This window comes from Herbidospora sakaeratensis, from assembly GCF_001570525.1.
GTDB classification, from domain to species: Bacteria; Actinomycetota; Actinomycetes; order Streptosporangiales; family Streptosporangiaceae; genus Herbidospora; species Herbidospora sakaeratensis.
The window spans coordinates 519,088-575,538 of record NZ_BBXC01000011.1 but is presented as its reverse complement, the minus strand read 5'-3'; the positions used below and the strand labels follow the sequence as shown (position 1 = coordinate 575,538).

Here is a 56,451-nt window from a genome sequence, read left to right as displayed (position 1 = left end):
GCCGGTCGGGACCTTTACCTCGACTTCCATCCCGACATCCGGCGCTGGTCGCCGATCACCGATCTCGTGGGCAAGGTGCGCCTCGGGGTTTCGTACACCCTTCCCGACGGCCGCGAACTGGTCTGTGAGGTGCGGCTCCGCCCCGACGGCCCCGACTGGGCCGTCGACGGGACGGTCGACCTCGACGGCGAGGAGTTACTTCTGTTACCCGAAGGTCCGGCGGACCTGCTCGGCCACTACACCGAGCAGGTGCTCGAACCGGCGCGCCGGCATCTCGACGAGGCCCTCAGAGGGCTCGCAAACCCTGGATGACCTCGCGCAGGATCCGCTCCTCCGGCAGCTGGGCCACGGTGGCCTGCGGCCGGGCGGTGATGACGTTCCGGTCGCGCAGACCGCTCAGCAGGATCCTGACCACGTTCAGCGACAGGCCCACGTCGGAGGCGAGGTCGGCGACCGACGCGGGCGACTGGCAGATCCGGACGATCCGGAGCTCCTCGGGGGTGAGCCCCCCGAGCAGTGCGCCCGGCACCGCCCGGATGATCGTCATCAGCTCGAACTCCGGCCCGGTGGGCCGGGTCCTCCCTCTGGTGAGGGTGAACGGGCGCAGCAGAGGCGGTTCTTCGGTCACGCTTCGTCTTCCTCCGCTCGGCGCCAACCGGCCTGGAAGGAAGAGTACAAGTCGGGCTTGCCCTGTTCCTCCCGCAGTTGCGGCGCCATGTTCGCCTGCCTGACCCGCCGGGGCAGGTTCGTCTCGGCCGCGGCCTTGGCCCCCTGGCCGTGCCGGCCCGACACCGGCGCCAGCAGCGGCGCCTCGGACGGCTGCGCCGGCACCAGGCGCTCGGTCGCCGCGATCTCCTCGGGGTTGGGCATGACCACGAGCTCGGTCGGGATCAGCACGATGGCCGTGGTGCCGCCGTACGGCGAGGGCCGCAGGTTGACGGTGATGTCGTGCCGCTTGGCCAGCCGTCCGACGACGAACAGGCCGAGGCGGTCGCTGTCGGCGAGGTCGAACTCCGGCGGGTCGGCCAGCCGCTCGTTGATGGCGGCCATCTCCTCGGCGTTCAGCCCGAGCCCCCGGTCCTCGATCTCCAGGACGAACCCGCGCGCCGCCAGGTCGCCGTGGACGGTGACCCGGGTGTGCGGCGGGGAGAAGATCGTCGCGTTCTCGACGAGCTCGGCGATCAGGTGGATGGCGTCGGTGACGGCCGGGCCGACCAGCTTGGCGTGCAGCGGCACGTTCACGTCGACCCGCAGGTAGTCCTCGACCTCCTCGACCGAGGCGCGGACGACGTCGAACAGCGCGACCGGCTCCCGCCAGCCGCGGCCCGGGACCGCGCCCGACAGGATGATCAGGCCCTCGGCGTGGCGGCGCATGCGGGTGGTCAGGTGGTCGAGGCCGAACAGCTGCTCCAGCAGGTTCGGGTCGTCGGTCTGCCGCTCCAGGCCGTCGAGGATGCCCAGCTGCCGGTGCAACAACGATTGGTTTCTGCGGGCCAGGTTGAGGAACACCTTGTTGACGCCCTGCCGCAGCTGCGCCTGGCCGACCGCCGCTTGGACGGCGGTCGACTGCACCGACGTGAAGGCGTTGGTGACCGTCGCGACCTCGGCGGTGTTGCCGGGCACCTCGACCGGCGGGGTCTCGGCCCTGACGTCGACGTCGTCGCCCCGGCTGAGCCGGCGCACGATGTCGGGCAGCCGCCGGTCCGACAGGTCGACGGCCGCGTTCTGCAGCGCGCCCAGCTCGGCGGAGATCCGGCGGCCGAACCTCACCGACACCAGAAGCGTGACGACGAGGGCGATCAGGCCGACGACGGCGAGCACGCCGAGCCGGATGAGCACGTTCATGACGGCCGGCTGCATGCGGTTGCCGATCTCGACGCTGGCCTGGCCGCCCAGCTTGTCGAGGGTGATCGAGAGCGCCTCGGCGGTGGCCTGCCAGCGGCCCGCCTCGGGCGGCAGCGGCCCGTCGGGCCGGACCTTGTCGCGGACCGAGCCTTCGAGCTTCACGAAGTCGAGGTAGGCCGGGGACCCGTTGAGCTTCACGTAGGGGTCGCGCATCGAGCCCTCGAGGCCGGAGAAGCCGAGGCTGTAGAGGACGGAGCGCTTGGCGGCCATGTCGACGAAGACGGCCTGCTCGCGGTCGCTCATCCGGCCGGTGCCCAGGGTGCCGGCCAGCAGGGCCGACTGCTGGCTGACGATCTCGCGGGCCCGGCCGACCATGACGACGGCCTTCGTCTGGTCGATCAGGTCGAGGTCGGGGGCGATCATCATGCGGTCGTACACCTGCCAGCCGACCTCGGCGATCTCGCTGTACTGCGTGAGGGCGTCGAGGCGGCCGATCTCCCGGTTCTCCACCTGGCTGCGCAGCCCGTCGAGCCGGTCGAGCTGCCGGAGCAGTTCCTGTACGCGGTCCCAGAGCGCCGGCGGCGCCGACTCGCGCCCGGCGACGGCGTGCCCGGCCAGGCCGGCCGCGATCTCGTCGGTGCGCTTCTGCTGGGCGTCGAGGTCGGCGTGGAAGTCGGAGTTGCCACCAAGGTAGGTGACCGACATCAGGCGCTCGTGTTGTAACTCGGTCAGCACGGCGCGTGACGGGAGGACGATGTGCTCATAGACCCTTCCGACCCGGAGGTATTCCCGCCCGGAAGTGAGGGTAATAGCCGCGGTCAACGCCCAGATGACCGCGAGTGCGGTCACGGGCGCGAGCAAGACCGCGAAGATCTTGAACCGGATGGAGCGTTTGCGGCCAGCCATGGGACCTCAGCAGAGGGCGAACACATGCGTTAATAGTGGCGAAACAATAGCAACGCGTGAGCTGTGGAACTAGGTGGCGTTCGCAACGAAATGGGGGCTATTCGGGTTTGACACCGATTCGCCGCTTTTCTCTATCGCGACGCCGGTCGGACGATGACGCTCCGTCGCCTCGGGATCCGTTCGTCACCTGCATAGATAACTAATCTATCGAGCCCTGGGGTGACGGTGGTCACACTCCGCTGTGTAGCCCACCGGTTGCACATGTGAGGTACGACACCACCCGAAAGCAACGTTTCGGTCAACGTAGTGGACGCATGTGGTCAGCGGTGACCCCCGGATGGCCGTCTGGCGGCCGGCCGGTGAATCTGTGGGCCGCATGGGCGGCGTGGAGGCGGGGCGGCGTCCCGCCGGTTCAGTTGTCCAGCATGATCACGGTCAAGGTCGCGTCGCCCTTGGTGCCGTCCGTGGCGGCGTCCGAGAGGGCCGATCCGAGGCCGTCGTAGGACGTCGCGTCGATCTTGCGGAGGACCGACGGCTTCGACCAGATGAGTACGTGCTCACCGGGTGACAACCACGACAGGTCCGTCAGGTGGTCGTACAGGGAATCGAGGCAGTGACCGAAACCTTCCGGAAAATCGAGCGCGTGGGCGATGGCTTCGAAGGCGGCGGCGGAGGTGACCATTTCGGCGCCGTCGACGAGGTGGGGGACGGCTCCCCGCTCCTTGACCTCGGCGATGGCGGTGGCGACCCCGACCGTCCGGGGAGCTCGTACAAACCGACTCAACATGGTTGCGGTCTTCCCCGAGAGAGGCGCTTCCCACATGTCCGGGAATGTTCCGGATAAAAACAACTCTTCTTATTGGCTTATGCGCCGCTTTTACGGCGCATTGTCAGGAGCTCCTGTCAGATCTTTACCGGGGGTCATAAACGGCAGTCGATGCCGAATCGCTTGCGATCGAGTGTCTGGTTGTCAGACAATCTGACGCATGCGCATCTCAGAGGCAGCCCCCCGGCGCGAGCAGCGGCTCGCGCTCCTCGTCGTGCTCGCCGCCGTCCTGTGGGGCACCGCCGGCACCGCCGGGACCTTCGCCGCCGCCGGGGCGGTCGCGCTGGCCGCCGCCCGGCTCGTCATCGGCGGCTCGGCGCTGGCCGGGTTCGTCCTGCTGCGGCCCGGCGCCAGGGTGCGACCCAGTCCGGCGCTGCTGCTCGGCGGCCTGTGCGTGGCCCTCTACCAGCTCTGTTTCTTCGTCGCGGTGAACCTCACCGGCGTCGCGATCGGCACCGTCATCCTCATCGGCAGCGGCCCCGTCTTCACCGGCCTGCTGTCATGGGCGCTCGACCGGCGTCCCCCCAGCCGCCAGTGGATGTGGGGGACCGCCGCCGCGATCGTCGGCTGCGCCGTGCTGCTGCTCCCCGGCGGCGGCACCGTCGACCCGCTCGGCGTCGGCCTGGCGCTGGTCGGCGGCTTCATCTACGCCTCGTACGCCGTCATCGCCGCCCGCGCCATCGTCGCCGGCAACCCGAGCGACGACGTGATGGCCGTCATGTTCGGCGTCTCGGCCGTGATCATGCTCCCGGTCCTGCTGGCCGGCGACCTCTCCTGGCTCACCGACCCCGCGAGCCTGGCCACGGTCTGCTACCTGGGCCTGGCCACCACGGCCGTGTCCTATGTCCTGTACGGCCGGGGCCTGCGCGGCACCCCCGTCGCCACCGCCAGCACCCTGGCCCTCGCCGAACCGGCCGTCGCGGCCCTGCTCGGCGTCGCGGTCCTGGGCGAGACCCTCAGTCCGGCATCGTGGCTCGGCCTGGCCATGCTCGCGGTCAGCCTGATCGTGGTGGCCCGGCCGGAAAAAGTAGGCTCTCCGGCGTGAAGCTGCGCCCCGTCTCCACCGTGGAAGCCCTCGCGGACGCCCTGCGCACCCGCATCCTGTCGGGTGACGTCTCCCCGGGCACCCAGTTCCCCGAACAGGAGATCTCGGCGACCTACGGCGTGGCCCGCCCGACGGTCAGGGAGGCCATCGCGGCGCTCGTCCACGAGGGCATCCTGCGACGGGAGCGCAACAAGTCGGCGTACGTGCCCGACTTCACCCGAGACGACCTCGACGACCTGCTCTACGTCCGCCGCCCGCTTGAGGACCTCGTCGGCGCCGCCGTGGCCGGGCGGCGGATCGAGGAGGCCCGGCGGGCCCTCGACACCATGGCCGCGCTGCCCGACGACGCCCCCTGGGCCGGCATCGTCGCCCAGCACATGGCCCTCCACGAGGCCCTCGCCCGAGCCGCCGGGAGCCCCCGGCTGCTGCGCCTCTACCTGTCGTTGTCGGCCGAGACCCGCCTCGGGGTGGTGCGCCTGCGGGAGGCGTACCCAGATCGAGACGAAATGGTGACGGAGCACCGCGAACTGCTCGAACGACTGGAAGCGGGAACCTCGCAGGACGCGGCGAAAGCCGCCCGCGAGCACCTGGTCTGGCGCATCTGACGCGCGGTCTTGCCGGACCACTCAAAGCCCGACACAATCGCGCCCATGCACGTGCCGGATACCTACGTGTACGTCACCGAAGAGGGCGTGACCCGCCACTACGCCGACGGTTCCGTCGAGGCGCTGGCGTGGGAGGACGTCATAGAGGTCAGGGTCGGCGGCGTCACCGAGTCCGACGTGCTCATCGTCCTGGAAGACCGCGCGGGCGACAACTGCGTGGTGCCGCGGTCGGCCACCGACGCGACGTTCCTGGCCCGCCTCCGCTACCTCCCCGACTTCGACCTCGACCGCCTCTCCTGGGCCGTCGAGAACGCCGACGACGGCTTCGTCGTGGTCTGGCGCAGCCCCGATCCACCCCATCCGCTCCCAGATTTGGAATACGACTAGCCAAGATCAGCCCTGAATCCGACATAGAGTGACAAAGAGCGTCTGTTGTCACCTGGGTTTGGATTCAGAGCATGAACGCCGATCTGCGCAGTCTCATCGCGCGCGTCTGGGAACCGGCCGGCGACGCCGTCCGCGTGACCACGGGGGAGATCCCACCCGGCTACCGCGAGGCCGAACGCTACTCCTTCACCGGCGACCGGCTCCGGCCACGCGGCGTCTTCGCCCTCCACCCGGTGGTCGTCAGCCTCCGCGCCGACGCCGACCCGAACCAGACCCTGCTCGTCTCCTGGCTCACCGCCCTCCTGGGCCGCGGCCCCCTGCGGGCGTCGTTCTCCCTGCGCCCCGAGCGCCCCTACGTGTGGCTGCACACCCGGGGCCGCGCCATCGCCCGCGCGACGGTCGGCTGGAACACCGCGACCAGCGTCCTGGCCGTCAACGAGGCCGTGACCCTGTCGGCCCTCGACGGCCACCGGCTGGCCCCCCGCCTGCTGGCCGAGTCGGAGTGGCAGGGCCGCCCGGTGACCGTCACCTCGTGGACCGGCCGCCCCCACCGCCAGGGCGACCCGGCCCCGTCGCCCCAGATCATCAGGGACATCGCCTTCAGCGGCCCCCGCAGCCGGGTCATCCTGTGCGAGTCGGCGTACTGGAAACGCCTGCGCGCCGAGATCGCCGCCCTCCGCGAGGCCCCCCGCCTGTCGGCCGTCGCCGACCGCCTGGCCGAGCGCCTCGAACGCTGCTACGGCGACGTGGCCCTGACCTTCGGCCGCTGGCACGGCGACCTGGTCCCCGGCAACGTCCTGTGGTCGGCCGGCCGCCCCCGCCTCGACGGCTGGGGCCTCAGCGCCCCCGACGTGCCCCTCGGCTTCGACATCCTCCACTGGCACTTCCACGCCGCCCTGACCACCCGGGGCGCGTCCCTGCACGAGGCGTCGTCGGCGGCCGGCGACGCGGCGGTGCGACTGCTGGGCGAACTGGGGGTCCCGAGGGAGGCCCGCCCCCTGGTGGCCTGGCTGTTCCTGCTGGAGACGGCCCTGCGCGCCTACCGCGAACGCCTCGACGGATCGGCCTGGAACCCGTCGATCTACCCGGCCATCGTCCACGTCCTGTCGGAGGGCGGCGTCTACGCCGCTCCCTGAGACGGGGAATTCCGCCCTGTTCAACGCCGATTCCTGCTATAGATCTCGTAAACAGAGGTCTAGGGGTCGTCTGTGTACGTCGCTTGGGGAGACGAGTCAGGGTCGGATGCTCGGCGTGATCCCGGCACGTACCTGATGGCCGTGGCCATCGGCGAGCCGGGAGCGGTCCCGCACGTCCGCGAGCAGATGCGCGGGCTTCTGCTGCGGGGCCAGCGCAAGGTCCACTGGCGGGACGAGTCTCACGATCGCCGACCTGCCCGTCGAGGGCTTCGTCGTCGTCCGGGTGGAGGGGCAGGCCGATCGGCCGGAGCGTCGCCGGCGCAAGTGCCTTGAGGTGGTGCTCCGGGAACTGAGCGCCCTGGCATGCGGTGACCTGGTGCTGGAATCGAGGGGCCCGGCTGACGACCGTCGCGACCGCGAGATGCTCGACCACCTGCGGCGCCGGCGGGCTCTCGCGGCTCCACTGCGCCTCTTCCACGAACCCGGTCCGAGTGATCCGATGTTGTGGATCCCGGATGTCCTGTGCGGGGCGGTCGGCCACTCCCGGACGGGAGCGGCGGAGTATCTCGAAAGGCTCGCCTCTCGGGTGACCGTGCACACGATCCGGGCGGATCATCCGGGCGAGAAATGACGCAAGCCCCGGGCCCTGTCGTCCGGCAGGATCTCCCGAGGCTCACTTCCGGGCCTCACCGCAGTGGACCCGTCACTGAAAGTCAGGCTAGCCGCGGGTATCGCCCGAGGTCAATTCGTCCCGGGGTACCGGCTCGGGGTAGCGGCTTTCGCACGTCGGGCAGGCCCACTTCTCGTCGCGGATCACGCAGCCGCCCAGGACGAGGCGGTTCTCCTCAAGCGCCCGCTTCAGTTCGTCGGTGAAGTGCGGGTAGCCGTACGCGATCGGGACCAGGCTGGTGCCGCACCCCGGGCACTGCGGTGGCGAGATCATGTACGGGTAGACGCCCCCGAAGGCCCCGGAGTTCGCTTCCGTATGATCACAAAGAGTGACATAGGGGGTAGAGGTGGCCGGAAAGCTGGTTCTCGTCCCGGGGGCCCGGGGTCTGGGGCGCAAGATCCTGGAGCGGCTGCACCGCATGGACGTGCCCGTTCGCGCCATGGTCCGCCGTGACGACCAGCGGGCCGAGGAGCTGCGGGCCCTCGGCATCGAGGTCGTCGTCGGCGATCTGACCAAGCCGGAGACCGTCGCGGCGGCGCTCGACGGGGTCTCGCGCATGTACTTCGGGATGGCCGTCTCGCCCGACCATCTCCTGGCGGCGGCCGTCGTGGCGTCGGTGGCCCGGGACCTGCGGGTGCTCGACGGGCTGGTCGACCTGTCGCAGATGACGGTGTCGCAGATGACGTCCACCAGCACCGCCGAGTCGGACCAGCAGCGCCTCCACTACCTGGCCGAGAAGGTGTTCGACTGGTCGGGGCTGCCGGTGATCCACGTCAGGCCGACCGTCTTCCTGGACAATCCGCTGTTCACCACGCTGGCCGCGCGGTCGATCAGGGAGAACGGCACCATCGCGCTGCCGTTCGGCTCCGGGCGCACCTCGCCCATCGCCACCGACGACGTCGCCCGCGTGGTCGCGGTGATCCTGCGCGACCCCTCGCCGCACATCGGCGAGGTCTACCAGCTGACCGGCCCGAACACCCTCGACATGCACGGCGTGGCCGAGGAGTTCGCCAAGGCGCTCGACCGGTCGGTCACCTACCGGGACGTCCCGCTGCACCAGTGGGTCACCGACGTGCTGCCGAAGACGGGGCTGCCGGCGCACACCCAGCAGCACATCGCGACGATGGCCCGGCTGCACCGCGAGAACCGCTACGACCGCGCCACCGACGACGTCTTCCGCGTCACCCGGCAGACGGCGCAGACGGTCGAGCAGTTCGTGGCGGCGCACCGGGGCGTCTACGTCAGTTGACCTGTTTGGTGTTCGACGTGCCGCCGTGGTCGTCGAAGTACTGCTCCAGTTTGTCGTCCCTGATGGCGGCGTACATGATCTTGGCGGCCTTCTCGTCGAGGCGGACGACGCTCGCGCCCTTGACGGTGTCCGTGCCGGCCAGCGGCAGGGTCGAGGCCACCAGGCTGCCGCCGCGGATGTCGCGCAGTTCGATCGCCAGGTCGCGCAGGGTGCCGATGGAGACGCCCGAGTCGACGCTGATCGATGTGGTCAGGGCGCCGAGGAAGTCGTTGAGGGCGAACGGGTCGGTGAGCACGCCGCCGTTGATCAGTTTGTCGGCGACCGCGCGCAGGAACGCCTGCTGGCGTTTGATGCGGTCGAAGTCGCCGCCCGGCAGTCCGTAGCGCTGGCGGACGAACAGCAGCGCCTTCTCGCCCTCCAGGTGCACCGTCCCCTGCGGCCAGGTGATCTTGTTGGCCGAGTCGTACGTCTCCCGTGACACCTCGACCTCCACCCCGCCGATGGCCTTGCTCATGGCGACGAAACCGCTGAAGTCGAGGGCGGCGAAATGGTCGACGCGCACTCCGGTCAGCTTTTCCACGGTCGAGATGAGCAGTTTGGGACCGCCGTATGCGTACGCGGAGTTGATCTTGTCAGTGCCGTGTCCGGGGATCGGCACATAGGAGTCGCGCGGGATGCCGACGAAGAACACGCGGGCCCGGTCGGCGGGCAGGTGCACCAGCATGATCGAGTCGGCGCGGTTGAAGCCCCTCTCGCCCGGACGCGCGTCGGAGCCGATGAGCAGCCAGTTCTGCGCCTCGCCCACGGGCTTGGCGGGGCGTTCGGGCTCGGCCGGGAAGACGTCGTCGATGCGGGTGATGTTGCGGTCGTAGGTGTACTGCCGCTCCATCGCGATGGTGAAGAGAGCCGCCAGCGGAAGTGACAACACCAGTAAGGAGACAATCAAAATGTTACGACGGCGTTTAGAACGCTTTTTCGGTACTGGCTCGTCTGTGGTTTGGGTCACGTCAGGACGTCCCGGGTGGAGAGCTGCGAGGATGCCGAGTTAATCCAGGTAGAAGCGGGTGCGCACGCAGCTGTCCATAGCCGCGCCTGAAGTATAAATGGCCTTATGTGGACATTCAGATGAACTTTCCCTCTAAGTTGCGGCGATCTTACGATCGTTCCACCGTTCAGAGACTTCAAGGTCAACAAGATCAGTCAGTGATCTAGGTAAACCAACGGTACAGGTGGGGCGTCCGTCAGGTAACAAGTGTGGGGGAAAGGCGCATCTGCGACATGGGTGTTGCTCTTGAAGAGGTGGTTCGTTCCGGGATCGGAGATCCCGGCTGGTCACGGCGCTACATCCGCGCCGCCGTCGCCATGGACACCCTCAGCGGTGCCGCGGCGATCCAGGGCGTCCTGCTGGCGCGCTTCGCGCTGGGCATCGCCCATCCCGTCGAGGTGCCGCTCGGGCTGGCGATCGCCGCCGGCTGGCCGCTCACGGTGGGACTCGTCGGGGGGTACGACCGGCGCCACATCGGCGACGGCGCCGACGAATATCGCAAGATCATTCACTCCGCGGCCATCCTGGCGTCGGTCGTCGCGATCAGCGCCTACGTCACCCAGACGTCGATCGCCCGGTCCTACGTGATGGCCGGCATCCCCATCTGCGCGCTGCTCACGCTCGGCGTCCACTACGCCCTGCGCAAGCGGCTGCACCGCCGCCGTCGCAACGGCGAGTGCCTGCGGAGGGTCGTCGTCGTCGGCCACTGGACCTCGGTGCTCGACCTGCACGCGCAGTTCTCCCGCGAACGCCACCACGGCATGCGGATCGTGGCCGCGTGCGTGCCGCCCGACCAGGCCGGGCAGCTGCCCTCGCAGGTCGACGGGTTCCCGGTGCTGGGCGACTTCAAGAACGTCCCGGAAGTGGTCGTGGCGTCGCAGGCCGACAGCGTGGCCGTGCTCGCCTGCCCCGAACTCGACGGCCACGCGCTGCGGCGGCTGGCCTGGCAGCTGGAGGAACGCGGCACCGAGCTGCTCGTCGCCACCGCGCTGATGGAGGTGGCCGGGCCGCGCATCAACATCCGGCCGGTCGCCGGGCTCGCGCTGCTCCACGTCGAACACCCCGACATCAGGGGCATGCGGCAGGCCGTGAAGAGCGTGTTCGACCGGGTCGTGGCCAGCATGGTGTTGCTGATGCTGCTGCCGTTCATGCTGGTCATCGCGACGGCGGTCAGGGTCAGCAGCCCCGGTCCCGCGTTATTCCGGCAGGCGCGCGTCGGCAAGGACGGCGAGGTCTTCACCGTCTACAAGTTCCGCACCATGACGGTCGACGCCGAACGCCGCAAGATCACGTTGCGAAACTTCGGCGACGACGGCAACGGGGTGCTCTTCAAGCTGCGGAACGATCCAAGGATCACCCCGCTCGGAACGTGGCTCCGGCGTTACTCCCTCGACGAGCTCACCCAGCTCATCAACGTCATCAAAGGGGAGATGTCGCTCGTGGGGCCGCGCCCGCCGCTGCCCGAGGAGGTCGCCCAGTACGGCGACGACGTCCGGCGGCGGCTGCTGGTGAAGCCCGGCATGACGGGCCTCTGGCAGGTCAGCGGCCGGTCCGACCTGACGTGGGAGGAGTCCGTGCGGCTCGACCTGCGGTATGTCGAGAACTGGTCGCTCACCCTTGACGTGCTCATTCTCTGGAAGACGTGGTCGGCCGTGTTCGGCGGGCGGGGAGCATACTGACACCATGAAGGCCCTGGTTCTGGCGGGAGGCTCGGGCACCCGCCTGCGGCCCATCACCCACACGTCGGCCAAGCAGCTCGTACCGGTGGCCAACAAGCCGGTGCTCTTCTACGGCCTGGAGGCCATCGCCGACGCGGGGGTCCGCGACGTCGGCATCGTCGTGGGCGACACCCAGGCCGAGATCGAGGCGGCGGTCGGCGACGGCTCGCGGCTCGGCCTCAACGTCACCTATCTGCGGCAGGAGGCGCCGCTCGGGCTGGCGCACGCGGTGAAGATCGCGCGCGACTTCCTCGGCGACGACGACTTCGTCATGTACCTGGGCGACAACTTCATCGTCGGCGGCATCCGCTCGCTGGTCGCCCGGTTCGAACACGACCGTCCCGCCGCGCAGATCATGCTCACCCAGGTCCCCGACCCGACCCAGTTCGGCGTCGCCGAACTCGACGGGAACGGCCGCGTGGTCGCTCTGGAGGAGAAGCCGAAGGCGCCCAAGAGCGACCTCGCGCTGGTCGGCGTCTACCTGTTCACGGCCGCCGTGCACGAGGCGGTGGCCGAGCTCAAGCCGTCGGCACGCGGCGAACTGGAGATCACCGACGCGATCCAGTGGCTCATCGACGACGGCCGCCGCGTCGAGTCGACGGTCATCTCCGGCTACTGGAAGGACACCGGCAACGTCGCCGACATGCTGGAGGTCAACCGGCTGGTGCTCGAATCGCTGCAGCCGCAGGTGCGCGGACAGGTCGACGCCGCCTCCGAGCTCATCGGGCGGGTGGTCGTCGACGAGGGCGCGGTCGTGACCGGGTCGCGCATCGTCGGCCCGGTCGTCATCGGGCCGGGCGCCCGCGTCCGCGACTCCTACGTCGGGCCGTTCACCTCGGTGGCGGCCGGCTGCGTCATCGCCGACAGCGAGATCGAATACTCGATCCTGCTGGCCCGTTCGTCCATCACCGGGGTGCGCCGGGTCGAGGCGTCGCTGATCGGCCACGACGTCGAGGTCACCCCGGCCCCCAACACGCCCCGGGCCCACCGGCTGGTGCTCGGCGACCACAGTAAGGTGCAGATCTCCGCATGACACGTGTCCTGGTCACCGGCGGCGCCGGGTTCATCGGCTCCCATTTCGTGCGCACCCTGCCCGACGCGAAGATCACCGTCCTCGACAAGCTGACCTACGCCGGCAACCGCGCCAACCTCGAAGGGGTCGACCACGACTTCGTCCACGGCGACATCTGCGACCCCGGCCTGCTGGCCGAGGTGGTGCCGGGCCACGACCTGGTGGTGAACTTCGCCGCCGAGAGCCACGTCGACCGGTCGATCGACGGCGCGGCCGACTTCGTGCGCACCAACGTGCTCGGCGCGCAGACGCTCATGCAGGCGTGCCTCGACGCCGGGGTGCCCAGGGTCGTGCAGGTCTCCACCGACGAGGTCTACGGCACCATCGAGACCGGCTCGTGGGACGAGAACGCGGCGGTGAACCCGCGCTCGCCCTACTCGGCGGCCAAGGCCGGCGGCGACATGATCGCGCGGGCCTACGCGGTCACCCACGGCCTCAACGTCTCGATCACCCGCTGCGGCAACAACTACGGCCCCTACCAGTACCCCGAGAAGGTGGTCCCGCTGTTCGTGACCAACCTGCTCGAAGGGCGGAGAGTGCCGCTCTACGGCGACGGCGGCAACGTGCGCGACTGGGTGCACGTCGACGACCACTGCCGGGGCATCCGCCTGGTGGCCGAGCTGGGGGAGCCCGGCGAGGTCTACCACATCGCCGGCACGGCCGAGATGTCCAACCGCGAGCTCACCGGCCGCCTGCTCGACGCGTGCGGCGCGACCTGGGACAGCGTCGACTTCGTCGACGACCGCAAGGGCCACGACCGCCGCTACAGCCTCGACGACACCCGGTTGAGGGCGCTCGGGTACGCCCCCCGCTGGACCTTCGAGCAGGGGCTCGCCGACACGGTCGCCTGGTACCGCGACAACCCGACCTGGTGGAAGCCGCTGCGAGGCTGGGCATGACGCGCTGGCTGGTCACCGGCGGCGGGGGCATGCTCGCCACCGATCTGGTCCGCGTCCTCGACGGCGCCGACGTCCGCGCGCCGTCCCGGGCCGAGCTCGACATCACCGACCGGGCCGCCGTCGCCGAGGCCGTGAAATGGGCCGACGTGGTGGTGAACTGCGCCGCGTGGACGGCGGTCGACGACGCCGAGACCGACGAGGAGGCCGCCCTCAGGGTCAACGCGCCCGTCGCCCTGGCCGAGGCGGCGGGCCGCAGGCTCGTCCACCTCTCCACCGACTACGTCTTCTCCGGCGAGGGCGCCGAGCCCTGGCCGGAAGACGCCCCGACCGGCCCGATCAACGCCTACGGCCGCACCAAGCTGGCCGGTGAACGGGCGGTCCTGGCGCACCACGGCACGATCGTCAGAACCGCCTGGTTGTACGGCGCCCACGGCCCCAGCTTCGTGCGCACGATGGCCCGCCTCGAACGGTCGCACGAGGTCGTGAGGGTCGTCGCCGACCAGCACGGCCAGCCCACCTGGACCCTCGACCTGGCCCGCCGGATCGTCGACCTGGTCGGCTCGGGTGCCCAGGGGGTCTTCCACGGCACCAACTCCGGCGCCACCACCTGGCACGGCCTGGCCCAGGAGGTCTTCCGCCTGCTGGGCGCCGACCCCGAGCGGGTGCGGCCGGTCACCTCGGAGGCCTACCCCCGGCCGGCGGCCCGTCCGAAGAACAGCGTGCTGGCCCACGGCGGGTGGGCGGCGGCGGGCCTCAAGCCGATGCGCGACTGGCGAGAGGCCCTGCACGACGCCTGGCCCGAGCTCTAGAGGGCCTTCTCCGCCGGAGAGACGATCACGTCCCGGGAGCCGTAGCGCGGCAGCGGCTCCTCGGACGCCAGTTCGGCGTCGGTGATGACGTGCAGCGCGTCGTGGCCGATGGCGCGGATCTCGTAGTTCTCCGCGCGCAGGTCGCGCAGCACCTGACGGAGCGCGGGAACGTTCCGGAGCACCTCGACGACGATCGTGGGCCGGGTGGCCAGCAGCTGCGGCCAGACCGCGCGCAGCACGCCGGCCTCGTAGCCCTCGATGTCGAGCTTGATGAGGTCGACGCCCTCGATCAGGTCGGACATCCGCACCGTCTGCACGGTGATCGTGCGGGAGGCCGGGCGGTTGCTGATGCCCTCGCCGCCCTCCGACAGGTACGCCCCCGTCGGCGCGACGTAGCTCTCCTGGTCGGGCAGCGACAACTCCAGCGTGGCGGGCGCGTCGTCGGGCACCACGGCGGCCTGGACCACCTTCACGTTGGCGAGCCCGTTGAGGTCGGCGTTGCGCGACACGATCGCCGCCGCCTCGGGGTTGGCCTCCACCGCGACGTACGGGGTCGCTCCGGCCGCGTCGGCGCCTTGGACGGTGTAGTAGCCGATGTTGGCGCCCAGTTCGAGGATGCCGGTGGCCTTGGCGCACAGGTCGCGCCAGCAGGCCGTCTCCATGCCCTCGTAGCCGCGCTCGCCGTACCAGAACAGGATGCGCACCAGCCGCGACTCGACGGCGGCCAGCCGGATGCGGGGGTTGTCCGGCAGGGCGAAGTCGTCGACGAAGCCCAGCGGGCGGTGCCGCAGCACCTTCACCACCTGGCCGAGCAGGGTGCGTGACACCCCGGAGGAGGAGTGGTATCCCGAGCGGGTCTTCATCGTCACCGCGGGCGGCACCACGACGAGCGCGCGGGAGAGCAGTTCCCGGGCCCGCATCCGGGCGCGCAGGACAGGCGAGAGCTTTTCGACCATGGACTTCTCTCGAATAGGGGCAAAATGGTTCGACCCACAATAAGGGTGACCATGGTCACTTTTGGGGACCCAATTCGATCAGAAGAATCGGACCCGCCCCTCCCTCCAGGGCGGGTCCGCCCCGCCGTCAGCGCGCCCGCAGGCGCAGGTCGAAACTGATGTCGCTGGAGTCGGGCCGGTCCTGGTGGATCTCGACGGTGATCGTGTTCTGGCCCTGCTGGAGCTGGCCGGGCGACAGCGGCACGTCGATCCACTGCGACTCGGCCGCGCCCGAGACGGTCGACAACGCCCGGCTGGCGGAGGTGATCGTGCCGGTCGGCAGGTTGTCGCGCCAGATCTCGGTCCCGTTCAAGTAGACGACCGCGCCGTCGTCCCGGATCACGCTCATGGTGACCTGGCCGAACGTGGCGGCGACGCCGAAGGTCGTGCGGAAGTAGTAGGTGATGCGGCCTGGTGCGACCTGCTGCCGCTCGTCGCCGTCGCCGAAGCCCAGCTGGGCCAGGCCCTGCGGCCAGCCGGAGTCGTCGAACCCGGCCGCCCGCCAGGCCGTGCCCTGGTCGCTGCCGTTGTCGAGGTAGCGCCACGACGCGCCCGCCGGCACCAGCGTCACGTCGCCCGACGGCGGGATCAGCGGGAACTCGGTGTAGTTGGGCCGGGAGACCCCGTTGAGCTGGCTGTAGCCGCCGCCCGCGCGCAGCGCGTCGGGCCCGGCGTGCAACGCGAACACCTGCCCGTTGGCCGTGGGCGCGAAGTCGGTGTCGACCGCGCCGGTCCCGGCGTCGACGGCCACGAAGTCACACCGCTGGAAGCCGGCGAAGTCGGGGCAGAAGTGGCCGGCGGCGTACACGTACGAGCCGCGCACCGCGACCGACTCGACATCTCCGTCGGCGGTGCGTTCCCAGCGGCGCGAGCCGTTGCTCAGGCGGTAGGCGGCCAGCCGTCCGCCGACTCCGGCGATGGCGGCGTAGACGCTGTCGGCGTCGGCGGCCAGGTCGAGCACCCAGCACTGGTTGCTCGGCAGGTCGCAACTGGCGGGCGGGGTCCAGCCGGTGACCGCGCCGTTGAGGTCGACCGAGCCGAGGAACAACCGTGTCGCGCCGCCGAGGGTGCGGAACTGCCCGCCCACGATCACGCTGCCGCCGTCGGGGGCGGCCGCCATGGCCATGATCGTGTTGTTGGCGCCCGGGTTCCAGGCGCGCAGCGCACCGCTGTTCAGGTCGACGGCCGCCAGCCGGGTCCGGTTCTGCCCGGCGACCTGCGTGAACGCCCCACCGGCGTAAAGCGTGTCGCCGATCACGGCCAGCCCGCGCACCGTGCTGTTGGCGGCCGGCGTCCAGCCGCCGACGACGCTCCCGCTGCCCAGGTCGATCGCCGCCAGGCGGGTGCGGGTCTGCCCGGCCACCGTGGTGAAGTCGCCGCCGAGGAACACCCGGCCGTTCGCGACCGCGAGGACCTGCACCGCGCCGTTCACCGCGGGCGACCACGAGCGGATCAGGTCGCCGGAGGCCGCGTCGAGCAGCGCCACGCGCTGGCGGCCGACGGTCTCGCCGGTCGCGGAGTGCCGCAGGCTGGTGAACTCGCCCGCGATCACCACCCGGTCGCCCGTGTGGGCGATGGCCAGGACCCGGCCGTTCGGCAGCCAGTTGGCGCGGGGCTGGGCCGAGTAGTCGGCCGCCCACGCCGGGGCCGCCAGCAACCCGGTCAGCAGGAACGAGATTGACAACACGGCCAGGATCGTGCGTTTGCGCATGGCCGGAGTATGAACCCGATTACCGCCTCAGTCGACGGATGGCCGCGCCGAGCCCGATCAGCACCACGAGCCCGGCCGCGCCCCCGAGCATGAACTGCGGCAACCGCGACGGCTGCTGCGTCTTCCCGCTCTGCTGGATGGCGTTGGGATCGGGCTGCGGACCGGGTTTGCGTACCGGGCCGGTCACCAGGTCCTTGGGCAGCGCCCACGCGAACACCGCGCTCTTCTCACCCTCGCTGCCGACGAACAGCGTCTTGCCGTCGGCGCTGAGCGCCATCGACTCGCCCTGCGGCTGCTTCGGCGCGTCGATCGTCTGCACCACGTGGCCGGTCACGTCGGTGAAGACGCGGATCTTGTTGAGGCCGCGCAGGTACATGCGGCCGTCGTAGCCGATCAGGCCGTCGGAGATGACGTGGGGCACCGCCACCAGCCTCTCGAGCCGGTTGGCCACGCCCGGCACCAGCGACGCCGGCGCGCCGTAGACGGCCCCGCCGGTCGGGGTCTTGCTGACGAAGTAGAGGTTCCCGTTGGCCGGGTTGACCAGGACGGCCTCGGAGTCCTGCGGGCCGTCGGGGTAGACGATCGGATAACGCTCGGCGGTCACCGTCGTGTCGGCCAGCACCTTCGGCTCGGGGAAGACGAACAGGGTCACCCCCGCCTGGCGGGTCTTGTCGTTGTCGCCCGTGTCGGCCAGATAGACGAGGGCGTTGCCGCGCTGGTCGACGAAGCCGCCCATGGCCTCGGTGTCGACGGCCGCCGCGCCCTCGATGGTGACCGTCGCCAGGGTCGAGCCGTCGGGGCCGATGGCGTAGAGGGTGGCCGGTCCGGCGCCGTCGTTGTGGGTCCAGACGACGCCGGGGTGCAGCGGGGAGGCGTAGAGGCCGCTCGACTCGGTGATCTTCGGGTTGTCGATGACCCGGTCCTGCTTCCAGGCGGCCTTCACCGGCGCCGGAGGGGCCGGCTCCGCGTACGCGGGCGCCGCCGCCGTCAGGGCGAACGCCAGAACGGCGCTACTCAGCAGCGTGCGTCTCATGGGGGATCTCATTCCGTGACGGGACGGGGGCCTGGCGGCGGCGAAGGTGCCACCATAGGAGGAATCCCGAGGCCAGGCCGCCGAATCCGATGCAGTAGGGGGCCAGGTGGGCCAGATCGGGGGCGACCGCGAGCACGACCAGCATGGCCGCCAGGCCGATGCCGGTCTCGGCCGCCCTGACCACGAACACCAGGCGGGACATCGTGTAGGCGGCCGCCATCATCGACAGCGGCAGCGTCGCCGAGAAGCTGACCGTGTAGGCCACCCACCCGCCCACGGTCACCGCGTCGAGGGTGAACGCGCCGCCGGTGATGAGCGGGCCGACGTGCCCGAGGACCGCGATGGCGGCGACCCCGCAGGCCAGCGTGCCCGCGATGAGCACCAGCGAGGCGGCCAGCGCGTTGCGCGGCCGGATCGGCGCCCCGGCGTCGCGCCGCCGCACGAACGTGGGCAGCAGGTAGGAGCCCGCGCCCTGGACGACCGTCAGCGCCGGCGACATCAGCAACCGTCCGGCCTCGACGGCGGCCAGCACCGTGCGCGACGCGAACGTGTCGATCGCCACCCGCATGACCAGCAGCGCGACCGGCCGCAACGACGCCTGCGCCGACCGCCACGCGGCGAAGGAGGTGACCTCGCCGAGCCCGGCCAGGCTCGGGCGCGGCAGCCGGTACTCCGCCGACGGCAGCAGCGCCAGCGTCAGCCCGAGCGACACGAGCTGGCCCGCGCACATCGCGCCCAGGATCCACGTCAGCGTGAACGGCGTGCCGGTCAGCCAGAGCCCGGCCAGGATCGCCAGCGTCACCCCGACGTAGACGACGTCGTTGAGCACCAGGCGGCCGAACTCCAGCCGCGCGTTGAGCAGCCGCCGCGCGCTCTCCTGCGGCAACCACAACACCGTGAGCAGCGCGAACGCCGCGACACCCGGCGCGTCGGCCAGGTGCAGCACCAGCGCGAACCCGACGCCCACGACGGTCCCGGCCGCCGTCAGGCCGAGGATCGAGGCGCACAACGCGGCCCGCACGCGCGGATTGAAACGGTCCAACACGGTGAGCGAGTCGCCCACCCACGAGGAGAAGACGGTGGTGACCGCGACGAGCACGGCCATCATGATCGCGTAGGCGCCGAACGCCTCGGGCCCGAGGAACCGCACCGCGATGAGCTGTAAGACGACGCTCCCGCCCGCGGTGACGGCCTGGGAGGTGACCGACCCGCCCGCGCGCGCGACGAGCCTGCGGAGAGAACCGGCCATCAGGAGGTGGCGCCCGTGTCGATGGTCACCACGGGCTCGGCGTCGTCACCGGACGCTTCGTCGTCGGCGGGCTTCGCTGAAGGCGCCCTGGTGGGAGGCGTCTTGGCGGGCGGCGGTTCGGGCCAGCTGCGGATCGGCGGCGGCGGTGCGGGCCTTTCGGCCGCGGGTTTCCCGGCCGGGGGACGCTCGATCGCGGGCGTCGCGGGCGCGGGCTCCGGTGGTTTCGCGGGCAGGCTGATGCGTTCGAAGGCGGCCGTCGGGCGGTCGTCGTATTCGGCCTTGACCGGGGCCGTGCCGTTGATCTCGGGCCGGGGCAGCAGCGGGCGGCGCGGCTGGGCGGGCTTGTGGCGCTGGCCGGTCGGGGTGGTGACCTCGCGGATCGTGCCGATCGGGTTGGTGGCGCGCAGGAACGCGATCACGATGGCCAGCAGCGTGCCGACCGCGAGGCCGATCGCGATGTTGGTCGGCACCTTGCTCGGGGTGATCTTCAGCGGGTTGGCCTGGTCGACGAACCGCACGCCGCCGCCGAACTGGGCGAGGTCGATCGTCGCCTCCGACTCCTTGAGCTGGAGCTGCACCAGCGCCTCGGTCAGCGACGACTCGGTGGCGCTGCCGTCGGGGGCGCGCTTCAGGTCGTCCTGTACGCGGGTGCGCGTGGACCGCACGCTCTTGAGCAGCTTCTCCTGCTCACGCTGCGCGTCGGCCTCGGTGAGGATCTGGTAGGCCGCCACGACCGAGTTGGCCATCTGCGCGGCCAGCTTGTCGGTCTTGGCCGTCGAGGTGACCACGACGATGCCGCCGGCCGTGCCGGGTGAGGCGGTGACGCTCTGCCGCAGGGTCTCGAGGTCGACGACGACCTTCTGCTCGTTCTCGAGCAGCTGCCGGGCCCGGTCGAGCACGCCCGCCGACTGGGCGAACGCGGCCCGCTGGGCGGTGTAGGCGATGTAGCTGCTGTCGGAGGACACGCCCATGCGCAGGTAGGTGGTGCTGCGCGGGTCGACGACCGCGAACCGGGCGGTCGCCTCGACGTTGCCGAAGACGAAGAAGGTCGCCGCCCCCGCGGCCACCGCGGCGACGAGGATCAGTACGATCGACGACCACCGATAGCGCCACACGGCCTCAAGAAGACCGACCTCGGGGGTCTCGTCACGTTGGTCTGTGGCCACGAATGCCTGTTCTCCCCGCTTGTGCATTCCTCTTCATGTAAAGAAGTAGTCGGTTCACAGTTTAGACATCAGCCCCCGGCCCGAGAATCGCCCGCTCCATCGCCGTCGTGTAACGCAATAGTCCGAATCGCGACGTCGCGTCGTCGAAACCCCTGTTCGCGAGGGCTTTGGCGGCGGTCCAGTCGTTAAGCAGAGTTTCGACGGCGTCGGCCAGCGCGACCGGGTCGCCCGGGGCCACGAGCAGGCCGTTCTTCCCGTCTTCGACGATCTCCGCCAGCCCCTGCACCTCGCTGGCGACCACCGGGCGACGCGCCAGCATGCCCTCGACGGCGACCAGCCCGAAGGGCTCGACCCGCGACGGCACCAGCACGACGTCGGCCGTGGCCAGAAGCGGCCACACCGGGTCGGTGAACCCCGCGAAGACCACCTCGGGCCCGAGCTCCGCGGCCTTGGCGCGGAGCTCGGCCTCGTACCACTCGTAGCCGGGGAAGATGGTGCCGGCCAGCGTCAGCCTGATGGTGTGACCTCGGTCTACCAGGAGCTTCGCCGCCTCGACGGCGACGTCGTTGCCCTTGCGCGGCGACAGGCGGCCGACCAGCACGAGGTGTCCCTCGTGTTCCGGGCGGGGGTCTGTCGGCGGGGGACCGGCGACGCCGTTGTGGATGACGGTCGTTTTCCCGTCAGGGCCGCCGTCGGCCACGATTCGGTCGCGCACGCTCCGGCTGATCGCGATGATCGTGTGCGCCAGCCGCAGCGGCAGCGCCAGGGCCCGTCTGACCGGCCCGGGAACCCCTTCTTCCGCCTCGTGGACGTGGCACACGACCTTCGGCACCCGTGCGAGCCGCCCGGCCAGCAACCACCAGGGGATGGTGACCGTGTTGACGTACAACACAGAAGGACGGTCGCGCCGCAGGTAGGACACCATGCGGGGGAGTGTCGTGGCCAGCGCCCAGGCCAGCTTCACCAGGCCGACGGGCTTCAGGTAGGCCTTGCGGAGCACGGGCACGGGCAGGATCTCGACTTCGGCCCCGGCCGCGCGAATCAAATCGGACAAAGGGCCGTCTGTGGGCAGGGTAACCGTGATGTCGGCCTTTTCGGCCAGGGCGCGGACCGATTCGACGAGCATGCGGTCGGAGCCGTAGAGATCGGGCGACGGGTGGGCCATCACCACTCGAACCATCGTTGCCGCATCCAAATGTTTGATTACCGTTTACGGTTGGATGTTCATCTTGTCATCCATCGAAGGGGACGCATGCGGATCGCCATGATCGGGACTCGCGGGGTGCCGGCCCGTTACGGGGGCTTCGAGACCGCCGTCGAGGAGATCGGGGCCCGCCTGGCCGACGCCGGGCACGACGTCCGGGTCTACTGCCGGGGGGCGGTGGAGAAGATCCCGGCGTACAAGGGGATGACGCTCGTCCACCTGCCCGCCGTGCCGCACAAGATCATGGAGACGCTCAGCCACACCGCGCTGTCGGTCGGCCATGTGCTGCTGCACCGCACCGACGTCGCGCTGGTGTTCAACGCGGCGAACGCGCCCCTGCTGCCGTTCCTGAAACTGGCGCGCATCCCGGTGGCCACCCACGTCGACGGGCTGGAGTGGAAGCGGGCCAAGTGGAACGGTGCAGGGCAGCGCTACTACCTGGCGGTCGAGAAGTTGTCGGTGCGCTGGTCGAAGCAGATCATCGCCGATGCCGCCGCGATCCAGGACTACTACCGCGAGACCTACGCCGCCGGCAGCGTCATGATCCCCTATGGCGCGCCCATCCAGGAACGCTGCGACGACGACCTGCTGAGGGCCGAGGGTTATGAACCCGGCGGCTACCACCTGGTGGTGGCCCGGTTCGAGCCGGAGAACCACGTCGACCTGATCGTCGAGGGCTACTCGCGCAGCACCGCCCGGTTGCCGCTGGTCGTCGTGGGCTCGGCGCCCTACGCCGAGGAGTACGTGAAGAAGATCGACGACCTGGCGGCCAAGGACGACCGGGTGAAGCTGGTCGGCGCCGTCTGGAACCAGGACCTGCTCGACGCCCTCTACGCCGGGTCGGCCACCTACCTGCACGGCCACTCCGTCGGCGGCACCAACCCCTCGCTGCTGCGGGCGATGGGCGCGGGCGCGCCGACGGTCGCCTACGACGTCGTGTTCAACCGCGAGGTGCTGGCCGAGTCGGGCACGTTCTTCAGCGGTCCCGACGACCTGGCGGCCGTGATCGAGCAGGCCGAAGACGACCCAGCCGCCTGCCGCCGCCGGGGCGACCTGGCCCGCGAGCGCGCCCGCGTCCACTACACGTGGGACGACGTCGCCGCCCGCTACGAGAGACTCTGCCTGGACCTGCGCGGATGAGTTTCGTGCGCTACCCGCCGGGCCGGGCCAACGTCTGGATCCCGGTCGGCGACGCCCGGTCGGCCGCGGCCGGGCTGTCGCTGCTCACCTTCTCCAAGCCCCTCCCGCTGCTGGCCCAGCGGATCCTGCACCGGTCGGTGCTGGTCGCCGGCCCGTGGCTGCTGCCCGGGAGGCGCGAACGCTGGCAGGCCCCGGTCGAACGCTGGGACCAGATCCTGCGTGAGGTCGCCGAGATCGTCGGCCCGGTCGACGAGGTCGCCCTCTACCTGCGGCCGCAGGCGTCCCGGCCCGGCGCGGCGGCCCTGCTGCTCCAGAAGGGCCGTCCGGCCGGGTTCCTGAAAGTGCGCGACGGGCTCGACCACGAGGCCCAGGTGCTGCGGCTGCTCGACGGCGGCGACGGCTTCCGGGCCCCGGTGGTGCTCGGGCAGCGCCCGTCGTGGTTGCTGATCTCCGCGATGGAGCCGGTCCCGGCCCGTCCGTTCCGGGGCGTCGACGTCGTCGACCTGACGGGCCGCATCCAGCGCCTGCTCGCCAAGCTGCCCAAACCCCCCGGCACGCCCGACCACTGGCTGCCGATGCACGGCGACCTCACCCCGTGGAACCTGCGCCGGACCCGGGGCAGGACGCCGTGGCTGATCGACTGGGAGGACGCCGCCTGGGCGCCCCCCGGCGCCGACGAGGTCTACTACCGGGCCGCCGAGACGACCCTGTTCGGGGTCGACCCGGTGCCCACGGGATACGCCGAGGCGGCCGCCCACTGGGAGGCCGTCATCTCCAGGCGCAGCGACGACCTGCCGCTCAACGGCGGCCTGCTCGCGGCGCTGGAGGTGCTCAGCCGGCCGTCCAGTCGCTGAGCCTGCGGCCGAGCATCTCCTCCAGCCGCCGGTTGTGCGGGGCGAAGTGGGCGGCCAGTCTCTTGCGCACGTCGTCGGGGATGTCGCCCGGGGCGGCGGCGTTCCAGACCTTGCCCGCCGCGGGCAGGGGCGCGGGCGGCAGCCCGAGGAACTCCGCCGCCCTGTCGCAGGCGGCCTGCGGGTCGCGGTAGAAGTCCTCGCTGGTCAGGATGTGGAACCGGTCTCGGGGGAAGTGGGCGAACCAGCGTTCCAGGCCGCGGGCGTACTCGCTCTGGGCGACGTACGACTGCTGTTCGTGGGCGTAGGACAGGTACGCCGGATCGGCGATGATCCGCTCCTCCTCTCCGGCGGTCCGCGACTCCTCGGCGGCCAGGGCCTCCTCGAACGTCAGGGTCTCGGCGCCCGCGCGCACCCGCTCGCGGTAGTGGGAGAACGTGCGCTCGACCGGGTCGCGTAAGACCAGCAGGACGCGCGCCGTTGGCACGTTCCCGGCGGCGCGCTGGGCGGCCAGCGGATGGTGGAGGTAGTAGGGCGAGCCTTCTCCGGCGACCACCGGGCCCCCCGCCCTGCGCGCGGCCCGCGCCCGGTTGGCCCGGCTCGGCAGGTGCGAGCGGTACCACCGCATCCCGCGCGCGTAGTTGGAGTCGAAGTAGTGCACGCCCTTCGTGTGGTTGGCCTTGGGCAGCAACCCGGCCGCCGGGAAGAGCGGGATCACCCTCGGATGCTCCAGCAGGGCGAAGTAGAACGACGTCGAACCCCCGCGCTTGGCCCCGATGAGCAGGAAGTCGGGATCGGGCCGGAACGCCGCCGTCGCCATGCCCCAGCCCCGGATGGCGGTTCGGCCCGCGTTCATCACGGGTTCAGGGAGCTTCATCTGACTCGTCCTCTCAACCGGTCCATAGTGAAAAGTTATTAACCGCTCGTATGCTGGCACACGTCACCAAGCGGAGCGGCGATTCGGGGGGACCGGCGTGAGAGGTGCGCGCCACCGGCGGCTCCGCACGCAGTGGTGGCCCACCCTGCTGCCTCTCGGCATGATCCTCGCGAGCGACTACAAGTTTCGGTCGCGTGACGTCTCCGAAGCGGTCGGCGGCGGCATCGACGCCACCGTCCTGCTGGAGATCGGCGTCTACGGCCTCTGCGCGCTCTACCTCTACCGCCGGTTCGGCCTGCGGGCCCCTCGGCGGGCGGCGCCGGCCGCGTTGATCCTGGCCTGGTTGTTCGCGGCCTACTGCGCCATGTCGGTGTTGTGGACCCCGTTCCCCCCGTTCGCCGCCGTGCGGGCGAGCCAGCTCCTGGTCACCGCGATCGTGTGTCACGTGATCGCGACCCGGGCCCGGCGCGAGGACCTCTACCGGCTGGCCCACGTGTTCGTCGGCCTGGTCGTGATCTCGGTGGCGTTCGGGGTGGCGCTGCCGCTCAAACGCACGCCCAACACGCAAGACCGGTTCAACTGGCTCTACGTGCATCCCGTCACGGCCGGCATGTTCCTGGGCGTCGCACTGCTGCTGTGCCTGGCGTTCCTGCTGCCGAACGGGCTGCCGCGCCGGTTCCCGTGGCCGGTCTACGCCGGCTCGGCGGGCGTCACGGCGGCGGCGCTGGTCGCCACCGGCACCCGGGGGGCGGCGGTCGGCATCCTCGCGGGGGTGGCGTTGTTCCTGCTCACCGCCCGGGGCACCCGGGGCCGGGTCGAGGTGATCATGGTCGGCACGCCGGTCCTGGTGCTGCTGCCGCTGTTGTTCGGCGACAGGCTCCTGGAGTTCGCCACGCGTGGCGAGACCGTCGAACAGCTGGAGAGCCTCAACTCGCGTACCGACCTGTGGACCTTCGCCTACCAGGCGGTGATGAACCGGCCGGTGTTCGGCAACGGCATGTCGTCGGCGCGCGGGCTGTTCCTCGACGCCCTGGGGCTCGGCGGGGGTCACAACATCTTCGTCAACGTGCTCGTCGAAGGCGGGCTCGTCGGCGCGGCGATCTTCGGCCTGCTCCTGGTCGTGGTGCTGACGGTGAACCTGTCGTTCACCAGGGTCCAGGAGGTCCGGGTCGAGGCGGCGCTGCTGCTCGGTTTGATGACGTTTCTGGTGGTCGACGGCTTGACCGCCGATCAGATGGCGGGCGCGGCCAACGTCGCGTCCATCTGGATGTTCCTCATCGTGGCGTGGACTTGTGTTATCACACGTAAACCTGTGAGACGTGAGGAGCGTCACGATACGCGTGAGGCCGGTGTGGTCTCACCTGTGCCCTGAAGGGGACCAAATGCGCAAGACCCTGATATCGGGCCTGATCGCCGCCTTAGCGGTGACGCCCGTTCCCGCCGCGCTGGCCGACACCGCCCCCGCTGCGGGGGAAGTCGCCACGGTCACTGCCGACGCGCTGCCCACCTGGCAGACCGACGGCGTGGTGCTGACGATCGAGATCGTCAACGGGGTGACCTACGTGGGCGGCAACTTCGACAACGTACGGCCGCCGGGCGTCCCCAAGGGGGGCGCGGGCGAGGTGCCGCGGGTCGGGCTGGCCGCGTTCGACACCGCCACCGGCGACCTGCTGCCGTGGAACCCGGTGGCCTTCTCGCCGACGTTCACCGACGACCAGGCGCAGAACGAGTGCGACAAGATCGCCGCCAACACCTACCGCTGCGACACGGTGTGGGAGATCAAGGCCTCGCCCGACGGCTCGAAGATCTACGTCGCCGGCGACTTCAACAAGATCGACAGCTCGCGGCGCGACCGCATGGCGGCCTTCGACACCGCCACCGGCGCCCTCGACCCCGACTTCAAGCCGGTGTTCAACAACCGGGTGCGCGCCATCGCCGTGTCTGACAGCACCGTCTACGCGGGCGGCCACTTCACCACCGTGAACGGTGAGACCCGCACCCGCCTGGCCGCATTCGACACCTCGACCGCCGCCCTCACCTCCTGGGCGCCGACGGCCGACAAGCGCGTCAACGCGATGATGCTGACCCCGGCCGGCAACCGCCTCATCGTCGGCGGCGACTTCGACCGCATCAACGGCGTCCGGCAGCACGGCCTGTCGGCCGTCAACGTGAGCGACGGCTCCAAGGGCACGTTCAACAGCAACGACATCCCGGCCAACAGCTCCACCAGCCGCTCGTGGGTGACCGACATCGTCTCCGACGGCACCCGCATGTACGCCAGCGCCAACGGCGAGGGCACCTTCGACGGCCGCCTGGCCTTCAACCCCGACAACGGCTCGCGCATCTGGATCAACAACTGCCTCGGCGCGACCCAGGCGATCTCGGTGATGGGCGGCGTCCTCTACAGCGGCAGCCACGCCCACCGCTGCAACATGCAGTCGTACTACGGCAACGACGGCTTCCCCGAGACCAAGCCGCACCGCCGCTACCTCGCCGAGCCCGCCGGCACGGCCCAGGGCGGCAAGCAGACCATCCTCCACTGGTTCCCCAACTCGGCCCCCGGCACCACCTACCCCTGGGTCCAGGGCCCGTGGGCGATGGCCAACGACGGCACCTACCTGTGGGCCGGCGGTGACTTCACCGAGGTCAACGACGTGGCGCAGCAGGGCCTCACCCGCTGGACCTTCCACGAGACCAAGCCCGACACCGGCGGCCCGATCCAGGCCGGCTTCGGCGCGCCGACCCTCCAGGCCAACGGCGGCGGCAAGGTGACCATCCGCTGGGGCGCCACGTGGGACCTCGACAACCGCAAGGTCCGCTACGAGGTGCTGCGCAACGACGGCCAGGTGGCCTGCACCGCCGAGGCGTTCTCGGTGTTCTGGAACCTGCCGAACCTGTCGTGCCAGGACACCGGGCTCACCCCCGGCGCCTCGCACACCTACCGGGTGCGCGCGATCGACCCGTACAACAACCGCGTCTCCAGCCCGACCAGCGCGTCGGTGACGGTTCTGTGAGGCGGCCGCTCGCCGCCGCGGGGGCCGTCGCCCTCGCGGTGGCGGGCGTCCTGATCGGGGCCGCGCTGATGCGCCCCGGCTACGTCGTCCCGGCCCAGCCGTCGTGGCAGACGGCCGGGCCGGCCCCTCTGGGTGAGGCCGACTACCCCGTCCCCGAGGGCGCGTTCTTCGTCGCCCCCGACGGCGACGACGCGGGAAGGGGCGAGCGCGCCGGCCCCTGGCGGACCCTGGCCCACGCCGTGGAGACCGTCCCCGCGGGCTCGACGATCGTCCTGCGCGAAGGCGTCTACCACGAGAAGGTCGAGATCTTCCGCAAGCGCCTGGCCATCCAGAACCACCCCGGCGAGGTCGTCTGGTTCGACGGCAGCGAACCGGTCGGCGGCTGGGTGCGCGACGGCTCCCGCTGGCGTCGCGACGGCTGGGACGTGCGGTTCGACAACACCGACTTCACCGCGGGCGGCGGCGAAGACTGGCACATGGTCGATCCGGAGCACCCGATGGCCAACTGGCCCGACCAGGTCTTCGTCGACGGCCGGCAGCTGACCCAGGTGCGGGCCGCCGAGCAGGTCGGCCCCGGCGCCTTCTTCGTCGACTACCAGGCCGGCCGCCTGTTCATCGGCGACGACCCCACTGGCCGCGAGGTCCGCGCCACCACCCTCGACGAGGCCCTCTACTTCGAGGGCGCCGACGGGTCGTCTCTGAAGGGCGTGGGGGTACGGCGCTACGCCACCTCCCTGGCCAGGATCGCCGCCGTCAAGGCGTTCGCCGACGACATGACGATCGAGAACAGCGTCTTCGCCGAGACCTCGGTCACCGGCCTGTCGCTGAAGGGCGCCCGGATCACCGTCAGGAACAACCTGTTCGAGGGCAACGGCCAGGTGGGCATCGGCGGGCACAAGTCCGACGACGCGACGATCGTCGGCAACGTCAGCCGAGGCAACAACGTGGAGCGTTTCATGATGGCCCCGGTCTCCGGCGGCCTGAAGATCACCGAGTCGAAGCGCATGACGGTCGTCGGCAACCTCGTGGAGGACAACCGGGGCCCCGGCATCTGGCTCGACGAGTCGATCGTCGGCGCGGTGGTCGCCCGCAACCTGGCCCGGAACAACGCCCACCACGGGATCCATTTCGAGATCTCGGCCGGCGCGCTCATCGCCGGAAACGTGGTGACCGGCAACGGCGCCCACGGCGTCTATGTGAACGAGTCGAGCGACGTACGGGTCTGGAACAACACCGTAACCGACAACAAAGGCCGCCAGATCTATGCCATCGACGGCGCGCGGCAGCAACTCACGCCGGGAGTGACCTGGAATGTGAGTGGCGTCGAGGTGCGAAACAACGTGCTTTCCGCAGCCGGCGCCGAGCCTCTAGTGGCGGTGCGCGATCTGACCCGCCGCAAGGGCGCGGCCGACATGGCCAGCCTCGACCACAACGTCTACCACCGGCGCGGACCAGGGCCGCTCGCCGACTGGGCCGACTGGACGCGGGCCGACGCCGACGTGGCCACGGTCGCCGATCTGCGCCGGACGACCGGTCAGGAAATCCACGGCAGCGAGCCGGAAAATGGTGATTTGCCCGATGGTGCGCCGCTGCCTTCCGATGTCGCCGAGTTGTTCGGCCACGAAGCCGGGACGGTGCTTAAATCCGGTGCTCCAGAAGGTGAACTTTAATCGTTACTTCATGTCCCACGGGTTACTCCTTGCTTGATTAAACCGTTCCATTACTCTTGCATCGATGTGAGAACGATCTCCTGAGATGTAGGTAACCGTGGTAATTCGATCATCGCGAGTGGCCGCCTTCCTGGCCGCGTCATTACTGGGGGCGTCGCTCGCGGCGATCCCCCTTCCCGCCCGGGCCGACATCGACCCGCCGCCGGGAGTGCCCGAGACCGTCACGGCCGACGCCCTGCCCACGTGGCAGATCAACGGCGTGGTCTGGAAGATGGCCACCGTCGGCAACACCGTCTACGCGGTCGGCAGCTTCACCCGCGCCCGCCCGCCGGGCACCGCCCCGGGAAACGCGGCCGAGGTGGTGCGGTCGAACATCCTGGCCTTCAACATCACCACGGGTAACGTCACCTCCTTCGCGCCGACCCTGAACGCGCAGGCGCGCACCATCGCCGTGTCGCCCGACCAGACGAAGATCTACATCGGCGGAGACTTCACGCAGGTCAACGGCCAGACCCGGAACCGGGTCGCGGCCTTCGACGTCGCCACGGGCAACCTCGAGTCGTGGGCCCCCTCGGTCGGCAACGTGGTCCGCGCGATCACGGTCTCCACCTCGACCGTCTACCTCGGCGGCAACTTCTTCAACGTCAACGGCCAGAGCCGCAACCGCCTGGCCGCGGTCAACCGGAGCAACGGCGCCAACCAGCCGTGGGCCCCCGACACCGACGACGAGGTCTTCGCCCTGATCATGTCGCCCGACCAGAGCCGGGTCATCGTGGGCGGCAAGTTCCAGCAGCTCAACAACGCCACCCGGGTGGGCATCGGCGCCCTCGACCCGGTCACCGGCGACTCGCTGCCGTGGAGCAGCAACCCGATCCCGGCCCGGATCGGCAACGACTACTCGATGACCTACGACCTCACCACCGACGGCACCAACATCTACGCCGCCGCCGACGGCGAGGGCTGGCACTGGTTCGACGGCCGGTTCGCGGTCGAGCCCAACACGGGCGACCTGATCTGGCTCGACAACTGCTACGGCGCCAGCTACAGCGTCTTCCCGATCAACCAGGTGCTCTACAGCGTCGGCCACGCCCACGACTGCGAGTCGCTGCGCGGCTTCCCCGAGGTCTCGCCGACCCGCTGGCAGCGTGCGCTGGCCACCACGATCGTGCCGACCGGCACCGACCCGATGCCGCCGTCGAACAACAGCCAGTACAGCGGTCAGCCCACGCCGACCCTGCTCCACTGGTTCCCGCAGGTCAACGCCGGTTCCTACACCGGCATGAACCAGGGCGGCTGGGCCCTGTCGGGCAACAGCGACTACCTGGTCATGGGCGGCGAGTTCACCACCGTCAACGGCGGCGCGCAGCAGGGCCTCACCCGGTTCGCGGTCAAGGCGAACGCGCCGAAGACCGCCGGGCCGATCCCGACGGCCGACCTGACCCCGACCGCGGTCTCGCTCAACGCGGGCACCGCCCGGCTCAGCTGGAAGACCACCTGGGACCGCGACCACGCGAAGCTGACGTACCAGATCCTCCGCGACGGGGGCACGACCCCGATCGGCGAGGTCGAGGTCGACTCCAACTTCTGGACCCTCCCGTCGGCCGGCTTCATCGACGAGGGCCTCACGCCCGGCTCCGTCCACACCTACCGGGTCCGCGCCGTCGACCCGCAGGGCAACGCCGTCGGCAGCGGCACCTCCGACCCGGTGACGATCTCCTCGGCGGGCGCGCTCAGCGCCTACGCCGAAGCCGTCATCGACGACGGGGCCGCCGCCTACTGGCGTCTCGGCGAGAGCTCCGGCACCACCGCCTTCGACTACGCCGCCTTCACCGACGCCACCCGTGACGCGGGCACCTCCCAGGCGACCCCCGGCGCGATCAACGGCGACGCCGACGCCGCGGCGGCCTTCAACGGCACCGGCGCCGGCCTGGTGAAGACCAACAGCACGGTCGCCACCACCCCGGCCTTCTCGATCGAAGCCTGGGTTAAGACCACCTCGAACCAGGGCGGCAAGATCGTCGGGTACGGCAACACGCCCACCGGCGAGTCGAGCAGCTACGACCGCCACGTCTACATGGACAACGCCGGCCGCGTCTACTTCGGCGTCTACCCCAACGCGGTCCGCACGGTGAACAGCGCCCCCGGCTTCAACGACGGCCAGTGGCACCACATCGTGGCCACCCAGGGCAGCGGCGGCATCGCCCTGTACGTCGACGGCCGCCGCGTCGGCCAGGACCCCTCGGTCACCACGGCCCAGTCGTACACCGGCTACTGGCGGATCGGCGGCGACCAGCTCAACGGGTGGCCGAACCGCCCGACCAGCCTCTACCTCAACGGCCAGATCGACGACGTCGCGATCTACCCGGCGGCGCTGACGCCGGCCAAGATCGACGCCCACTTCGTCGCCTCCGGCCGCACCAGCCCGATCCCGCCGCGCCCGGCCGACGACTACGGCCGCGTCGTCTACGACGACGAGCCGGTCACCTACTTCCGGTTCAACGAGGCCAACGGCCCGGCGGCGATCGACGCCAGCACCAGCGGCATCAACGGCACGTTCACCAACACCGGCGTGACCTACAACCAGACGGGCGCGATCGTCGGCTCGACCAACCGGGCGGTCCGGGTGCAGAGCGGCGGCCGGGCGTTCTCGGCCAACTCGATGAGCAACCCGACGACCTACTCGGCCGAGGCCTGGTTCCGCAGCTCGTCCAACCAGGGCGGCAAGATCGTCGGTTTCGGCAACACCGCGACCGGCACCAGCGGCAACTACGACCGCCACGTCTACATGCGCAACGACGGCCGCCTGGTCTTCGGCACGTACACCGGCGCCTTCAACCTGATCACCACGACGGCCGCCTACAACAACAACCAGTGGCACCACCTCGTGGCGACGCAGGGCGCCGACGGCATGAAGCTCTACGTCGACGGCGCGCTCGTGGGCACCAACGCGCAGACGAGCGCCGAGAGCTACTCGGGTTACTGGCGCTTCGGCGGCGACAACCTGAACTCCTGGCCGAACCGCCCGAGCTCCGACAACCTCAACGGGTTCATCGACGAGGGCGCGATCTACACCAGGGTGCTCACCGCCTCCGAGGTCGCCCAGCACTACCAGGAGGGCACCGGCACCGGCCCGGCCAACCAGCCGCCGACCGCCTCGTTCACCTCGACCTGCACCGACCTGGAGTGCTCGTTCGACGCCTCGGCGTCGGCCGACGCCGACGGCTCGGTCGAGGGCTACGCCTGGGACTTCGGCGACGGCCAGACCGGCACCGGCGCCACCCCGACCCACGCCTACCCGGCCGCCGGTGACTACCCGGTCACCCTGACGGTCACCGACAACGACGACGCCACCGGCAACAGCGGCGCCGTGGTCGTGCCCCGTCCGGCCGCCAACCCCCCGTCGATCATCGCGAACGACACCTTCGGCCGCACCCTCAACGGCGCGCTCGGCACCGCCCAGACCGGCGGCCCGTGGACGCTCGTCGGCGGCACCGGCAACTTCTCCGTCGACGGCAACGCGGCCAAGCTCGCCCTCCCGGCGACGACGGCCAACCCGCGCGCCTACCTCGACGGGGTGTCCAGCACCACCGCCGACCTGTCGTTCTCGATCGCGTCCGACAAGGTCGGCACCGGCAACGGCACCTACCTGTTCGCCACCGGCCGCCGCGTGGCGGGCGTCGGCGAGTACAAGGTCCGGGCGCGGCTGCTCCCGTCGGGCGTCGGCCTGGCGCTGATCCGCACCGCCGGGGCCAGCACCGACACCCTCATCACGTCGGAGACCACCATCCCCGGCCTGACCTACACGCCGGGCCTGGTGCTGAACATGCGGGTGCTGGTCACCGGCACCAACCCGACGACGATCTCCGGCAAGGTCTGGAACGCGGCCGGCGCCGAGCCCGCCGCCTGGCAGGCGACCACCACCGACGCCACCGCGAACCTCCAGGTCGCGGGCGGCGTGGGCATCGGCGCCTACCTGTCGGGCACCGCGACGAACGCGCCGATCACCCTGACAGTCGACGACCTCGCCGCGAGCAACCTGGCCGCCGCCCCGACGGCCGCGTTCACGCCCACCTGCGTCGGCCTGACCTGCGACGTCGACGCCTCGGCCTCGACGGCCGGGTCGGCGGCGATCGCGAGCTACACGTGGAGCTACGGTGACGGCGGCGCCCCCAGCACCGGCCAGACCGGCTCCCACACATTCGCGGCGCCGGGCACCTACAACATCACCCTCACCGTGACGGGCGCCGACGGCCGGACCTCGGTCGTGGTCCACCCCGTGACCGTCGCCTAATCGAGCACCGATGCCCCGCCGGGTCGCCCGGCGGGGCATCTGTCATGTAAGGAGTCCCTATGGAAGAACTGCCGATCAAGGGCGCCTACCTCCACACCCCGAGGCTGTTCCACGACGACCGGGGCACGTTCATGGAGTCGTTCCGGGCCGCCGACCTCGCCGAGGCCACCGGCCATGGCCTGCGCCTGTCCCAGGCCAACACCTCGGTCTCGGCCAAGGGGGCGATCAGGGGCATCCACTACGCCGACGTGCCGCCGAGCCAGGCCAAATACGTGACGTGCCTGTCGGGCCGCGTCCTCGACGTGATCGTCGACCTGCGGGTGGGCTCGCCCACGTTCGGCCGGCACCACTCGATCGTGCTCGACGCGGAGCGCTTCCAGAGCGTCTACATCTCCGAGGGCCTCGGCCACGGCTTCGCCGCCCTCACCGACGACGCGACGGTCTTCTACCTGTGCTCCGAGCCCTACGCCCCGACCCGGGAGCGGGGGGTCAACCCGCTCGACCCGGAACTCGGCATCGAATGGCCCTTCGAGACGCCGCTGCTGTCAGAGAAGGACGTACAGGCGCCCTCAATGAAGCAGGCCCTCGACGAGGGCCTGCTTCCCGACTATGAGACGTGTACGTCTTTCTACAAAACCTTGAATTGAGGCAGATTCATGGCGCGAGCCACGGCCGGCCTTCGGCCGTCCGCGTCTCGCTTAGTTGATCTTCCAGGTGTCGCCGCCCTGGAGCAGTTCGTCGAGGTCGCCGGGGCCGCGCTGGGCCACGGCCATCTCGAGCTGCTCGCTCATCAGGTGGTCGTAGGAGGGGCGGTCGACCGACCGGAAGATGCCGATCGGCACGTGCTGGAAGGCCGGCTCGTCGAGCCGGCTCAGCGCGAACGCGAGTGACGGGTCGGGGTTGTGCACGTCGTGGACGAGGATCTCCTCCGGGGAGATCGAGTCGCGCGCCACGACCTCGAGACCGCCGGTCGGGGCGATGCGGACCGCCTGGGAGGCGTTGGCGATCGGCTGCCCGTGCTCCAGGCGCAGCGTGATCACGTCGCGCTTGTCCGGGTCCTTGAGGTCTTCGAACGCGTTGTCGTTGAAGATGTTGCAGTTCTGGTAGATCTCGACCAGCGAGGTGCCCCGGTGGGCGGCGGCCTCGCGCAGCACGCTGTGCAGGTGCTTGCGGTCGGAGTCGATGGTCCGGGCGACGAACCCGGCCTCGGCGCCGACGGCCAGCGAGATCGGGTTGAACGGCTTGTCGAGCGAGCCCATCGGCGTCGACTTGGTGATCTTGCCGACCTCGGAGGTGGGCGAGTACTGGCCCTTGGTCAGACCGTAGATCCGGTTGTTGAACAGCAGGATGTTCAGGTTGACGTTGCGGCGCAGCGCGTGGATCAGGTGGTTGCCGCCGATCGACAGGGCGTCGCCGTCACCGGTGATCACCCACACCGACAGGTCGGGGCGCGAGGCCGCCAGACCGGTCGCGATGGCCGGGGCGCGGCCGTGGATCGAGTGGAACCCGTAGGTGTTCATGTAGTAGGGGAACCGCGAGGAGCAGCCGATGCCCGACACGAACACCGTGTTCTCGCGCTTGATCCCCAGCTCGGGCATGAACGACTGCACGGCGGCCAGGATCGCGTAGTCGCCGCACCCGGGGCACCAGCGCACCTCCTGGTCGGACTTGAAGTCCTTCAGGGTCTGCTTGCCCTCGGCCTTCGGCACCAGGGCCAGGCCCTTGCCGTTGAGAGACTCACTCACTGTCGATCACTTCCTGGATCACTCCGGCCAGCTCCTCGGCCTTGAACGGAAGCCCGCGCACGCGGTTGTAGCTGATGATGTCGACCAGGAACTTCGCCCGCAGCAGCAGCGCGAGCTGGCCCAGGTTGATCTCCGGCAGGAGGACCTTGTCGTAGGACTTCAGCACCTCGCCGATGTTCTTCGGGAAGGGGTTGAGGTGACGCAGGTGGGCCTGCGCGACCTTGCCGCCGCCCCGGCGCACCCGGCGGGCCGCCGCGGCGATCGGGCCGTAGGTCGAACCCCAGCCGAGCACGAGCACCCGGGCGTCGCCGTCGGGGTCGTCGACCTCGAGGTCGGGCACGTCGATGCCGTCGATCTTGGCCTGACGCAGCCGGACCATCAGGTCGTGGTTGTTCGGGTCGTAGGAGATGTTGCCGGTGCCGTCGGCCTTCTCGATGCCGCCGATGCGGTGTTCGAGGCCGGGCGTGCCGGGGATCGCCCATGGGCGGGCCAGCGTCTCGGCGTCGCGCTTGAACGGCAGGAAGGTGGTGCCGTCGTCGCCGTTGGGCGCGGTCGTGAACTCCACCGAGATGTCGGGCAGCTCGGCCTGCGCCGGGACCTTCCACGGCTCGGAGCCGTTGGCCAGGTAGCCGTCGGAGAGCAGCATCACCGGGGTGCGGTACTTGATCGCGATCCGGGCGGCCTCGACGGCGGCGTCGAAACAGTCGCTCGGCGTCGCCGGGGCGATCACCGGGACCGGCGACTCGCCGTTGCGGCCGAACAGCGCCATCAGCAGGTCGGTCTGCTCGGTCTTGGTCGGCATGCCGGTCGAGGGGCCGGCGCGCTGCACGTCGACCACGATCAGCGGCAGCTCGGTGGTGACCGCGAGGCCCACCGTCTCGGCCTTCAGCGCCACACCGGGGCCCGACGTGGTGGTCACGCCGAGCGCGCCGCCGAACGCCGCGCCCAGCGCCGCGCCGACGCCGGCGATCTCGTCTTCGGCCTGGAAGGTCCGGATGCCGAACCGCTTGTGCTTCGACAACTCGTGGAGGATGTCGGAGGCCGGGGTGATCGGGTAGGAGCCCAGGAACAGCGGCAGCTTCGACTGGACCGACGCCGCGACCAGCCCGAGGGCCAGCGCCTGGTTGCCGGAGATGTTCCGGTAGACGCCGGCGCTCAGCGGGGCGGGCTTGATCTCGTACGAGACCGAGAACGCCTCGGTCGTCTCGCCGTAGTTGTAGCCGGCGTTGAAGGCCGCCACGTTCGACTTGGCGATCTCGGGCTTCTTGGCGAACTTGGTCTCGATGAACTTGATGGTCGCCTCGACCGGGCGGCCGTAGAGCCACGAGAGCAGGCCGAGGGCGAACATGTTCTTCGCGCGCTCGGCGTCCTTCTTCGAGATGTCGAACTCTTCGAGCGCCTTGACCGTCAGCGAGGTCAGCGGCACCGAGTGGAGCCGCCACTCGGCCAGGCTCTCGTCTTCGAGCGGATTGACGTCGTAGCCGACCTTCTGCAGGTTCCGCTTGGTGAACTCGTCGGCGTTGGCGATGATGTCGGCGCCGCGCGGCAGGTCGGACAGGTTCGCCTTGAGGGCGGCCGGGTTCATCGCGACCAGGACGTTGGGCGCGTCGCCGGGGGTGAGGATGTCGTGGTCGGCGAAGTGGAGCTGGAAGCTCGACACTCCGGGGAGGGTGCCTGCCGGGGCGCGGATCTCGGCCGGGAAGTTGGGCAGCGTCGACAGGTCGTTGCCGAACGACGCCGTCTCCGCGGTGAATCGGTCGCCGGTGAGCTGCATGCCGTCGCCGGAGTCACCCGCGAACCGGATGATCACGCGGTCGAGTTGCTGCACCTGCTTGGTCACAGCGCTCAGTCCTCCTCGACAGACCAAGGCGCGGTCTGCTCGTGGCACGTGTGTGAATTCAATGCTAGATCCCTTTGCCGCGCTTATACGAATGCGCGTGGGTTGTGACCTTTGTCGCTCGTGTGGGGGGATGGGGCGTCAGTCGGGCAGGGCTTGACACAGTCCCGACGCGATGCGGCACAGGTCGACGTGCCGGCGAGCGAAGAGGATGATTCGGGTCACGGTGCCTAACTATATGTCCCCGCTGGATTCACGGTAGCGGCCGCCCATAGCGCGAGACGGCCACGTCGGCGGCCGATTCGTAGGTTACGCCTGGCCGCATCGGGCGTGTTCCGTACAACTCGGGAACGGTGACAAAAGAGTATCCGCGTTCCTCGAGTTCCTTCAGGATGAGCGGGATGGCTTCGGGGGTGGCGGGGCCCAGGTCGTGCAGGAGCACGATCGAGCCGGGCTTCACGGCCGAGGTGACCCGTTTGCAGATCTCCTGCGGGGTGGCGTCGCCCTCGTCGCCGCCGTCGACGTCCCAGGTGACCACGCTGAGCTTCAGCTCGCCGGCGACCTTGGCGACGTCGGGGTTGGTGGCGCCGTAGGGGGGCCGCATCAGGGCCGGGACGCTGCCGGTCGACTGGGCGATGACGTCCTGGGTGCGCGACAACTGCTCGTAGATGCGGTTGTCCGGGAGCGTCGTCAGGTCGCGGTGCGACCAGCCGTGGTTGCCGACCAGGTGGCCGTCGCGCGCCATCCGGCGCAGCAGGTCGGGCCGGGCCGCCGCGCTGGTGCCGGTGAGGAAGAAGGTGGCGCGGGTGGCGCCGAGCGCGGTCAGGATCCGGTCGGTGTACGGCCCCGGCCCCTCGTCGAACGTCAGGGCGACGCAGCGGGCGACCCGGCAGTCGACCTTCCCCGGCACCGCCGGCGCCGTGGCCTCCGGAGGGTCCCGCAGTTCGGGCGGGGTGGTCGGCCGGGCCGACTCGACGGCTCGCTGGGCGGCCCTGCCGAAGTCCGACAGCAGCGGGATCGCGTCCTGCTTCGGGATCGCCGTGGCCACCCGGCCCAGCGCGCCCGGCCCGATCTCGTAGTCGTCGAACTCCACCACCAGGTCGCCCCGCGAGTTGAAGTCGAGCGAGTCGAACAGCGCCCGGTCGGCCTTGATCGCCCCGTGATCGACCTCGGCGTCGTCGGCCAGCCGGGCCCCGACCGCCCGCGCGAGGGCGTCGAGGTTCTTGACCAGCAGATCGGAGGTGACGACGCGGGCGCCGTCGTACCAGAGGGTCCGGGTCGAGTTGACCCACGAGGCGCCCTCGTAGCGGCCCGTCCGGAGGCGGACGCCACTGACCTTCGGCGACACCGCGGTGAGCTGCCACTCGACGTTGATCTCCGACTTGGGCAGCGCCGCCTTTCCCTTGTCGGCCTTCTCGTTGAAGGCCTTGGCCTCGGCGACCAGGTCGGCCCGCATCCGGTCGCTCAGCGGCGTCGCGCCCGGGATCTGGGGGTAGGTCAGGTGGACGTTGGCCTTGCCCGTCTCTTTGTAGATCGTCTGAACCTGGAGCCCGGGCACCGCGGCCGGGTCGACGAAGGTCAGCATCGTCGGCTCCGACGGCGGGGGCACCTCGTCAGCCGGGGAGTTGAAGGCAACGCCGCACGCGCAGCACGCGGCGGCGAGCGTCGCGATTCCTCCGGTGAATCGCAAAACGGGCATAAATGTCAGATTATTGGCGCTTGAGCGTGGTTTGCTGTGACTTGGCAGTGTCCGTGAGCTTCTTTGGTTCGGCGTTCAACTGCGCGATTATCAAGGGGTGGACGGATACTTCGGGTCGTACGCGGTCGTCGCCGTGCTGCTGGCCATCGGGGCGGCGATCTTCGCCGGCGCCCTGCTGATCAACCGGCTGCTGCGCCCCGACCGACCCACCGAGGCGAAGCTGACCACCTACGAGTGCGGCGTCGACCCCGTCGGCGACGGCTGGGCCCAGTCGCAGGTCAGGTACTACGTCTTCACCTATCTTTATGTGGTGTTCGCCGTCGACGCGGTGTTCCTCTTCCCCTGGGCGACGGTCTTCGCCGCGCCCGGGTATGGCCTGACCACTCTCGTCGAGATGTTCGTGTTCCTGGCGTTCATCGCGCTCGGCATCGTCTACGCGTGGCGCAAGCGCGTGCTGACTTGGACTTGACATCCTCCCCTCCCGGAAGGAAGGGATTCCACCTCATCTCTCGCTGAAAGGAGGACGAGTTGGGGTTCGCGCTTCACTGGCCCGGTGATCCGGTCGCCTCCGCGCGCATTCACCGCATGCCCTGCGGCGAGGTCTCGAATGTTCCTGGCTGCGTTCACGTCAGCGTTGCACTGAAGTCCGCAGGCCACGCGGCGGAAGAGAGCTTGGCTCTCGCGGCTCTCCCGAGCGACGTGCTTGCAGGCGTTGCAGGTCTGCGAGGTGAACGCCGGACTGACTCTGACGACCCGGCCAGGCGCTTTGTGCTCCAAGCGTTCGACCAGGTGACCCCAGCCGCTGGCGAGGATGCCCCGGTTGAGCCCGGCTTTCTGCCGGACGTTCCTCCCGGGGGCCTCGATGCCGCCACGCGCCGATCGGGTCATGGCGGAGACGTTCAGGTCTTCGACGGCGATCATGTCGTAGCGGCGCGCGAGATCGGTGCTGGTCTTCTCGACCCCGTCCTTGCGGCGATCCTTCTCGCGCGCCTTCAGCTTGGCGGCTGCCTTCTTGACCTTCCGGCGCCGGTTGGAGCCGGGCTTCGCCCGCGCGAGCATGCGCAGAAGCCGGAGCAGGCGGAACTTCTCGGTCTCGCGCAAGACGGGTGCGTTGGTCATCTCCCCGCTGGAGAGCGCGGCGCTGACCGTGACACCCCGATCCACGCCTACGGCCTCACCCGACCCGGGAACGGCTCGGGACCAGCGGAATCGCACCCAGCCGACCTTGGGAACCCGCACTTCGCCGACGTGCCGAGAGAGCCGGCGAAGGTCGTCGGCTTTCACGGCGACGATCCGGAACCCCTCATGCCGTCCTCGTCGACGCCACGTCGGCCGTTTGTGCGTTCTTCCAAAGAAGTTCGTCACGGCTTGCGCGAAGTCCTTGAGCGCCTGTTGCTGGACGACGATGGAACCCGCCCGCAGCCACGCGTATTCGGCGCGCGCCTCAGTCAGCTGTCTGCACTGCTCGGCGAACCCGGGAGGGGACTTCCGGCCCGGCTTCCAGCCCGAGTGCTGCTCGACAGCCAGGTTCCACACATATCGCGCGTGCCTGCGGTGCTCCGCCAAGGCCGCCTCCTGGGCGGGCGTCGGGGCAGGCCGGTAGCGCGACATGACCGGAAGACTACCGAAAGTCACCGACAAAAACGGGGTATCGAAACCCATGGTTGATCTGCCCACCCCGACGTTCGGCCCGGCGGCCCGCCTCGCCCCGAAGCCGATGAAATTCGTGCTGAACTGGGGCCGCCGCTACTCCCTGTGGGTCTTCAACTTCGGCCTGGCCTGCTGCGCGATCGAGTTCATCGCCACCTCGATGAGCCGCCACGACTTCATCCGGTTCGGGGTCATCCCGTTCGCCAACGGGCCCCGCCAGGCCGACCTGATGATCGTCTCGGGCACGGTCACCGACAAGATGGCCCCGGCCGTCCTGCGCCTCTACGAGCAGATGCCCGATCCGAAGTACGTCATCTCGTTCGGGGCCTGCTCCAACACCGGCGGCCCCTACTGGGACTCCTACTGCGTCACCAAGGGCGTCGACCAGATCATCCCGGTCGACGTCTACGTGCCCGGTTGCCCGCCCCGCCCCGAGGCGCTGCTCCACGGGATCATGAAGCTCCAGGAGAAGATCGCGGGGGAGTCGCTGGCATGATCCTCGACGAGTTCGGCTCCCGGGTCGTGGTCTCCGAGTCGTTCGGGGAGACGACAGCCGACGTCGGCCCGGCCGACTGGATCGAGGTGCTCACCTTCTGCCGCGACCGGGGGTACGCCTTCTTCGACTGGCTGACCGCCGTCGACAACCCGCCCGAGGGCTTCGCCGTCGTCGCCCACCTCGCCGACCAGGAGAGACACCTTCGTCTGCTGGTACGCACCCACGTACCGCTGGCCCATCCGCATCTCCCTTCGGCGGTCGGTGTGTTCCGGGGAGCCGACTGGCACGAGCGGGAGACCTTCGAGATGTTCGGCGTGGTCTTCGACGGCCACCCCGATCTGAAGCCCCTGCTGCTGCCCGACGGCTTCGAGGGCCACCCGCTGCGCAAGAGCTTCGTGCTGGCCGCCCGGGTGGCCAAGACCTGGCCCGGCGCGAAGGAACCCGGCGAGTCGGGCGGCGCGCCGTCGCGCCGGAAGATGTTGCCGCCCGGCGTGCCGACCGACTGGGGGCGCAATGCCTGAGCTGCTGGAAGTCGCGATCAGGGTGGTCGTGATCGTCGGCGCGTTCCTGCTGCTGCCGCTGATCGTCGGCCAGATGGAACACAAGGCCATGGCCCACATGCAGTCACGCCTCGGCCCCATGTACGCCGGCGGCTTCCACGGCTGGGCCCAGCTCATCGCCGACGGCGTCAAGTTCATGCAGAAGGAGGACGTCATCCCGGCGGCGGCCGACCGGGCCGTCTTCAAACTGGCCCCGGCGGTCGCGCTGGTGCCCTACCTGGTCGTCATGGTGGTGATCCCCGTCGGGCCCGGGCTGCTCGGGGTCGACCTCGACGCCGGGATCTTCTTCGTGCTGGCCGTGATGGGCGTCGGCGTGCTGGGCTCGATCATGGCCGGGTGGTCGTCGGGCAACAAGTACTCGGTGCTGGGCGGCATGCGGTCGGCGGCGCAGCTGATGTCGTACGAGCTGCCGCTGGTGCTGGCCGCCTCCAGCGTGGCCATGGCGGCCGGGACGTTGTCGCTCCAGGGCATCGTCGAGGCGTGGCAACCCTGGTGGCTGGCCTGGCAGGCGATCGGCGCGGTGGTGTTCTTCGTCGCCGGGCTGGCCGAGCTGCGGCGTCCGCCGTTCGACATGCCGATCGCCGAGTCGGAGATCATCATGGGCCCGATGACCGAGTACACCGGCATCCGGTTCGCCCTGTTCATGCTGACCGAGTACGCCGGGATCGTGGTCCTGTCGGCGCTCACCACGGTCCTCTACCTGGGCGGCTGGCAGGGCCCGCTGCTGCCCGGCCCGGTCTGGACCCTCATCAAGATCTTCGCCCTGGCGTTCGTCGTCATCTGGGTCAGGGTCAGCTTCCCCCGGATGCGCGAAGACCAGCTCCAGCGGCTCGCCTGGGTCGGCCTGGTGCCGCTGGCGCTGGTGCAGCTCGCGCTGACCGGGGTGGTGAAGGTCCTCTAGTGCACGATCCGCAACATGATGTCCGAGGCGGTCGGCCGGTTCGCCGGGTTCTTGTCGAGGCACGACGCCGCCAGGGCCCGTAACGACATCGGCAGTTCGCTCAGGTCGGGCTGGTGGTTGATGATCCGGTTGAGGATCGCCGGGATCGTGTCCTGCCCGAACGCGTTCTTGCCCGACGCCGCGAAGACCATCGTGGCCGCCCAGGCGAAGATGTCGGTCTCCGGCCCGACCGGCCGACCGCCGACCTGCTCCGGCGACATGTAGGCCGGGGTGCCCATGACCTGGCTGGCGGTCGCGTTGACCTGGTCGAGCGCCTTGGCGATGCCGAAGTCGATCACCCGGGGGCCGTCGGAGCCGATCAGCACGTTGCTCGGCTTGAAGTCGCGGTGCACGATGCCCGCCTTGTGGATGGCGGCCAGCGCGCCGGCCGTCGCCAGGGCGAGCCGGGTCAGCCCGTCTTCGGTGCGCGGGCCCTTGTCCTTGACGAGCTGCTCCAGCGACACGCCGTCGACGTACTCCGAGACGACGTAGGCCAGGTCGTCGGTGATGTTCACGTCGAGCACCCGGGCCGTGGAGAACGGCGCCACCCGGCGGGCCGCGTCGACCTCGCGCAGGAACCGCGCCTGGGCGTCCTTGTCCTTGGCGATGTGGGCGTGCAGCACCTTGATGGCGACCTTCTGCCCGCGCTGGTCGACCCCCAGGTAGACCGCGCCCTGCCCGCCCTGCCCGAGATCGCCGATCACCTGGTAGGGCCCCAGCCACTGCGGGCCCTGGTTGCGCGGCTGCACCCCCATCGTCGAGGGGTGGGTGGGCTGCGTGAACGGCCGGGGCTGCGGCTGCGGGACGTAGGTCGGCCGCGGGGGCTGCGGTTGCTGGTAGGTCTGCTGCTGCGGCGGCGGCATCGGCATCGGCCGCGGGGGCTGGTAGGGCCGCTGAGGCTGCTGCTGTACGGGCTGCCAGGCGTGCCCCGGCTCGAACACCCCGCGCCGGATGATCAGGGTGTTCGCGAGCCCGCCGAACCAGTTCACTATCAGGCCGATCGTCGTGGTCGTGTCGAGCCACGTGGGCCACATGTCGACGTCTTCGTAGCTGGCGATGGCGATGATGAAGACGACGAAGTTCAGGGCGTAGACCCCGGTGGCGACGATGAGCAGAGGGCTACGCTTCTTCGCCGCCGCGTAGCCGACGGCGAACGGCGTGCCGAACCCGCAGGTGAAGAGCGGAACAATCGCCCACAACCAGGACACCGCCGTGTTCGAGGCGGGCTTCTGCGGCGGTTGCCAGTACGGATGCACAGCGCGAACAATACGTACTTCCGACGCCAAGCGCCGCTATTACGGGAGATAGACGCCGTATTCGGAGAGCTCATCCCTGTTCGCCACGGGCAGGTCGAGCAGGTCGGACAGGTCCTCCGCCGAGGTGAAGGTGACCGTCCGGCTGCGCGCCTCCAGCACTCGTTCGACCAGGTCGGGCGTCATCCCGGGAACGGTCCGGAGCACGATCGCGGGCGCGTGGTTCATGTCGACCAGCCCGCCGTCGTCGAACCGCCGCCCCAGGTCGGGCCGGCCGACCCCCAGCCGCCGCGCCCGGCCCGGATTCCGGGAGGCCAGCGCGCGGGCCTCCCTGCGCAGCAGCCGCGCCCGCTCGAACGGGCAGGCCGGGCCGAACACCTTCCTCCTGACCGCGAACGCGTGGAGCGTTCCGCCCAGCCACGACACGAAGAGGCCCAGAACCATGACCGCGGCCCAGATCCCGGAGGGGGTACCTGTTACGTTGCCGATGAGGAGCCAGGCGGCCATCGAGGCGGCGTACAGGGCCCCGGAGAGCACCAGCCACCAGCTGCGCCGCCGCAGACCGGCCCACCCGAACGTGAACGGCGTCGCGAAACCAATGGTGACCAGGGGCGCCACCGCCCAGAGCAAGCCGCGAGCCGCCGACCGCGGCACCTGGTCCATATGCGAAGGATACGGACTTTCTGTCTCGACCTGGAGAAAACCGATAGGGCCGGGTCGTCACATTCACGAGTGGCCTGTTCTAGGGGATGATGTTGGATCGTGGCGCGCATACCAGGAACGGGCCTGGCCAAGGGCTTGGCCGTAACGCTGCGACACATGCTCAGTCGCTCGGTGACGCAGCAGTACCCGGAGGTCAAACCCGACCTGCCGCCCCGATCGCGCGGCGTGATCGCGCTGGTCGAGGAGAACTGCACGTCATGCATGCTCTGCGCGCGCGAGTGCCCCGACTGGTGCATCTACATCGACTCCCACAAGGAGACCCTGCCCGCACCCGAGGGCGGCCGGCCCCGGCAACGCAACGTGCTCGACCGCTTCGCGATCGACTTCTCGTTGTGCATGTACTGCGGGATCTGCATCGAGGTCTGCCCGTTCGACGCGCTCTTCTGGGCCCCGGAGTTCGAATACGCCGAAGGCGACATCCGCAACCTCCTCCATGAGAAGGACCGCCTGGGCGAGTGGGTCGCCGGGGTCCCCGCGCCCCCGCGCCACGAGGCCAACGCGGAACCTCCGAAGGAGGTGACGGCGAGCAAGCGCCCGGCCCGCGGCCCGAGCGGCGGCGGCGCGACCAAGCCGGAGCCGAGCGAGACGCCCCCGCCCGCGCGCGAGGAGGGCTCCGGCGAGGCGAAGCCGCGTCCGGCGCGTGACGTCCGTGCGATCCGGCCGCCGGGTCGGCTGCCTCAGGGTGCTGAAGGAGAGGGCGCCGGCGAGGTCAAGCCGCGTCCCGCGCGTGATGTGCGCTCGATCCGCCCTCCGGGGAGGCTTCCTGACCGGACGCCCGGTGAGGAGTCGGCGGCTCCGGAGGAACCTTCGGAAGGATCGCGGCCGTCAGAGGAGCCGCCCCGGAGGCCCCGGGCGCCTCGTGACGTGCGGTCGATCCGGCCGCCGGGGCGGCTGCCCGACCGGCCCGCCGGTGGTGAGGGTGCCCCTGGTCCATCCGATGCGGGCGAGCCGGAAAGCGGGGAGCGGCCCGATGAGGAGGGGCCGTGAACGGCGTCGACTTCTGGCCGCCGTCCACGCTTGAGGTCGTCTTCCTGCTGCTCGGGCTGGTCGCCGTGGGGTCGGCGCTGCTGGTGGTGACGACGCGGCAGCTGGTGCACGCCGCGTTGTGGCTGGTGGTCTGCTTCGGGGCCCTTGCCGGGTGTTATCTCGTGCTGACGGCCGAGTTCGTCGCCTGGGTGCAGGTGCTGATCTACGTGGGCGCGGTCGTGGTGCTGCTGCTGTTCGGGATCATGCTGACCCGGGCGCCCATCGGCCGGAGCGACGACCTCGACTCCGGCAACCGCGTGGTCGCGGCCGTCGTCGCCGTCGCCACCGCCGGGGTGCTGGTCGGTGTCGTCGTGGGCGGGTTCCAGCACGCCTACGCCGAGCTGCGGCCGGGCGCCGGGTCGGCCGAGGAACTGGGCGCGAGCATCTTCCGTAACTGGGTGCTGCCGTTCGAGGCGCTCTCGGTGCTGCTGCTGGCCGCGCTCATCGGCGCGATCGTGTTGTCGCGCACCGACATCAAAGGGCGGCGCTGATGCACGTCGTCTATCCCGCCGTCGTGGCCGCGCTGCTCTTCTCCGTCGGCGTGTACGGCGTCCTCGCCCGGCGTAACACCATCCTCGTCCTGATGTCGGTCGAGCTCATGCTCAACGCGGTCAACCTGAACCTGGTCGCCTTCGACGTCTGGTTGCGCGACGTGCTCCACTCCGGCCAGGTGCTGACCCTCTTCGTGATCGTCATCGCGGCCGCCGAGGTCGGGATCGGGCTGGCCATCGTGCTGGCGGTATTCCGCACCCGCAAGGCCATCGAGCTCGACCGGCTGCGCGAACTGGGGGAGCCGTGATCGCGTCTCTCGTGGTGGTGCTGCCGTTCGCGGGAGCCGTACTGGGCCTGCTGTTGCCGCGCCACCCCCACGGCCGCAGCCCGGCCGACAACCTGGCCGCCAACAAACGCGCGGCCTGGTTCGGGGTCGTGCCGACCGCCCTGTCGACGGCCCTCGTCGGCTGGCTGGCCTGGGAGAACACGCCGTCGACCAGTGTGCTGACCAAGATCGACACCGGCGGGATCGCGATCACCGTCGGGCTGGAGGTCGCCGAACTGTCGGTGCTGACGGCGATGCTCGTCGGCGTGGTGGCGCTGGCGGTGCAGGTCTACTCGGTGGGCTACATGCGGGGCGAGTCCCGCTATCCGTCCTTCAGCGCCTTCATCAGCCTGTTCACCAGCGCGATGCTGCTGGTCGTGTTCGCGGCCGATCTCCTGGTCCTGTACGTCGGCTGGGAGATCATGGGCCTGTGCTCCTACCTCCTGGTGGGCCACTGGTGGGAGGAGCGGGCCAACTCGCGGGCCGCGATCAAGGCGTTCCTGGTGACCCGCCTGGGTGACGTCGGCTTCCTGTTCGGCATCTTCGTCCTGGGCTTCGCGGCCGGTTCGTTCCGCATCGCCGACATCATGGCCGCCGACATCCCCGAGCCGACGCTGGTCCTGGCGACGCTGCTGCTGCTCGCCGGGGTGGCCGGCAAGAGCGCCCAGGTCCCGCTGCACACCTGGCTCCCCGACGCGATGGCCGGCCCGACCCCGATCAGCGCCCTGATCCACGCCGCGACCATGGTGGCGGCGGGCATCTTCGTGGTGGCCCGCCTCTACGTGCTGTTCCCGCAGCCCACCCTCGACGTGCTCGGCGTCGCCGCCGCGATCGGCATGCTCGGCGCGGCCCTCGCGGCCTTCGCCCAAAACGACCTGAAACGGGTGCTGGCCTACTCGACCATCAGCCAGCTCGCCTACATGGCCGCCGCCCTGGCCGGAGGCGCCCGCGACGCGGCCGTCTTCCACCTGGTCACCCACGGCGCGTTCAAGGCCCTGCTGTTCCTCTGCGCCGGCGCGGTCATCCACCACGTGGGCTCCAACCTGCTCGGCCACATGGGCGGCCTGCGCCGGTCGATGCCGGTGACGTTCACGACCATGACCATCGGCTACGCCGCCCTGATCGGCCTGCCCCCCGCCAGCGGCTTCTTCAGCAAAGACGCGATCCTCTACGGCCTGGAGCGCTCGTCCAGCCCCATCCAGCTCGTCCTCTACGGTTCGGCCCTGCTGACCGTCGGCGTGACCGGCGCCTACGCGACCCGGGCGTGGCTGATGACCTTCTTCGGCACCGGCAAGATCCAGGCCCTCCCCGAACCCGCCCCCGGCACCGCCCACGTCTTCGACGGCAGGGAGGCCCCGCTGTCGATGTTGTGGCCGATGGGCGTCCTGGCCGTCCCGGCCCTCCTCCTCGGCTTCACCGACGCCGGCGAGTTCCACCTCGCCCCCGCGGTGACGGCGTTGGCCGTGGCACTGCTGGGCGCGGCCTTCGTGTACGTGATCTGGCGCGGCGCGCCGGAACGCGACCCGGCCCGCCTGCTGGGGCCCTTCCGAGACCCGTGCGAGCAGGCGTTCTACGTCGACCGGCTGTACGCGGCGGTGTTCGTCCGCCCGGTGCTGGCGCTGGCCCGGGGCGTGGTGCGCACCGACGACGACGTGGTCGACGGCGCGGTGCGAGCGACCGGCCGGGCGACGGTCGGTCTGTCGGGCCTGACCCGCCACCTCCAGAACGGCAACGCCCAGCTCTACGTGACGGGCGTGCTCGCCGGGGTGCTGCTGATCGCGGTCGGGGCGGTGGTGCTGGGATGACCTTCCACCTGCCTTCTCCCCTGGCCCGGGTGCGGTTCGCGCGACGTGGCGGCTTCCGCGTGGCGGGGCGGTGTTCGGCGCGTTTGGCGGGTTTCGCCTTGAAATTGGACAGGTCCGCCCTGGTGCTGGGTGGGGTGGTGAGGGCGTGAACGTGCTTCTGGTCGCGTTGCTGGCCCTTCCTCTGTTGGGGGCGCTCGCGTTGCTCGTGCCGGGGCCGCTTGGGGCCGTGGCCGTGCGGTTCGGGCTGGTTGTGTCCGGGGTTGTGCTCGCGGTCGCCGTCGCCGTGGCGGCCGTGTTCGACTACTCCGACGCCGGGACCATGCAGGGCACCGTCGACCTCGCCTGGATTCCCTGGCTCGGGGTGCGGTTCCATCTCGGCGTCGACGGGATCTCACTGCCGCTCGTTGTCCTGACCGCGTTGCTGACCCTGCTGTGCCTTGTTTATCTGGCCGGGCATCGGCCGCCGCGGGCCAGGGAGCTCGTCTTCGCGCTGCTGGTGCTCGAGCTCGGGATGATCGGCACGTTTCTCTCGCTCGACCTGCTGTTGTTCTTCGTGTTCTTCGAGGTCGTGCTGATCCCCATGTACTTCGTCATCGCCGTCTGGGGTGGCGAGGGGCGGCGGCGGGCGGCGTACAAGTTCATTCTCTACACGCTGCTCGGGTCGGCGGTGCTGCTGGTCGGGCTGCTCTACGTCTGGGCGCAGACCGGCACCCTCGACATGGTCCGGCTGGCGGCCGAGCACCCCATGAGCCGGACGGCGCAGATCCTCGCGTTCACCGCCATCGGGCTCGGGCTGGCCGTCAAGACGCCGATGTGGCCGCTGCACACCTGGTTGCCCGACGCGCACACCGAGGCCCCGACCGTGGGGTCGGTGCTGCTCGCGGGGGTGCTGCTGAAGATGGGCACCTACGGGTTCGCGCGGGTGGCCATCCCGATCCTGCCCGAGGGGGCCGCGGCCGTCGCGCCGTGGCTGGGGGCGTTGGCCGTCGTCGGCATCGTCTACGGCGCGCTGGCGTGCCTGGCGCAGCGTGACCTGAAGCGGCTGATCGCCTACTCGTCCGTGGGGCACATGGGGTTCGTGCTGCTCGGGTTCGCGACGCTCACGCCGGTCGGCATCAACGCCGCCCTCTTCGGGAACGTCGCCCACGGGCTGATCACCGGTCTGCTGTTCTTCCTGGTGGGGGCGTTGAAGGAGCGGCACGGCACGTCCGACCTCGACCGGCTCGGGTCGGGGCTGCTCGGGCGGCTGCCCTATGTCGGGTCGCTGCTGACGTTCGCGTGCGTCGCGTCGCTCGGATTGCCCGGGCTGGCGGGGTTCTGGGGCGAGATGCTCGCCCTCCAGGGAGCCTACGAACCGGCCGCCGGGTTGCCCCGGGGGTTGTTCCTCACGTTCATGGTGATCGGCGGGCTCGGGGCGGTGCTGACGGCGGCCTACTTCCTGGTCATGTTGTCGCGGCTCACCCACGGGCCGTGGGGCGGGCCGGGGCCGGCCATCCACGACGCCACCCGGGTCGAGCTGACCGCCTGGGTGCCGCTGGTCGTGCTCATCCTGGTGTTCGGGTTGTGGCCGTCGGCGTTGCTCGGGCTGACCACACCGGCCGTCCACGCGCTTCTGGGGGTGCCGTGATCCAGTCGATCGACTACTGGGCGATCGCCGCGCCCCTGATCCTGGCGCTGGCCGCCGGGCTCGTCCTGCTGCTCGACGCGTTCCTGCCCGCCCGGCCCGGCGTCCGGACCGCCCTCGGCTGCGTCACCCTGGCCTCCCTGGTGGCGGCGTTCGCCGTGGTGGCAGCCCAGCGGGGTGTGCGGGAGACGTTCTGCGTGCCGTCGGTCGGCTGCTCCTACGTCGTCGACGCCACCACCGTCGTGTTCGCGGGGCTGGCCCTCGGGGCGGGGGCCGTCGTGGTCCTGCTGTCGATGGGGCAGCTCGCGCAGGGCGACATCCCCGTCGGGGAGTGGTATTTCCTGCTGCTCGCGGCCCTGGCCGGAGCGGTCACCCTGCCCGCGTCGCGCGACCTCATCATGCTGGTCGTCGCGCTCGAACTCGTCTCGTTGCCGGTGTTCGCGCTGACCGCGCTGCGCCGCTACGACGGCCGCGGGGCCGAGGCGGCGCTGAAGCTGTTCGTCGTCTCCGTCGTCTCCACGGCCGTGATGCTCTTCGGCGTCAGCCTCCTCTACGGCATCACGGGGGCCGTCCACCTCGACGCGATCGCGGCGGCGCTGGCGCAGCCCGAACGCCCGGGAGCCGGGCCCGTGGTGGCGGTGGGAGCCGTCATGGTCGTGGCCGGGTTCGGGTTCAAGATCGCTGCGGTGCCGTTCCACTTCTGGGCGGGCGACGTCTACCAGGGCGCGCCGATCCCGGTCGCGGCCCTGCTGTCGGTCGTGTCGAAGGCCGCAGGGTTCGCCGGGCTCATCCTGGTCCTCACCCAGGCCCTGCCGGGCGAGTCGGCCACCTGGACACCGATCGTCGCCGTGCTGGCCGCGCTGACCATGACCGTCGGCAACGTGCTGGCGCTGCGGCAGACTCATCCCGTCAGGCTGCTGGCCTGGTCGTCGGTGGCCCAGTCGGGATACGTCCTGGCTCCCATCGCGACCACCGACGCCCAGGCCGCCACCGCCTACCTGGTCTTCTACGCCGCCATGAACCTGACCGCCTTCGCCGTGGTGATGGCCGTCCCGCACGACACCCTCGACGGCTACCGAGGTCTGGTCTCCAGCCGGCCGGTCGCCGGGCTGGCGCTGGCGTTCGCGCTCATCTGCCTGGCCGGGCTGCCCCCGGGCCTCGCCGGGTTGTTCGCCAAGGTCGTCGTCTTCCGTGAGGTCGTCGCGGGCGGGCTCGGCTGGCTCGCGGTGGTGATGGCCGTCAACACGGTGATCGGCCTCTACTACTACATCGCCTGGACCGCCCGCCTGTTCACCCCCGCCGACGCCACGCGGCCCGCCGCGTCCACGCCGGCCTGGATCGCGGTCGGGGTGGCCACGGCCGTGGCGGTGGGCTTCTCGGTCGCCCCCCAGCTCGTCCTCGCCACGCTGGGCTGACGTTCGGGACGGGAACGCCCAAACGTCCGCTCACGTTGGAGGGGAGGAGCGGGAGGAGGTGGACGATGCGGAGAAACGGGACGCGTACGGCGGGGGTGCTGGGCGCGTGCGCCGTGCTGATCGTCGTGGTCGCGGGGCTGCTCGGGGGAGTCACCGGCCTGATGGCGGGGCTGCCGCTGGCCGGGGTCACCGTGTGGGTGGCCTACTTCTTCTCCGATCGTTTCGCCCTCGCGGCGCTCCGCGCCCGGCCCGTCGGCGAGGTCGAGCACGCCGCCCTCTACACGATCGTGCGGGAGTTGTGCACGCAGGCCCGCCGCCCCATGCCCCGCCTGTACGTCTCCCCGCTGGCCCAGCCCAACGCCTACGCCACCGGCCGCACCCCGCGGAAGTCCGCCGTCATCGTCACGCAGGGTCTGCTGACGCTGCTCGACGAGCGGGAGCTGCGTGGTGTGATCGGGCACGAGCTGGCCCACGTACACAACCATGACACCCTGCTCGCCTCGGTGGCCGGCGCGCTGGCGACGATGTTCACCACGTCGGGCTACCTGGGCCCGGTGTTCGGGGTGCGCCGCGCCGACGACGAGACCCCGGCCCCGCTGACCCGGTTCGTCGCCGCGCTGCTCGCGCCGATCGCGACCAGGCTGGTCAGGCTCGCGCTGCCGCCCGACCGCGAGTTCGCCGCCGACGAGGCGTCGGCGCGGATGACGGGCGACCCGCTCGCCCTCGCGTCGGCGCTGCGCCGGATCGACGCCAGCAACCGGGCCCGGCCGCTGCCGCGCAACGGCCGGATCGCCAGCGCCAGCCACATGTTGTTCGCGGGTCCGTTCGCGACCCGGCCGACCACCGCCGAACGGGTCGCCAACCTCGAACGGCTGCGCTAGCTGCGGCGATGCGCCGGGTCGGTCTCGCCGGGGTGCAGCCCGAACAGGCCGTCGATGCTCTCCCGGAGGCCGCTCGACCGCTCGAACTGCCGCTTCTTCGAGCCGGCGAGCTCGTGTTGGTCGTCGAGGAGGGTGCGGTCCTCCTCGAACGCCATGAACGGCACCGAGTAGCCGCACGAGTCGGAGATGCGGTCGCAGCTCACCACGATCACCGACCGGACGGCCGGATGCGGCCCGAAGTTCTTCAGCAACGCCTCGAAGCGGCTGTCGCCCGGGGTCACGACCTCGCCGGAGCCGTACAGGCGGACGATCTTCGGCGGCCCGGAGAACGCCGCGAACATGATGGTGATGCGGCCGTTGTCCCGCAGGTGGGAGATGGTCTCGACGCCGCTGCCGTCGAGGTCGAGGTAGGCGACGGTGGTGTCGTCGAGGATGGCGAAGGTGTCGGCGTAACCCTTGGGGGACACGTTGACATGCCCGCCACTCTCGGGGGCGGTGGCGACGAAGTAGACCGGCTGTGAGGTCACGAACTCCCGCAGCCGGTCGTTGATCACGTCATATTGTTTGCCCATGACCGGACGATAACTCCGATCATTCGCCCGGCAGCCACCATATCCACAGGTTGGACCGCAGGCTCCAGGTGTCGACCTTCGTCAGCTTCCCGGTGTCGACGTCGATCGTCCGCAGCCCGCCGCCGAGGACGTCGCCGTTGGCGTTGTTCCGGTACGTCCAGAGCAGCAGCCGGTCGGAGGTCTGCCAGACCAGCTTGTTCGCCCGCTCGCCCTTCGGCATCGTGAGCTTCACCGGCGGCCCGACGGAGTCGGACGACAGGTCGTAGGTCCGCACCGCGGCCTGACGGCCCTCGATGAACACCGCGACCGAACGCCCGTCGTCGGCCAGCGCCAGCGGGTAGTTGTCGTCGACGACCTGCGGCACCTCCTGGCTGTTCAGCTCGCCGTCGGCGTCGTAGGAGGAGAAGATCGTGGTGTTCTGGTCGGAGGTCTCGGTCACCATCACCTTCGACCCGTCGCCGCTGAACCCCTGGAGGGCCGCGTCGAAGGGCAGCGTGTAGTAGCTGCCCGACGCCACGTCGACCACCTTCGTGGGCTGCTTGCCCTGCACGTAGTCGATGGCGAGCTGCTTCCCGTCGTACGACAGCAGCGTGTCGACGTCGTTGATGAGCAGCCCCTTCGGCAGCTTCGCCGCCGCGCCCCGGACCGGATGGACCTTGCCGCTCACGAGGTCGCGCACCACCAGCTTCTTCGTCGACGCCGTGAAATAGGCGACGCGCCGCCCGTCGCCGCTCAACGCCGGCTGCAGCGAGGTCTCCCGGTTGACGCCCCCCGACGCCGTGACCTGGTAGACCTGCGCGTCGGGAATCGACGTCGTGCTGCCGTCCCGGCGGGAGACCATCCAATCCCCGCAGGGCACCGTGTAGCCGGCCTTGGGGCACGACTTCAGCCAGACGTACCGGGCGGGCGAGGAGGCGGCTCCCGTCGACGCCTCCGCGACCGCCACCGGCGACACCACCGCGAGCGCCGTCAACACGGCCGCCGCGTATGCACGCTTCTTCATGTGCGTTCCTTTCGTCACCGGAGTAGATGCCGGAACCGGCGCGGAAGTTGGCAGGGAATCGGTATCCGGCATGAGGGCGACCCACTTGTGATGGAATCTGGCGAATGGAACGCGCACGCCAGTTATTGGGCGATCTCCTCATCGCCGTCACACTGGTCGTCGTGGTGGTCGGCGTCTATCTCGGCACCCACTACGAGATCAGCGACGAGGTGGTGCCCTACGACGGCGCCTACACGCCTCTCGCCGGTGTCATGATGCCCCGCGCCTACGAGTCGGTCCTGACGCTCAGCTTCGACGTGAGCGGCGGCCTGCTGCTGCGCCAACTCCACCACCAATACGGGACGATCCTGCTGGTCGGCCTGGTGATCTGGGCCGTGCTCGGCCGCTTCCGCTACGCCCTCCCGGCGTTCGGTCTCGCCCTGGCCGCCGCCTTCTCCGGCTGGCAACTCGGCGAGGGCAACCCGCCCGTGGCGCTCTGGTTCGCCGGCCACCTCGCCGCGACTCTGGCCATGGTGACGGTTCTCGTCGTGTCGTCGCGGCGTGAGGCCAGAGAGAAACCGATTTCCGTCGGGTACGTGGCCGGGGTGCTCGGCCTGCTGGTGGCTCTGGCCATTTTCTGACGATGACACGATTACGACAGTTCGTGGGCGACGCCCTGATTCTGCTGACCTTCTTGGGTGCTTTTACGGGTGAGTCGTATTTCCTGCCGTTCGGCGGCGAAATCGTGTACGGGGGGTCGTACGCGCCGCTGCAGAACGTCCCCCACGTGCCCGAGCCCATGCCGCGGGTGTCGGTGGACGTCTGGGCGTTCGACCTCGACCGGGGCGGGATCCTGTTCTACGGCCTGATCCTGTGGACGGCGCTGGGGCGATACGTACACGGCACGGCGGCCTTCTCCCTGGCGGTGGTCGCGACCTTCACCGCCGTCCTGCCCGGCTGGTACGTGTTCCACCTGCTGGCCACGGCGGGACTCGGGGCGGTGCTGGCCGACGCGTCCCGGCGCGAGCGGGCCCTCAGGTCAGCGGTTCCCCGCCGTCGACCCGCAACGTCACGCCCGTGAGGAACGGGTTGGTCATCGCGAAGACGACGGCGTCGGCGATGTCCTCGGGCGTGCCGATCCGCCGGGCCGGATTCCGGGTGCGCAGCCCCGTGAAGTAGGCGTTCTTGCCTTCCTCGCCCATGGAGTCCCAGATCCCGGTGTCGATCACTCCGGGAGAGATCGCGTTGACGCGGATCGGCCCGAGTTCGAGCGCCAGCGACCGGGCGAGAAAGTCGACCGCGCCGTTGGTGATGGCGACCCCGAGATAACCGATGGCCGGCTTGAACGCCGCGACCCCGGAGAACAACACGAACGACCCGCCTTCGGCGATGTGCGGCGCGAAGTGCTTCGCGACCATGACCGGCCCGATGACCTTCGTGTCGAACGACCGCCGCAACGCCTCCCGATCGAGCTCACCCAGCCTGCCCCGGGCCCGGGCGGAAGCGGTCGAGACGACGTGGTCGACCCGGCCGAGGCGTCGCGCCAGCGCGGCGATGCTGTCGTCGTCGGTGACGTCGACGTGCTCGGCGGTGATGCGCTCGTCGTCGTAGGCGTTCCCGAGGGCTTCCTGGTCACGCCCGGCGACGACCACGTCGGCCCCGTGGGCACGGGCGGCGAGGGTGACGGCATGGGCGAGCCCACTGCCACGGCCGATCACGACGACGGTGCGGCCGTCGAGCGAGGATGACATCCCGGTGCCCTTTCGCTGGTCGCTTTCGACCGTAACGAGAGGGGGAGAGGGCGGGGGTGTGGCGGGCGGACGGCTGGGATGGTTTTTAGCCGAAGGTCGGAAATGCCTGACCCGCTCGGCCCAGGGCCCGCACCTGGCATGACTCCGGAAAGGACTCGGGGCACATGGTCGCCTCAAGATCGGCGACCGTGTGCCCCGAATGTGCCCTCTGATCTTCGGCTGAACACAAAGATGCAGGTCAGCAGGCCAAAGACCAGCGGTGTTAACGGTAGTTCTTGAACTGCAGCGCGATGTCCAGGTCTTTGCCCTTCAGCAGGGTGATGACCTCCTGCAGGTCGTCCTTCTTCTTGGAGCTCACCCGCAGCTCCTCGCCCTGGATCTGGGCCTTCACGCCCTTGGGCCCCTCGTCGCGGATCATCTTGGAGATCTTCTTCGCGTTCTCCTGGTCGATGCCCTCCTTGAGGGCGACCATCAGCCGATATTCCTTGCCGGAAAGCTTCGGCTCACCCGCGTCGAGGACCTTCAGGGACAGCCCGCGCTTGATCAACTTCTCGCGGAACACGTCGAGGACCGCGTTGGCCCGCTCCTCGCTGTTCGCCTTGATCTCGATGTCCTTCTGCCCGGACCAGGAGATCTCCGCGCCCGTGCCCTTGAAGTCGAAGCGGTGCCCGACCTCTTTGACCGTCTGGTTCAGCGCGTTGTCGACCTCCTGGCGGTCGATCTCAGAGACAACGTCGAAACTGCTATCGGCCATCGGTGTCCGTGTCCTCTCTACGTTCCTACCGACCTTAGCCGCCTCATGACCACTCGCGGCGCCACCTCGATCCCGAGCTCCCGTTCATGTGCTACGAGGGCTTCGAGTTCGGGTCCCCACTCGGCGGAGTCGAGGACGTGGAAGCCGCGCCTGGCGTACCAGGGGGCGTTCCACGGCACGTCCCTGAACGTCGTCAGGGTGACGTGGCCGAGGGCGCAGACGGCTTCCAGCAGCGCCGTGCCCAGGCCTTTTCCCTCGTGTACGGGATGCACCGCCAACTGGTCGAGATGCACATGACCGTCCACGCCGCCCACGAGAGCGAAGCCCACCGGGGGACGGCCGGTCACGTAGACACGCGCGGGGTCGGAGACCTCTTCGATCATGGTGGTGCCGGGCGGGAAGACGATGCCCAGCGGGGCGAACCGCGCGTCGGCGGCCAGTTCGATGGCGGCCAGGCCGGGCAGCTCGGCGGGGGTCGGATGTCTGATCACATCGGCCATCATGGGCG

At 70.1% G+C, this 56,451-nt stretch carries 54 protein-coding genes (1 of these 54 only partly in view); 30 read left to right on the top strand and 24 right to left on the bottom strand.

Going from position 1 to position 56,451, the window contains the following annotated elements:
- A protein-coding gene (locus tag AW271_RS18770) for a hypothetical protein (RefSeq protein WP_157554357.1) crosses the window boundary here: on the top strand, positions 1-312 show its 3' portion. Its footprint begins 54 nt before the window's first position; only the last 312 of its 366 coding nucleotides appear in the window; its start codon lies off the left edge, out of view; it ends in the stop codon at positions 310-312.
- Here the strand turns inward: AW271_RS18770 and AW271_RS18765 are convergent.
- The 3 genes from AW271_RS18765 to AW271_RS18755 all read right to left on the bottom strand — a co-directional run bounded on the left by AW271_RS18765 (position 287) and on the right by AW271_RS18755 (position 3,538).
- Positions 287-628 carry a DUF742 domain-containing protein gene (locus AW271_RS18765; protein WP_062338491.1) on the bottom strand — a complete coding sequence of 114 codons (342 nt, stop codon included), beginning with the start codon at positions 626-628 and terminating at the stop codon, positions 287-289. The genes AW271_RS18770 and AW271_RS18765 overlap by 26 nt on opposite strands.
- A complete protein-coding gene (locus tag AW271_RS18760) occupies positions 625-2,580 on the bottom strand; it encodes a sensor histidine kinase (protein ID WP_169806361.1) in 1,956 nt (651 codons plus the stop codon). Before AW271_RS18760 ends, AW271_RS18765 begins: the two co-directional genes overlap by 4 nt.
- A 583-nt stretch (positions 2,581-3,163) precedes the next feature.
- Complete coding sequence (locus AW271_RS18755) at positions 3,164-3,538, bottom strand: barstar family protein (RefSeq protein WP_083976814.1); 375 nt, start codon at positions 3,536-3,538, stop codon at positions 3,164-3,166.
- A 199-nt stretch (positions 3,539-3,737) separates the two neighbouring features.
- On the opposite strand from AW271_RS18755, the gene AW271_RS18750 reads away from it, so the two are divergent.
- From AW271_RS18750 to AW271_RS18735, 4 genes are all read left to right on the top strand, one after another.
- Complete coding sequence (locus tag AW271_RS18750; protein ID WP_062338488.1) at positions 3,738-4,622, top strand: EamA family transporter; 885 nt, start codon at positions 3,738-3,740, stop codon at positions 4,620-4,622.
- Positions 4,619-5,227, top strand: a complete 609-nt coding sequence (locus tag AW271_RS18745; protein ID WP_062338486.1) for a GntR family transcriptional regulator — start codon at positions 4,619-4,621, stop codon at positions 5,225-5,227. Before AW271_RS18750 ends, AW271_RS18745 begins: the two co-directional genes overlap by 4 nt.
- A 45-nt stretch (positions 5,228-5,272) precedes the next feature.
- A complete protein-coding gene (locus AW271_RS18740; RefSeq protein ID WP_062338484.1) occupies positions 5,273-5,614 on the top strand; it encodes a hypothetical protein in 342 nt (113 codons plus the stop codon).
- 71 nt (positions 5,615-5,685) lie between these two features.
- Positions 5,686-6,750, top strand: coding sequence for a protein kinase family protein (locus AW271_RS18735; RefSeq protein ID WP_062338482.1), 1,065 nt, complete (start codon positions 5,686-5,688; stop codon positions 6,748-6,750).
- Between the two features lie 718 nt (positions 6,751-7,468).
- Here the strand turns inward: AW271_RS18735 and AW271_RS18725 are convergent.
- A complete protein-coding gene (locus AW271_RS18725) occupies positions 7,469-7,693 on the bottom strand; it encodes a hypothetical protein (RefSeq protein ID WP_062338478.1) in 225 nt (74 codons plus the stop codon).
- Between the two features lie 73 nt (positions 7,694-7,766).
- Between AW271_RS18725 and AW271_RS18720 the strand changes: the two genes are divergently transcribed.
- Complete coding sequence (locus AW271_RS18720; RefSeq protein WP_062338476.1) at positions 7,767-8,669, top strand: NmrA family NAD(P)-binding protein; 903 nt, start codon at positions 7,767-7,769, stop codon at positions 8,667-8,669.
- Here the strand turns inward: AW271_RS18720 and AW271_RS18715 are convergent.
- Positions 8,662-9,597 carry an LCP family protein gene (locus tag AW271_RS18715; RefSeq protein WP_062338474.1) on the bottom strand — a complete coding sequence of 312 codons (936 nt, stop codon included), beginning with the start codon at positions 9,595-9,597 and terminating at the stop codon, positions 8,662-8,664. The two genes, AW271_RS18720 and AW271_RS18715, sit on opposite strands and share 8 nt — an antisense overlap.
- 350 nt (positions 9,598-9,947) lie before the next feature.
- On the opposite strand from AW271_RS18715, the gene AW271_RS18710 reads away from it, so the two are divergent.
- Genes AW271_RS18710 through rfbD form a run of 4 tightly spaced genes read left to right on the top strand, consistent with a single transcriptional unit; the run spans position 9,948 to position 14,212 of the window.
- The gene (locus AW271_RS18710; protein ID WP_062338472.1) at positions 9,948-11,393 is read left to right on the top strand and encodes a sugar transferase; all 1,446 of its coding nucleotides are present in this window, start codon (positions 9,948-9,950) and stop codon (positions 11,391-11,393) included.
- A 4-nt stretch (positions 11,394-11,397) separates the two neighbouring features.
- A complete protein-coding gene (locus AW271_RS18705) occupies positions 11,398-12,465 on the top strand; it encodes a glucose-1-phosphate thymidylyltransferase (RefSeq protein ID WP_062338470.1) in 1,068 nt (355 codons plus the stop codon).
- Positions 12,462-13,403 (top strand): dTDP-glucose 4,6-dehydratase, encoded by a 942-nt coding sequence (rfbB, locus tag AW271_RS18700; protein WP_062338468.1) that lies wholly within the window; start codon positions 12,462-12,464, stop codon positions 13,401-13,403. The genes AW271_RS18705 and rfbB overlap by 4 nt, the downstream gene beginning before the upstream one ends.
- Positions 13,400-14,212, top strand: a complete 813-nt coding sequence (gene rfbD / locus AW271_RS18695; protein WP_062338466.1) for a dTDP-4-dehydrorhamnose reductase — start codon at positions 13,400-13,402, stop codon at positions 14,210-14,212. The genes rfbB and rfbD overlap by 4 nt, the downstream gene beginning before the upstream one ends.
- Here rfbD and AW271_RS18690 read toward each other — a convergent pair.
- From AW271_RS18690 to AW271_RS18665, 6 genes are all read right to left on the bottom strand, one after another.
- Positions 14,209-15,168: an FkbM family methyltransferase gene (locus tag AW271_RS18690; RefSeq protein ID WP_062338464.1), complete on the bottom strand. Its 960-nt coding sequence runs from the start codon at positions 15,166-15,168 to the stop codon at positions 14,209-14,211. The two genes, rfbD and AW271_RS18690, sit on opposite strands and share 4 nt — an antisense overlap.
- Before the next feature lie 127 nt (positions 15,169-15,295).
- On the bottom strand, positions 15,296-16,918 hold the full coding sequence (locus tag AW271_RS18685) for an outer membrane protein assembly factor BamB family protein (RefSeq protein ID WP_062338462.1): 1,623 nt from the start codon (positions 16,916-16,918) through the stop codon (positions 15,296-15,298).
- A 19-nt stretch (positions 16,919-16,937) separates the two neighbouring features.
- Positions 16,938-17,951, bottom strand: coding sequence for a YncE family protein (locus tag AW271_RS18680; protein ID WP_062338459.1), 1,014 nt, complete (start codon positions 17,949-17,951; stop codon positions 16,938-16,940).
- Positions 17,929-19,200 (bottom strand): MATE family efflux transporter, encoded by a 1,272-nt coding sequence (locus AW271_RS18675; protein WP_062338457.1) that lies wholly within the window; start codon positions 19,198-19,200, stop codon positions 17,929-17,931. Before AW271_RS18675 ends, AW271_RS18680 begins: the two co-directional genes overlap by 23 nt.
- On the bottom strand, positions 19,200-20,366 hold the full coding sequence (locus AW271_RS18670) for a GumC domain-containing protein (protein ID WP_157554353.1): 1,167 nt from the start codon (positions 20,364-20,366) through the stop codon (positions 19,200-19,202). Before AW271_RS18670 ends, AW271_RS18675 begins: the two co-directional genes overlap by 1 nt.
- Before the next feature lie 61 nt (positions 20,367-20,427).
- Complete coding sequence (locus AW271_RS18665) at positions 20,428-21,546, bottom strand: glycosyltransferase family 4 protein (protein WP_062338452.1); 1,119 nt, start codon at positions 21,544-21,546, stop codon at positions 20,428-20,430.
- A 72-nt stretch (positions 21,547-21,618) separates the two neighbouring features.
- Here AW271_RS18665 and AW271_RS18660 point away from each other — a divergent pair, with 72 nt between their 5' ends.
- A complete protein-coding gene (locus AW271_RS18660; RefSeq protein WP_062338450.1) occupies positions 21,619-22,710 on the top strand; it encodes a DUF1972 domain-containing protein in 1,092 nt (363 codons plus the stop codon).
- The gene (locus tag AW271_RS18655) at positions 22,707-23,564 is read left to right on the top strand and encodes a phosphotransferase (RefSeq protein WP_062338448.1); all 858 of its coding nucleotides are present in this window, start codon (positions 22,707-22,709) and stop codon (positions 23,562-23,564) included. The genes AW271_RS18660 and AW271_RS18655 overlap by 4 nt, the downstream gene beginning before the upstream one ends.
- Here AW271_RS18655 and AW271_RS18650 read toward each other — a convergent pair.
- Positions 23,542-24,438, bottom strand: a complete 897-nt coding sequence (locus tag AW271_RS18650) for a sulfotransferase domain-containing protein (RefSeq protein ID WP_062338446.1) — start codon at positions 24,436-24,438, stop codon at positions 23,542-23,544. The genes AW271_RS18655 and AW271_RS18650 overlap by 23 nt on opposite strands.
- A gap of 97 nt (positions 24,439-24,535) precedes the next feature.
- On the opposite strand from AW271_RS18650, the gene AW271_RS18645 reads away from it, so the two are divergent.
- The 5 genes from AW271_RS18645 to rfbC all read left to right on the top strand — a co-directional run bounded on the left by AW271_RS18645 (position 24,536) and on the right by rfbC (position 34,060).
- Positions 24,536-25,810, top strand: a complete 1,275-nt coding sequence (locus tag AW271_RS18645) for an O-antigen ligase family protein (RefSeq protein ID WP_157554351.1) — start codon at positions 24,536-24,538, stop codon at positions 25,808-25,810.
- A 10-nt stretch (positions 25,811-25,820) separates the two neighbouring features.
- A complete protein-coding gene (locus tag AW271_RS18640; protein ID WP_062338442.1) occupies positions 25,821-27,452 on the top strand; it encodes a hypothetical protein in 1,632 nt (543 codons plus the stop codon).
- Positions 27,449-29,122, top strand: a complete 1,674-nt coding sequence (locus tag AW271_RS18635) for a right-handed parallel beta-helix repeat-containing protein (protein WP_062338440.1) — start codon at positions 27,449-27,451, stop codon at positions 29,120-29,122. Before AW271_RS18640 ends, AW271_RS18635 begins: the two co-directional genes overlap by 4 nt.
- Before the next feature lie 118 nt (positions 29,123-29,240).
- Entirely contained in the window at positions 29,241-33,413 is a 4,173-nt protein-coding gene (locus AW271_RS18630) for a LamG-like jellyroll fold domain-containing protein (RefSeq protein ID WP_062338438.1), read from the top strand.
- Positions 33,414-33,472: 59 nt separating this feature from the next.
- Entirely contained in the window at positions 33,473-34,060 is a 588-nt protein-coding gene (gene rfbC, locus AW271_RS18625) for a dTDP-4-dehydrorhamnose 3,5-epimerase (protein WP_062338437.1), read from the top strand.
- A 51-nt stretch (positions 34,061-34,111) separates the two neighbouring features.
- On the opposite strand, the gene AW271_RS18620 is transcribed toward rfbC, so the two are convergent.
- From AW271_RS18620 to AW271_RS18610, 4 genes are all read right to left on the bottom strand, one after another.
- Positions 34,112-35,158 carry a 2-oxoacid:ferredoxin oxidoreductase subunit beta gene (locus AW271_RS18620; RefSeq protein ID WP_062338435.1) on the bottom strand — a complete coding sequence of 349 codons (1,047 nt, stop codon included), beginning with the start codon at positions 35,156-35,158 and terminating at the stop codon, positions 34,112-34,114.
- The gene (locus AW271_RS18615; protein WP_062338434.1) at positions 35,151-36,998 is read right to left on the bottom strand and encodes a 2-oxoacid:acceptor oxidoreductase subunit alpha; all 1,848 of its coding nucleotides are present in this window, start codon (positions 36,996-36,998) and stop codon (positions 35,151-35,153) included. The genes AW271_RS18620 and AW271_RS18615 overlap by 8 nt, the downstream gene beginning before the upstream one ends.
- Before the next feature lie 138 nt (positions 36,999-37,136).
- Positions 37,137-37,220 carry a putative leader peptide gene (locus AW271_RS43150; RefSeq protein WP_353051406.1) on the bottom strand — a complete coding sequence of 28 codons (84 nt, stop codon included), beginning with the start codon at positions 37,218-37,220 and terminating at the stop codon, positions 37,137-37,139.
- A 28-nt stretch (positions 37,221-37,248) separates the two neighbouring features.
- On the bottom strand, positions 37,249-38,694 hold the full coding sequence (locus tag AW271_RS18610) for a polysaccharide deacetylase family protein (RefSeq protein WP_083976810.1): 1,446 nt from the start codon (positions 38,692-38,694) through the stop codon (positions 37,249-37,251).
- 97 nt (positions 38,695-38,791) lie between these two features.
- Here AW271_RS18610 and AW271_RS18605 point away from each other — a divergent pair, with 97 nt between their 5' ends.
- Entirely contained in the window at positions 38,792-39,163 is a 372-nt protein-coding gene (locus AW271_RS18605; protein ID WP_062338429.1) for an NADH-quinone oxidoreductase subunit A, read from the top strand.
- Here AW271_RS18605 and AW271_RS18600 read toward each other — a convergent pair.
- The gene (locus tag AW271_RS18600) at positions 39,127-40,305 is read right to left on the bottom strand and encodes an RNA-guided endonuclease InsQ/TnpB family protein (protein ID WP_218008086.1); all 1,179 of its coding nucleotides are present in this window, start codon (positions 40,303-40,305) and stop codon (positions 39,127-39,129) included. The two genes, AW271_RS18605 and AW271_RS18600, sit on opposite strands and share 37 nt — an antisense overlap.
- A 49-nt stretch (positions 40,306-40,354) precedes the next feature.
- Between AW271_RS18600 and AW271_RS18595 the strand changes: the two genes are divergently transcribed.
- The 3 genes from AW271_RS18595 to nuoH are packed head-to-tail and all read left to right on the top strand — an operon-like array spanning position 40,355 to position 42,301.
- The gene (locus tag AW271_RS18595) at positions 40,355-40,840 is read left to right on the top strand and encodes an NADH-quinone oxidoreductase subunit B (protein ID WP_030457030.1); all 486 of its coding nucleotides are present in this window, start codon (positions 40,355-40,357) and stop codon (positions 40,838-40,840) included.
- Positions 40,837-41,361, top strand: a complete 525-nt coding sequence (locus AW271_RS18590; RefSeq protein WP_062338427.1) for an NADH-quinone oxidoreductase subunit C — start codon at positions 40,837-40,839, stop codon at positions 41,359-41,361. Before AW271_RS18595 ends, AW271_RS18590 begins: the two co-directional genes overlap by 4 nt.
- A complete protein-coding gene (gene nuoH / locus AW271_RS18585) occupies positions 41,354-42,301 on the top strand; it encodes an NADH-quinone oxidoreductase subunit NuoH (RefSeq protein WP_062338425.1) in 948 nt (315 codons plus the stop codon). Before AW271_RS18590 ends, nuoH begins: the two co-directional genes overlap by 8 nt.
- Here nuoH and AW271_RS18580 read toward each other — a convergent pair.
- Together AW271_RS18580 and AW271_RS18575 are read right to left on the bottom strand one after the other, a co-directional pair.
- Positions 42,298-43,596: a serine/threonine-protein kinase gene (locus AW271_RS18580; RefSeq protein WP_062338423.1), complete on the bottom strand. Its 1,299-nt coding sequence runs from the start codon at positions 43,594-43,596 to the stop codon at positions 42,298-42,300. The genes nuoH and AW271_RS18580 overlap by 4 nt on opposite strands.
- A 39-nt stretch (positions 43,597-43,635) precedes the next feature.
- Positions 43,636-44,256, bottom strand: a complete 621-nt coding sequence (locus AW271_RS18575; RefSeq protein ID WP_062338421.1) for a ComEA family DNA-binding protein — start codon at positions 44,254-44,256, stop codon at positions 43,636-43,638.
- Between the two features lie 156 nt (positions 44,257-44,412).
- On the opposite strand from AW271_RS18575, the gene AW271_RS38580 reads away from it, so the two are divergent.
- From AW271_RS38580 to AW271_RS18540, 7 genes are all read left to right on the top strand, one after another.
- Entirely contained in the window at positions 44,413-45,303 is an 891-nt protein-coding gene (locus AW271_RS38580; RefSeq protein ID WP_083976808.1) for a 4Fe-4S binding protein, read from the top strand.
- Complete coding sequence (locus AW271_RS18565) at positions 45,300-45,833, top strand: NADH-quinone oxidoreductase subunit J family protein (protein ID WP_062338419.1); 534 nt, start codon at positions 45,300-45,302, stop codon at positions 45,831-45,833. The genes AW271_RS38580 and AW271_RS18565 overlap by 4 nt, the downstream gene beginning before the upstream one ends.
- Positions 45,833-46,141, top strand: coding sequence for an NADH-quinone oxidoreductase subunit NuoK (nuoK, locus tag AW271_RS18560; protein ID WP_062338417.1), 309 nt, complete (start codon positions 45,833-45,835; stop codon positions 46,139-46,141). Before AW271_RS18565 ends, nuoK begins: the two co-directional genes overlap by 1 nt.
- Positions 46,138-47,964, top strand: a complete 1,827-nt coding sequence (locus AW271_RS18555) for an NADH-quinone oxidoreductase subunit 5 family protein (protein WP_062338416.1) — start codon at positions 46,138-46,140, stop codon at positions 47,962-47,964. The genes nuoK and AW271_RS18555 overlap by 4 nt, the downstream gene beginning before the upstream one ends.
- Positions 47,965-48,109: 145 nt before the next feature.
- Complete coding sequence (locus tag AW271_RS18550; RefSeq protein WP_062338414.1) at positions 48,110-49,591, top strand: complex I subunit 4 family protein; 1,482 nt, start codon at positions 48,110-48,112, stop codon at positions 49,589-49,591.
- Positions 49,588-51,003: an NADH-quinone oxidoreductase subunit N gene (locus AW271_RS18545; protein ID WP_062338412.1), complete on the top strand. Its 1,416-nt coding sequence runs from the start codon at positions 49,588-49,590 to the stop codon at positions 51,001-51,003. Before AW271_RS18550 ends, AW271_RS18545 begins: the two co-directional genes overlap by 4 nt.
- Positions 51,004-51,068: 65 nt before the next feature.
- The gene (locus AW271_RS18540; protein ID WP_062338409.1) at positions 51,069-51,884 is read left to right on the top strand and encodes a M48 family metalloprotease; all 816 of its coding nucleotides are present in this window, start codon (positions 51,069-51,071) and stop codon (positions 51,882-51,884) included.
- On the opposite strand, the gene AW271_RS18535 is transcribed toward AW271_RS18540, so the two are convergent.
- Both AW271_RS18535 and AW271_RS18530 read right to left on the bottom strand, forming a co-directional pair.
- Positions 51,881-52,456 carry a pyridoxamine 5'-phosphate oxidase family protein gene (locus AW271_RS18535; protein ID WP_062338407.1) on the bottom strand — a complete coding sequence of 192 codons (576 nt, stop codon included), beginning with the start codon at positions 52,454-52,456 and terminating at the stop codon, positions 51,881-51,883. The genes AW271_RS18540 and AW271_RS18535 overlap by 4 nt on opposite strands.
- Positions 52,457-52,475: 19 nt before the next feature.
- Positions 52,476-53,459, bottom strand: coding sequence for a TolB-like translocation protein (locus AW271_RS18530; protein WP_062338405.1), 984 nt, complete (start codon positions 53,457-53,459; stop codon positions 52,476-52,478).
- A gap of 104 nt (positions 53,460-53,563) precedes the next feature.
- Between AW271_RS18530 and AW271_RS18525 the strand changes: the two genes are divergently transcribed.
- Both AW271_RS18525 and AW271_RS18520 read left to right on the top strand, forming a co-directional pair.
- The gene (locus tag AW271_RS18525; RefSeq protein WP_157554349.1) at positions 53,564-54,079 is read left to right on the top strand and encodes a hypothetical protein; all 516 of its coding nucleotides are present in this window, start codon (positions 53,564-53,566) and stop codon (positions 54,077-54,079) included.
- 2 nt (positions 54,080-54,081) lie between these two features.
- Complete coding sequence (locus AW271_RS18520; RefSeq protein ID WP_157554347.1) at positions 54,082-54,519, top strand: hypothetical protein; 438 nt, start codon at positions 54,082-54,084, stop codon at positions 54,517-54,519.
- Here the strand turns inward: AW271_RS18520 and AW271_RS18515 are convergent.
- The 3 genes from AW271_RS18515 to AW271_RS18505 form a co-directional block, all read right to left on the bottom strand.
- Positions 54,473-55,189 carry an SDR family oxidoreductase gene (locus tag AW271_RS18515; RefSeq protein ID WP_062338399.1) on the bottom strand — a complete coding sequence of 239 codons (717 nt, stop codon included), beginning with the start codon at positions 55,187-55,189 and terminating at the stop codon, positions 54,473-54,475. The two genes, AW271_RS18520 and AW271_RS18515, sit on opposite strands and share 47 nt — an antisense overlap.
- 262 nt (positions 55,190-55,451) lie before the next feature.
- Positions 55,452-55,943 (bottom strand): YajQ family cyclic di-GMP-binding protein, encoded by a 492-nt coding sequence (locus tag AW271_RS18510; RefSeq protein ID WP_062338397.1) that lies wholly within the window; start codon positions 55,941-55,943, stop codon positions 55,452-55,454.
- Between the two features lie 17 nt (positions 55,944-55,960).
- Positions 55,961-56,443 carry a GNAT family N-acetyltransferase gene (locus tag AW271_RS18505; protein WP_062338619.1) on the bottom strand — a complete coding sequence of 161 codons (483 nt, stop codon included), beginning with the start codon at positions 56,441-56,443 and terminating at the stop codon, positions 55,961-55,963.
- Between the last annotated feature and the right edge of the window lie 8 nt (positions 56,444-56,451).

Excerpts from the sequence above, each read along its gene's own strand:
- AW271_RS18755 (WP_083976814.1), bottom strand. The coding sequence starts at position 3,538 with ATGTTGAGTCGGTTTGTACGAGCTCCCCGGACGGTCGGGGTCGCCACC.
- AW271_RS18750 (WP_062338488.1), top strand. The coding sequence starts at position 3,738 with ATGCGCATCTCAGAGGCAGCCCCCCGGCGCGAGCAGCGGCTCGCGCTC.
- AW271_RS18740 (WP_062338484.1), top strand. The coding sequence starts at position 5,273 with ATGCACGTGCCGGATACCTACGTGTACGTCACCGAAGAGGGCGTGACC.
- AW271_RS18735 (WP_062338482.1), top strand. The coding sequence starts at position 5,686 with ATGAACGCCGATCTGCGCAGTCTCATCGCGCGCGTCTGGGAACCGGCC.
- AW271_RS18725 (WP_062338478.1), bottom strand. The coding sequence starts at position 7,693 with ATGATCTCGCCACCGCAGTGCCCGGGGTGCGGCACCAGCCTGGTCCCG.
- AW271_RS18710 (WP_062338472.1), top strand. The coding sequence starts at position 9,948 with ATGGGTGTTGCTCTTGAAGAGGTGGTTCGTTCCGGGATCGGAGATCCC.
- AW271_RS18705 (WP_062338470.1), top strand. The coding sequence starts at position 11,398 with ATGAAGGCCCTGGTTCTGGCGGGAGGCTCGGGCACCCGCCTGCGGCCC.
- rfbB (WP_062338468.1), top strand. The coding sequence starts at position 12,462 with ATGACACGTGTCCTGGTCACCGGCGGCGCCGGGTTCATCGGCTCCCAT.
- rfbD (WP_062338466.1), top strand. The coding sequence starts at position 13,400 with ATGACGCGCTGGCTGGTCACCGGCGGCGGGGGCATGCTCGCCACCGAT.
- AW271_RS18690 (WP_062338464.1), bottom strand. The coding sequence starts at position 15,168 with ATGGTCGAAAAGCTCTCGCCTGTCCTGCGCGCCCGGATGCGGGCCCGG.
- AW271_RS18685 (WP_062338462.1), bottom strand. The coding sequence starts at position 16,918 with ATGCGCAAACGCACGATCCTGGCCGTGTTGTCAATCTCGTTCCTGCTG.
- AW271_RS18680 (WP_062338459.1), bottom strand. The coding sequence starts at position 17,951 with ATGAGACGCACGCTGCTGAGTAGCGCCGTTCTGGCGTTCGCCCTGACG.
- AW271_RS18675 (WP_062338457.1), bottom strand. The coding sequence starts at position 19,200 with ATGGCCGGTTCTCTCCGCAGGCTCGTCGCGCGCGCGGGCGGGTCGGTC.
- AW271_RS18665 (WP_062338452.1), bottom strand. The coding sequence starts at position 21,546 with ATGGTTCGAGTGGTGATGGCCCACCCGTCGCCCGATCTCTACGGCTCC.
- AW271_RS18660 (WP_062338450.1), top strand. The coding sequence starts at position 21,619 with ATGCGGATCGCCATGATCGGGACTCGCGGGGTGCCGGCCCGTTACGGG.
- AW271_RS18655 (WP_062338448.1), top strand. The coding sequence starts at position 22,707 with ATGAGTTTCGTGCGCTACCCGCCGGGCCGGGCCAACGTCTGGATCCCG.
- AW271_RS18650 (WP_062338446.1), bottom strand. The coding sequence starts at position 24,438 with ATGAAGCTCCCTGAACCCGTGATGAACGCGGGCCGAACCGCCATCCGG.
- AW271_RS18640 (WP_062338442.1), top strand. The coding sequence starts at position 25,821 with ATGCGCAAGACCCTGATATCGGGCCTGATCGCCGCCTTAGCGGTGACG.
- rfbC (WP_062338437.1), top strand. The coding sequence starts at position 33,473 with ATGGAAGAACTGCCGATCAAGGGCGCCTACCTCCACACCCCGAGGCTG.
- AW271_RS18610 (WP_083976810.1), bottom strand. The coding sequence starts at position 38,694 with ATGCCCGTTTTGCGATTCACCGGAGGAATCGCGACGCTCGCCGCCGCG.
- AW271_RS18600 (WP_218008086.1), bottom strand. The coding sequence starts at position 40,305 with ATGTCGCGCTACCGGCCTGCCCCGACGCCCGCCCAGGAGGCGGCCTTG.
- AW271_RS18595 (WP_030457030.1), top strand. The coding sequence starts at position 40,355 with ATGGTTGATCTGCCCACCCCGACGTTCGGCCCGGCGGCCCGCCTCGCC.
- AW271_RS18590 (WP_062338427.1), top strand. The coding sequence starts at position 40,837 with ATGATCCTCGACGAGTTCGGCTCCCGGGTCGTGGTCTCCGAGTCGTTC.
- nuoH (WP_062338425.1), top strand. The coding sequence starts at position 41,354 with ATGCCTGAGCTGCTGGAAGTCGCGATCAGGGTGGTCGTGATCGTCGGC.
- AW271_RS18575 (WP_062338421.1), bottom strand. The coding sequence starts at position 44,256 with ATGGACCAGGTGCCGCGGTCGGCGGCTCGCGGCTTGCTCTGGGCGGTG.
- AW271_RS38580 (WP_083976808.1), top strand. The coding sequence starts at position 44,413 with ATGCTCAGTCGCTCGGTGACGCAGCAGTACCCGGAGGTCAAACCCGAC.
- nuoK (WP_062338417.1), top strand. The coding sequence starts at position 45,833 with ATGCACGTCGTCTATCCCGCCGTCGTGGCCGCGCTGCTCTTCTCCGTC.
- AW271_RS18540 (WP_062338409.1), top strand. The coding sequence starts at position 51,069 with ATGCGGAGAAACGGGACGCGTACGGCGGGGGTGCTGGGCGCGTGCGCC.
- AW271_RS18535 (WP_062338407.1), bottom strand. The coding sequence starts at position 52,456 with ATGGGCAAACAATATGACGTGATCAACGACCGGCTGCGGGAGTTCGTG.
- AW271_RS18530 (WP_062338405.1), bottom strand. The coding sequence starts at position 53,459 with ATGAAGAAGCGTGCATACGCGGCGGCCGTGTTGACGGCGCTCGCGGTG.
- AW271_RS18525 (WP_157554349.1), top strand. The coding sequence starts at position 53,564 with ATGGAACGCGCACGCCAGTTATTGGGCGATCTCCTCATCGCCGTCACA.
- AW271_RS18520 (WP_157554347.1), top strand. The coding sequence starts at position 54,082 with ATGACACGATTACGACAGTTCGTGGGCGACGCCCTGATTCTGCTGACC.
- AW271_RS18515 (WP_062338399.1), bottom strand. The coding sequence starts at position 55,189 with ATGTCATCCTCGCTCGACGGCCGCACCGTCGTCGTGATCGGCCGTGGC.
- AW271_RS18510 (WP_062338397.1), bottom strand. The coding sequence starts at position 55,943 with ATGGCCGATAGCAGTTTCGACGTTGTCTCTGAGATCGACCGCCAGGAG.
- AW271_RS18505 (WP_062338619.1), bottom strand. The coding sequence starts at position 56,443 with ATGGCCGATGTGATCAGACATCCGACCCCCGCCGAGCTGCCCGGCCTG.